Origin of the sequence: Actinosynnema sp. NPDC002837 (genome assembly GCF_040295345.1) — a bacterium.
GTDB lineage: Bacteria > Actinomycetota > Actinomycetes > Mycobacteriales > Pseudonocardiaceae > Actinosynnema.
Genome location: NZ_JBEOVG010000078.1, coordinates 1 through 44299, shown reverse-complemented (window position 1 = coordinate 44299; position 44299 = coordinate 1). Strand labels below are relative to the sequence as shown.

Sequence of the window (44299 nt, the reverse complement as noted above, 5' to 3'; positions counted from 1 at the left end):
AAGCCGGGCAGGCTTGGCGGACGCTTTTCCCGCCAGGCCTGCCCGGCTTTGGCCTGCCTGGGGTGCCCGTAAGGGCCCCATGTCAAATCGAGCCGGACTGAAATCGTCGATCCGAGCCAGCCTCAACCACCGCACCTGCACCAGATTGCCGGACACCGCACCACCCCGCCGGGGATCGCAAGCTGATCGCAAGGTTCGACGCGGGCGTTTCCGAGCCACCGCCCCCCGCACCACCACAAGAATCCCGGGTTGCCCCACCCCGCCCCACCACCCCGCCCCACCACCCGCACCACCACCTCGCACCACCACCCCGCACCACACCCGACGAGGAAGTCGATCCCCGCACTGTGACCGCCATCCCCGGTGACCACCACGTGTCCGCGCTCGTCCTGATCTGCGACCACTGCGGACGTGTGCACAACCGGCCCGATGAGGCCGCCACCAGATGGCCGGCGCTCTGGGCACAGGCCGTCGCCGCGGGCTGGCACGGCCTGGACCGCCCGGTCGGCCCTCACTTCTGCTTCCGCTGCACCGCCTGACGGGCCGCTCCCTCCCGCCTCTCCCGGCCGCTCCCTCCCACCGCGGCCTCACCGCGCCCCAGGCGGCCTCCAACCGTTCATTGCCCAACCCCGGATACAGTACGGGGGTAGGGTGCGCGCCTGGCCCCTCCGTGGGTGACGCCAGTCACCCCACCTGACGTCCGAGTTGACTCAGGTACCCCCCAGGGGTATGAATATCCCTGACGGGCACGCAACAGGTGACCGAAGGGAGTGGACATGCGGGGTTACACCTCCGGCAAGGACGACGTCCTCAAGCGCTTGCGCCGGGTCGAGGGGCAGGTCCGCGGGCTGCAGCGGATGGTCGAGGACGACGAGTACTGCATCGACGTCCTGACCCAGATCGCCGCGGCGACCAAGGCGCTCCAGGCGGTCTCCCTCGGTCTGCTCGACGAGCACCTGAAGCACTGCGTAGCGGACGCCCTCACCCAGGGTGGCGAGAACGCCGACGCCAAGGTCCGCGAGGCGAGCGACGCGATCGCCCGCCTGGTGCGTTCCTAGCGGCTGCGCACGCCACCCGAGTCACACCGGATCAACGAACCAGGAGCACCCGATGGCCGAGTCCACTTTCACCGTCACCGGCATGACCTGCGGCCACTGCGTCGCCTCCGTGACCGAAGAGGTCACCAAGATCGACGGCGTGACCGGCGTGAACGTCGACCTGCCGACGGGCGCGGTCAAGGTGACCAGCGCCGCCCCGGTCGCCGAGGCGGACGTCCGCGCGGCCGTCGAGGAAGCGGGCTACGCCCTCGCGGGCTGACCCACGACCACCCCGATCAATCCCGACCAGGACCTGATCACGGCACAGCAGCCGAACCCCGGAGCCCGTCGGACGTGACGGGCTCCACCAGTCTCGAGGACTGACCAATGAACACAGCAGCGAAGCTCTCCGCCTACGGTGCGGTACTCGCCCTGGTCGCCGGTGGCGCCTGGGCGGCCGGTAGCGCTGTCGGTCCCTTCGCCGTCGAAGCCGCTCCGAGCGGCCACGACGACACGTCCGGTGCTGAGGGCGCCGGCCACGGGGACGACCACAGCGGCACCGTCGCGGAGACCGCGCGCAACGACCAGCCCGCGGGGCTGGCGTCGTCCAGGGGCGGTTACACCCTCACGCCCACCGACACGACGCTGACCACGGGAACCGACTCCTTCTCCTTCCGCATCCTCGGCCCCGACGGCGCGGCGGTCACCGCCTACGACGTCGAGCACGACAAGCGGATGCACCTCATCGCCGTCCGCCGCGACACCTCCAACTTCCGGCACGTCCACCCCGAGATGGCGCCTGACGGCACGTGGACCGTGCCGCTGGACCTGCCCGACGCCGGCAGCTACCGCGTGTTCGCCGACTTCAAGCCCACCGGTGGCGAAGGGGTCACGCTCGGTGTCGACGTCAACGCGGCGGGTGCGTTCGAACCGCGCGCCCACGAGCCGTCGCGCGTCGCCGAGGTCGACGGCTACCAGGTCCGCCTCGACGGCGACCTCGTGCCCGGCAAGGCCTCGCCGGTGCGGCTGACCGTGAGCAAGGACGGCGTGCCGGTCACCGACCTGCAGCCCTACCTGGCGGCGTACGGTCACCTGGTGGCGTTGCGCGAGGGCGACCTGGCCTACCTCCACGTGCACCCCGAGGGCGCTCCCGGTGACGGCAGGACACCCGCCGGCCCGGAGATCGCATTCGTCGCCGAGGTGCCGTCGGCCGGTGGCTACCGGCTGTTCCTGGACTTCCAGCACGACGGCGTCGTGCGCACGGCCGAGTTCACCGTGGGCACCGACGGCGCCCACGCCGAAGGGGCGGAGGAGGAGCACGGCCATGGCTGACACCCGGATCGAACTGGCGATCACCGGCATGACCTGCGCCTCGTGCGCGGCCCGGATCGAGCGCAAGCTGAACAAGCTCGACGGCGTGACCGCGACGGTGAACTACGCGACCGAGAAGGCGCGCGTCACGTTCCCCGCCGACCTCGACCCCCGGACCCTGGTCGAGCAGGTCGAGGCAGCCGGCTACCAAGCCGCCCTGCCCCCGCCCACCCCCTCGACCGACACCCCGGACACCCCCAACGACCCGACCGCCAACGACCCGACCGCCGTGCTCCGGCAGCGGCTGCTCGTGTCCGCGGTCCTCTCCGTCCCGGTGATCCTGCTCGCCATGGTCCCGGCGCTGCAGTTCACCTACTGGCAGTGGATCTCCCTCACGCTGGCGGCGCCGGTGCTGGTCTGGGGCGCGTGGCCGTTCCATCGCGCCGCGTGGGCGAACCTGCGCCACGGCGCGGCCACCATGGACACGCTGATCTCGATGGGCACGATCGCGGCGTTCGCCTGGTCGTTGTACGCGCTGCTGTTCGGCACCGCGGGCACGCCCGGCATGACGCACCCGTTCGAGCTGACGATCTCGCGCACCGACGGCGCCGGCGCGATCTACCTGGAGGTCGCGGCCGGGGTGACGACGTTCATCCTGGCGGGCCGCTACTTCGAGGCCCGGTCGAAGCGCCGTGCCGGCGCCGCCCTCCGCGCGTTGCTCGAACTCGGCGCGAAGGACGTCGCCGTGCTCCGCGACGGGCGCGAGGTCCGCGTCCCGATCGGCGACCTTGCGGTCGGCGACCGGTTCGTGGTCCGGCCGGGGGAGAAGATCGCCACCGACGGCGTGGTGGCCGAGGGCAGCTCGGCGGTCGACGCGAGCATGCTGACCGGCGAGTCGGTGCCGGTCGAGGTCGGTCCCGGTGACGCGGTGGTCGGCGCGACCGTCAACGCGGGTGGTCGGCTGGTGGTCCGCGCCACGCGGATCGGCGGCGACACCCAGCTGGCGCAGATGGCCAAGCTGGTCGAGGACGCGCAGAACGGCAAGGCGCAGGCGCAACGGCTCGCCGACCGGATCTCGGCGATCTTCGTGCCCGTCGTGATCGCCCTCTCGGTCGGCACCCTGGCGTTCTGGCTCGGCGCGGGCGGTGGCGTGTCGGGCGCGTTCACGGCGGCCGTCGCGGTGCTGATCATCGCGTGCCCGTGCGCCTTGGGCCTGGCCACGCCGACCGCGCTGCTGGTCGGCACCGGGCGCGGCGCGCAGCTGGGCATCCTGATCAAGGGGCCGGAGGTGCTGGAGTCGACCCGGCGCGTCGACACCGTGGTGCTGGACAAGACCGGCACCGTCACCACCGGGCGGATGAGCCTGGTGTCGGTGCACACCGCGCCCGGCGTCGACGAGGACGAGGTGCTGCGGCTGGCCGGTGCGCTGGAGCACGCCTCCGAGCACCCGATCGCCAAGGCCGTCGCGGCCGGTGCCCTCGAGCGGACGGGCGAGCTGCCCGAGGTCGAGGGCTTCCAGAACCTCGAAGGACTGGGCGTGCAGGGCGTGGTCGACGGGCACGCGCTGATCGTGGGGCGTGAGCGCCTGCTGGCCGAGTGGAGCGTCCACCTGGACGGTCCGCTGGCCGAGGCCAAGCGTGCGGCGGAGGAGAAGGGGCGCACCGCGGTCCTGGTGGCGTGGGACGGCGAGGCGCGAGCGGTCCTGGTCGTGTCGGACACCGTGAAGCCGACGTCCGTCGAAGCGGTCCGCCAGTTCCGCGCGCTCGGCCTGACCCCGGTGCTGCTGACCGGTGACAACGAGGCGGCGGCCCGCGCGGTCGCGGCCGAGGTCGGGATCACCGAGGTCATCGCCGAGGTGCTGCCGAAGGACAAGGTGGACGTGGTCGCCCGGCTCCAGGGCGAGGGCAAGGTCGTGGCGATGGTCGGTGACGGCGTGAACGACGCCGCCGCCCTCGCGAAGGCCGACCTCGGCCTGGCCATGGGCACCGGCACCGACGCCGCGATCGAGGCGAGCGACCTGACGCTCGTGCGGGGCGACCTGCGTGCGGCGGCGGACGCGATCCGGCTGTCCCGGCGGACCCTCGCCACGATCAAGGGCAACCTGTTCTGGGCGTTCGCGTACAACGTCGCCGCGCTGCCGCTGGCGGCGGCCGGGCTGCTCAACCCGATGATCGCGGGTGCCGCGATGGCGTTCTCGTCGGTGTTCGTGGTGTCGAACAGCCTGCGGCTGCGCGGGTTCCGCAGCACCGCGACCACCGACTCGCGGCCGAGCCGTTCGGCGGAGTCGGCGCAGGACAAGGTGCCCGCCGCCGTCTGACCGCGCCGCACCGTGGCCCGGAGCCGAACGTGGCTCCGGGCCACTTCACGTGCACCTGAGGGTTGAACTCGAGGGCCTGAGCGTTCGACACGCAGGATCTGAGCGTTCGACACGCGGGGCTTGAACGTTCGACACACGGGTCAGTGCGGGGGTCGCCAGAGCGGGCGCAGGAGCGGGCCGCCCTCGGGGAGGGCGATCGGGGCCCCGGACGGGGTGAAGCCGTGCCGGGCGTAGAGCGCGGCGCTGCGCGCAGTGCTCGCCTCCAGGTACACCGGTTGGCGCTCGGCGTCGGCACGGCTGAGGCGGTGGCGCAGGATGGCGCTGCCCACGCCTCGCCCCCGGCTCTCCGGCACCACCGCCATCGACGCCAGGTACAGGTGCGGCACGTCGGGGTGGGGGAGCGCGACCGCCGCCGCCATCCGCCGCAACGCCGGGTTCGCCCGGGCCTGTTCCGCCAAGGCGTCCGCCTGCCGCCGCAAGGGTTCGGCCGACTCCACCGCCATCCACGTGGACACGCCGACGACCACCCCGTCACGTTCGGCGACCACCACCTCCTGTTCGGTCAACGCGCGGGCCAGCCACTCGCGGAACAGCTCGGTGAAGTCGTGGCCGGTCATCGCCCACGCGGTCACCGCCTCGTCCGCGCACGCGGCCGCGAACACGGGGGCGATCCGGTCCAGCTCATCGACATCGGCGATTCTTTGTACGCTGTACACAAGAACAGTGTTTCCCAACGCCCAAGCATGTTCGACGGTATACGTCACACAACAGCAGCGTGACGAAAAGGAGGTCGACCGTGCGTTGCGCGCACTGCGGCACCGAACTCGCGCCGCCCACCCGGGGCCGACCGCGGCGGTACTGCGGCCGGGCCTGCCAGGCACGGGCCTACCGCGCGCGCAAGGACGGCGCGCACCCTCGACGGTCCTTTGTGGACAAAGTGCCCGCAGTGCCGCTCGACCGCGACCTGGTGGTCCGCACCGCCATCCAGCTCGCCGACGCCGAAGGGCTCGCCACCGTCTCGATGCGACTCGTCGCCGCCCGGCTCGGCACCTCCACGATGTCCTTGTACCACCACGTGTCCGGCAAGGACGACCTCGTCACGGCCATGGTCGACACCGTCCTCGCCGAGCACCGCCCACCCCCGCCCGACGCGACCGGCTGGCGCGCCCTGCTCGAACACGAGGCCCGCGAGGAGTGGGCGCTCTACCAACGGCACCCGTGGTCGCTGACCGCCCTCGCCACCACCCGCCCGCCACTGGGCCGCTCGCTCCTGGAGACCGTGGACCGCTTCCTCTCCGCCCTCGCCCTCGACCACCGCACCGCGCTCCCGGTGTACCTGCTGGTGAGCGGGTACGTGCAGGGCACAGCCCTGATGGCGGTGGCCGAGTTCGAGGCGGCCCGGGACACCGGCGTCAGCTCGCGCAGCTGGTGGCAGGCCCGGCTCGGCCGCCTCGGGGGCGTGGTCGGCTCGAACCGCTACCCCTGGCTCACCGAACTGGCCGCCGCCGACCCGCCGACCACCGCCGACCTGGACGGCTGGTTCGACTTCGGCCTGCACCGGGTCCTGGACGGCATCGCCTTCTTCCTCGAACCCGACGACCCCAACGCCCTCAACGAACCCGACAACACCCACGAGCCCCACGAACCCGACAACACCCACGAACCCCACAACACCGGACCCAACCCCCACGAACCCGGCTCACGCATGCCCGATCGCCGAGGTTGACTCACGCACGACCAACCGGCACGGCTGCCGGATCACCCCCGACGGCCGCCTCCCGTCCAACGCGTCGAACAGGTACCGCGCCGCCGTCGTGCCCAACCGCTCCAAGTCCAGGTCCACGGTCGTCAACGGCGGCCGGCAGTCGGCGGCGAAGTCCTCCCAGTTGTCGTAGCCGACGATCGCCACGTCCTCCGGTATCCGCTTCCCCAAGCGGGACAACGTGTCCGCGACCCCCGTCGCGATCTGGTCGTTGCCGCAGAACACCGCGTCCACCTCGGGATCGGTGGCCAGCAGCATCCGGGCCGCGTGCCGTCCCCAGCGCTGCGACCACTCGCCGTACAGCGGCGCGCCGCCCGCCAGCCCCAACCCGTGCTCGGCGAGCACCCGGTGCAACGCGGTCACGCGGTCACGGGCCGCGCGATACGTCTGCGGCCCGGTGATGTGGCCGATCCGCTTGCGCTGCAACGACACCAGGTGCTCCACCGCCAGGCGCGCGCCGCCCTCGTCGTCGGCGATCACCGACAGGTCGTCCGGGTCGCTGGACTCGCAGTAGACGTACACGACCGGCACCGGGATGTCGCGGGTCAGCGACGGCCGGATGTCGTTGTCGTCGCCCAGGATGATGAACCCGTCGACCTGCCTGGCCAGCAGCGTGCTGATGTAGTGCCGGCGCCGGATCGCGTCACCGCGCGCGTCGCACAGCAGCACCGACATCTGCTCGTTGGCCAACGCGTTCTCCACCCCCAGCAGGATCGGGATGGCGAACCGGCCGCCGAGCTCGTCGGTGAGCAGGCCGATGGTGCGCGTCCGCCCCGAGATCAACCCGCGCGCCAGGGCGTTGGGCTGGAACGACAACTCGGCGGCGGCCCGCAGCACGCGCTCGCGGGTGGCGGGCGCGACCTCGTCCCTGGCGTTGATGGCCTTGGACGCGGTGGAGATCGAGACGCCGGCCAGCCGCGCCACGTCGCTGAGGGTCACCGCGTCGGACCGCCGTCTGCCCATCGAAAGCCTTTCGAAAAGTTTGTCGAACGCCGAATCGATTGTAGGCGCTCTTCACGACCATGAACCGCCATCGTGGACGACGTTTCCGAGACACCACAAGGACGATTGCCGAAAAGGTTTTCGGCTGCCAGAGTGCTGGACGAGCACACCGGACCGCGGGAGGTTGGGATGACAGTGACGTCGCCGGGCACCACTGCCGTCGGGGGACGTCCCGTCGTGCCGTCGCGGGGGAAGCTGCGCCCGCTCGGCCAGGACGAGGTCCGCATCACCGGCGGTTTCTGGCGGGCCCGCCAGGACGTCAACGCCACCGCCACCATCCCGCACGCCCGGTCGTGGATGGACCGGCTCGGCTGGACCGGCAACTTCGCGGGCCCCGACGCCGGCTCCGCCACCCGCCGCGGCCGGGAGTTCACCGACTCCGAGGTCTACAAGCTGCTGGAGGCGATGTCCTGGGAGGTCGGCCGCACGGGTGCGCCCGGCGCCCTCGACGCGCAGATCACCGAGCTGACCGGCGCGATCGCGGCGGCCCAGGCGGCGGACGGCTACCTGCACACCGCGTTCGGCCGCCCGGGCCAACCCGCCCGGTACAGCGACATGCTGTGGGGCCACGAGCTCTACTGCACCGGGCACCTGCTGCAAGCCGCCGTCGCGCGGGCCCGCACCCGCGGCGGTGACGACGACCCGCTCCTGGCCGTGGCCCGCCGCGCCGCCGACCACGTCTGCGAGGCGTTCGGACCCGACGGCACGCCCGGCGTCTGCGGCCACCCCGAGATCGAGCTGGGCTTGGTGGAACTGGCCCGCCTCACCGGCGAGCAGCGCTACCTGGACCAAGCCGCCCTCTTCGTCGAACGCCGCGGCCACCGGACGTTGCCGCGCCACCACTTCGGCTGGTCGTACTTCAGCGACGACCGGCCCGTCCGGCAGGCGGAAGTCCTGCACGGCCACGCCGTGCGCGCGCTCTACCTGGCCGCCGGCGCGGTGGACGTCGCGGTCGAGACGGGCGACGACGAGCTGCTCCAGAGCGTCGCCGCCCAGTTCGACCGCACGTTGGCCCGGCGCACGTACCTCACCGGCGGCATGGGCTCGCGGCACGCCGACGAGGCGTTCGGCGACGACTTCGTGCTGCCGTCGGACCGCGCGTACTCCGAGACGTGCGCCGGGGTGGCCGCGATCATGCTGGCCTGGCGGCTGCTGCTGGCCACCGGCGACGGTCGCTACGACGAGGTGATCGAGCGGATCCTCTACAACGTCGTCGCGACCGCGATCGGCGACGACGGCCGGTCCTTCTTCTACGCGCACACCCTGCACCAGCGCACGCCCACCGCCGCGTTGGCACGCGACGAGGAGCAGTTGGGGTTCGGCGGCGGGCCGCGGGCGCCGTGGTTCGAGGTGTCGTGCTGCCTGCCGAACGCGGCACGCCTGCTGGCCGGGCTCTCGTGCTACCTCGTCACGGCCGACGACACGGGCGTGCGGCTGCACCAGTACGTCGACGCCGAGGTCTCCACCCGGCTCGACGACGGCCGCGAGGTGGGCTTGCAGGTGCGCACCGGTCTCCCCGACGAGGGCACGGTGGCCGTGCGCGTGACCAAGACCGACGACCAGCCGTGGTCGATCACCCTGCGGGTGCCGCGGTGGGCGGTGGGCGCGGAGCTCGTCACCACCCACGGGCGGCGGCAGGTGCCGGTGGGCGACATCGTGGTGTACCGGTCGTTCGCGGTCGGCGAGGAGATCCGGCTGGAGCTGCCGACCCGGCCCCGCTTCACCGCGCCGGACCCGAGGATCGACGCGACGCGCGGCTGCGTGGCCGTGGAACGCGGGCCGCTGGTGTACTGCGCCGAGTCCGACGGCGACGCCGACCTCGACGCGCTGCGCGTGGACGACACCGTGCCGCCGGTCGACGCGGAGGCGGGCGTCGAGGTCCAGGCCCGGTTCGACGCGCCGCGCCCGGACGCGTGGCCCTACGGACCGCCGGAGCCGACCGACGGCGCCACCGGGCCGACCACCCCGCTGACCCTCGTGCCGTACCACCGCTGGGCGCGCGGCGGCCCTTCGACCATGCGGGTCTGGCTGCCCAGGACCTGACCGACCCGGGACCCGACCGACCCGGGACCCGACCGACGCAGGACCCCGACCGACGCAGGACCCCGACCGACCACCACCTGATGACCCACCCGGACCGTGCTCAAAGGAGAGACCGGTGAAAACCAGAGGGCTTCGCATTGCCTCCGCCGTGGCGGCGGGTGTGCTGGTGCTGGCCGCGTGCGGCGACCAGCGGGCCGAGGGCCCGGCGGGCGCGGACGACGGCGCGGTGCTGACGCTGTGGACCCGCGCGGCGACCGAATCCGTCTCCAAGGCCTACGCCGACGCCTACAACGCCACCCACCGCAACAAGGTGGAGGTGACCGCCTACCCGAACGAGGAGTACCCGGCCAAGCTCGCGTCGGCGGCGGGCGCGAAGTCGCTGCCCGACCTGTTCGCGGCCGACGTGGTGTTCGCGCCCCAGTACGCCTCGCAGGGCCTGTGGGCCGACATCACCGAGCGGCTCGCCGCGCTGCCCGTGAAGGACCGGCTCGCGCCGTCGCACCTGAAGGCCGGCACGTGGGAAGGCGCGAACTTCGCGTTGCCGCACACGATCGACCTGTCCGTGCTGCTGTACAACAAAGACCTCTACGCCAAGGCGGGCCTCGACCCGGAGCAGCCGCCGCGCACCCTGCGCGAGTTCGCCGACCACGCCCGCAAGGTCGACCAGCTCGGCGGTGACGTCAACGGCACGTACTTCGGCGGCAACTGCGGCGGGTGCGTCGAGTTCACGCTGTGGCCGTCGGTCTGGGCGGCGAACGGCGACGTGCTCGACCCCGAGGGCGAGGAGGCGAGGGTCGACTCGCCGGAGATGGCCGACGTGTTCGCCCTCTACCGCGAGCTGTACGAGCAGGGCGTGGCCGCGCCCGCGTCGAAGGACGAGGCCGGTCCCACCTGGCTCGGCGCGTTGCAGAGCGGGAACGTCGGCATCGCGCCGGCGCCGTCGGTCTGGCTGGACGCGCTGGAGCAGAAGGGCCTGAAGCTGGGCGTGGCCCCGATCAGCGGGCTCGCCGGCGGCGAGTCGACCTTCGTCGGCGGTGACGCGCTCGGCATCGGCGCGACCTCGGAGAAGGCCGAGCAGGCGTGGGACTTCCTGTCCTGGACCACGTCCGACGAGGCGCAGGTCGAGGTCGTCGCCAAGAACAAGGGCGTGCCGACCCGCACCGACCTGGCGGAGAACAAGTACTCCTCGGCCGACCCGCGCACCGTGCTGGTCAACGGCCTGGTGGCCAAGGGCCGCACGCCGTACGCGCGCAACTTCAACGTCTCGTTCAACGACCCGCAGAGCCCGTGGCTGCAAACCGTCCGGGGCGCGCTGTTCGGTGACGCGGGCACGGCGCTGGCCGACGGCAACACCGCCATCACCAAGTCGCTCCAGCAGGGCTGAGCAGCCACCGGAGGCTCGGATGTCCACGACGACGACGTCAAACCCGGCAACGACGGCCGCACCGGGCGCGCGCGCACCCCGACCGCGTTCGGAGTCGCGACCGGCGCGGAGGGGCCGTCGGCTGCGCGCGCTCGTCGGGGCCGCGTACGCCGCGCCGACCGCCGTGGTGGTGGGGCTGTTCTTCCTGGTGCCGTTGGCGCTCGTGGTCTGGATGTCCCTGCACCGCTGGCCCTTGCTGGGCAAGGCGAAGTTCAACGCGCCGGCCAACTACAGCGGCATCGGCGAGGACGAGCTGCTCCGCTCCGCGGCCTGGTTCACGGTCAAGTACACGGTGGTCATCACGGTGCTGCTGTTCGTGGTCGCGTTCGGGCTGGCGCTGCTGGTGCAGCACCGGCGGCCGGGCGTCGGCTTCTTCCGCACCGCGTTCTTCCTGCCGACGGCGGTCGGGTTCGCCAGCGCGTCCCTGCTGTTCCTCGGCCTGCTCAGCGACGAGATCGGGCCGGTGACCGACCTGCTGTCGTGGCTCGGGCTGGTCGACGGGTACGTGTCGTGGACCAGCGGCAGCCCGGGCTCGGCGCTCGGGTCCGCAGTGCTGCTGGTGCTGTGGCGGTTCGCCGGGTTCACCATGCTGATCCTGCTGACCGGGCTGCACGCGATCCCACCGGACGTCTACGAGGCCGCCCGGGTGGACGGCGCGAACCGGTGGCAGACGTTCCGGCGGATCACGGTGCCGCTGATGCGGCCCACGATCGCGCTGGTGCTCACCCTGATGACGACCGGTTCGCTGCTCGCGTTCGACCAGTTCTGGATCCTCACCCGCGGCGGGCCGGACAACAGCACCACCTCGCTGGTGATGGTGATCTACCGGGAGGCGTTCATCCGGCTCGACCTCGGCTCGGCCGCGGGCATCTCGGTGGTGCTGCTGGTCGTGCTCGTGGTGTTCAACGCCATCCAGTTCCGCGTGCTGCGCCGGAGGTCGTCGTGAAGACCACCGCGGGCAACCGCCGGGGCTACTACGTCACCGGCACGGCGCTGGCGATCCTGTTCCTCTTCCCGCTGGTGTGGGCCGGGTTCGCGTCCGTGCGCACGGACACCGGGTTCGGGCTGGAGAACTACGCCCGGCTGTTCACCTCCGCCAACGGCGTGCGGCTGGAGCACGTGCTCAACAGCGTGGTCGTCAGCGCGCTCACGGTGGGCGGCACGCTGTTCACCGCCACCCTCGGCGGCTACGCGTTCGGCCGGTTCCGGTTCCCCGGCCGCGACGCGCTGTTCCTGCTCACGCTGGCGATCCTGATGGTGCCGTACGCGACGATCCTCATCGCCCTGTACGTGCTGCTGGGGTGGCTGGGGCTGGAGGACTCGCTGGTCGGGCTGAGCCTGGTGCTCATCACGTTCCAGCTGCCGTTCTCGGTGTTCATGATGCGCAACTCGTTCGAGGCCGTGCCGCTGGAGCTGGAGGAGTCGGCCCGGGTCGACGGCTGCACCAGCGCCGGCACCCTCGTGCGGATCATGCTGCCCGCCGTGCGGCCGGGCCTGGTGACCGTCGGCCTGTTCGCGTTCCTGACCTCGTGGAGCGAGTTCTTCGCGCCGCTGATCCTGCTCAACTCCACCGACAAGTTCACCACCACCCTCGCCGTGGTCAACATGCGGACCGCGAGCCACGGGTCGATCGACTACGCCGCCCTCGAAGCGGGGGTGGTGTTCATGGCAGTTCCCTGCCTCGTGCTCTTCGCCGCCATGCAACGCAGCTACGTCCGCGGGTTCACCTCAGGCGCCGTCAAGGGCTGACCCCGCTGTCCGATGCTGCTTCGTCCGGCAATCGGAAGGAAGATGATCGTGTCACGATCATGGATGAGAACGGTGCTCGGCGCGGTGGTCCTCGCGCTGGCGGTGAGCGGCGCGGGCGTCGCGCAGGCCGAGCAGGCGCGTGACGTCACGGCCGCCGCCAACCCGGCGACGTGGAGCCCGCCGTCGAACCTGGTGACCCCGCTGAACCAGGTGTGGTCGCACCAGGAGAGCACGTACGGCAACCTGCACGGGTTCCGCAACTACGGCTGGGACCAGGTCTTCGTCAACGGCGGCTACCTGAACTTCTGCGTGCGGTGGGACTCGTCGGCGCCGGTGAGCGCGTCGCTGCGCGACCGCATCCACGCCAAGCTCGCCGAGCAGTACAAGAAGTGGACGGACCTGATGGTGGGGCACAACAACTGGCCCTACGCGCAGGTGCCCGTCAAGGTCGTCGGCTGGGCCGTGCGCGACCGCAGCACGTTGCAGTGGAGCGACAACTCGGTCGACATCTACGTCAACAACATCCGGGAGAACGCGCCGCAGTGCGCCGAGCAGTGCGGCCGGTTCTTCGTCCGCGACGGCCAGTACCGCAACTGCCCCGGCGGGGTGCCCCGGCACTACGACCAGTCGTTGTGGCTGACCGCCGGCATGGGCGGCGGCGCGGGCGGCGACTGGGGCCAGCGGATGGGCAGCGAGTACTTCGTCAACAATCTCGGCAGCACGGACGTGACGATCCTGCTGCACGAGATCGGGCACACGTTCGGTCTGGACGACTTCTACGACTGGACGCCCACCGGCGTGTCGAGCTTCATCATGAAGGCCGGCAGCGCCCGGAACATCACCGAGTTCGACGCGTGGATGTTCCGCGACTGGTGGCGGCACCTGAAGAGCCGCTACGGCCGCTGAGCGACGCCGGCGCCCCCGCGGCCCTGCACCCCGGGGGCGCCGGCCCTCCTCCCCACCGCGAGTCCTGTGCCACCACGTCACGGAAGGTGACGCGCATGTCCATGCCCACTCCATCACGTCGTGCCGTGCTGCGAGCGGGCGCGGTGGTCGCCTCGGCCACCGCCCTGCCCGCCCTGAGCAGCACCGCCGCCGCCGCCGACCCGGTCGCCTCCGCCGCGAGACCGGACACGGGCGCGTCGGCGCACGCGTTCCCGCTCGGCGCGGTGACGCTGCTGGCCGGACCGTTCCAGACCAACACCTCCCGCACCCACGCCTACCTCAAGTTCCTCGACGCCGACCGGCTGCTGCACACCTTCCGCCTCAACGTCGGCCTGCCGTCGTCGGTCGTCCCCTGTGGAGGGTGGGAGTCGCCGACCACCGAGCTGCGCGGCCACTCCACCGGTCACGTGCTGACCGCGCTGGCCCAGGCGTACGCGAGCACCGGCGACACCGCGTTCCGCACCAAGGGCGACTACCTGGTCGCCCAGCTCGCCACCTGCCAGGACCGGGCTCAGGCCGCCGGGTTCAACACCGGCTACCTGTCCGCGTTCCCGGAGAGCTTCATCGACCGCGTGGAAGCACGCCAGCAGGTCTGGGCGCCCTACTACACCCTGCACAAGATCCTGGCGGGCCTGCTGGACATGCACCTGCTGGCGGGCAACGCCCAGGCGCTCACCGTGCTGACCCGCATGGCGGCGTGGGTCGGCTGGCGCAACGGCCGGCTGACCCTGGCGCAGCGGCAGAACATGCTCAAGACCGAGTTCGGCGGCATGAACGAGGTGCTGACCAACCTCTACCAGCTCACCGGCGACCCGGCGCACCTCACCGCCGCGCAGTACTTCGACCACGCCGAGATCTTCGACCCGCTGGCGAACAACGTCGACGCGCTCAACGGCTACCACGCCAACACCCAGATCCCCAAGGCGGTCGGCGCGATCCGCGAGTACCACGCCACCGGCCTGACCCGGTACCGCGACATCGCGACCAACTTCTGGAACATCGTGGTGGGCACGCACACCTACGCCATCGGCGGCAACTCCAACGGCGAGTACTTCAAGGCGCCCGGCCGGATCGCGTCGGAGCTGTCGGACCACACGTGCGAGTGCTGCAACACCTACAACATGCTCAAGCTGACCCGCCAGCTGTTCCGCACCGACCCGAGGGCCCACTACTTCGACTTCCACGAGAAGGCCCTCTACAACCACCTGCTCGGCGGGCAGGACCCGGCGTCCGCGCACGGCCACCACAGCTACTACGTGCCGCTGCGGCCCGGCGGCCGGCGCACGTACAGCAACGACTACCAGGACTTCACCTGCTGCCACGGCACCGGGATGGAGACCAACACCAAGCACTCCGACAGCATCTACTTCCACGCCGGCAACACCCTGTACGTCAACCTGTTCATCGCCTCCACGCTCACCTGGCCGGGCCGGGGGATCACCGTGCGGCAGGACACCTCGTTCCCCGAGTCGCCGTCCACCCGCCTCACCGTCACCGGGTCCGGCCCGATCGACCTGCGCGTGCGCATCCCGTCCTGGGCCGCCGGCGCCCAGCTCAAGCTCAACGGCGCGGTGCAGGACGTGCCGACCGTGCCGGGCACGTACGCCCGCCTGGACCGGACGTGGAGCAACGGTGACGTGGTGGACCTCAGCCTGCCGATGGCGCTGACCCGGGAGCCGGCGCCGGACAACCCGGCCGTGCAGGCGGTCAAGCACGGACCGATCGTGCTCGCGGGCGGCTACGGCACGACCGACCTGACGTCGATGCCGACGCTCCAGCCCGGGACCCTGCGGGCCACGACCACCCCGCTGCGCTACACGGCGACGGCGAGCACGGGCCAGGTGACGCTGCTGCCGTTCTACCAGGCCCACGGCCAGCGCTACACGGTCTACTGGAACGTCACCGACACGCCCGCGCCGCCGCCGTTCATCGCGCACTACCCGTTCGACGAGGCGGCGGGCTCGGTGGCGGCCGACGCCACCGGCAACGGCCGGACCGCCACCCTCGCCGGCGGCGCGCGGTGGACCACCGGGCGCACCGGCTCGGCGGTCGACCTCGGCGGGGCGGGCGAGCACGTGCTGCTGCCGGCCGGCCTGCTGGCGGGCGCCACGGCGTTCAGCGTGGCCACCTGGGTGTGGCTGGGCGCCGTGACCACGTGGGCGCGGGTGTTCGACTTCGGCGCGGGCACCAGCACCTACCTGTTCCTGACCCCGCGCGGCTCGGCCGGCGGCGCCCGGTTCGCCATCACCACCGGCGGCGCGAGCGCCGAGCAGCGCATCGACGCGCCGTCACCCCTGCCCGCCGGCGCGTGGACGCACGTCGCCGTGACGCAGGCGGGCAACCTGGGCGTGCTCTACGTCAACGGCGTCGAGGCGGCCCGCAACACGGCGCTGACCGTGCGGCCGTCCGCGCTCGGCAGCACCACGCAGAACTGGATCGGGCGCTCCCAGTACGCGGGCGACCCCTACCTGGACGGCGCCGTGGACGGCTTCCGGGTCCACGGCCGCGCCCTCACCGCCGCCGAAGTGGCCGACCTGCACGCGACCGGCCGCTAGCCACCACCCCCCACCGTTAGGACTCACCCATGCGCACCCGACATCGGGCGGTGAAGCTGGGCGCGGCACTCGCGCTCGTCGCCTCCGCCGCCGTCGCACCGGCCGCGTCCGCGGCCAACCCGATCATCACCAGCGTCTACACCGCCGACCCCGCGCCACTGGTCGTCGGCAACACCTTGTACGTCTACGCGGGCCGCGACGAAGCGCCCACCGGCACCAACAACTTCGTCATGCGCGAGTGGCGGGTGCTCTCCTCGACCGATGCCGCCACCTGGACCGACCACGGGGCGAAGGCGAACATCGGCACCTTCCCGTGGGCGGGCGCGGACGCCTGGGCCAGTGAGGTCGAGGCGAAGAACGGCAAGTACTACTGGTACACCTCCGTCAACGGCAACGGCGCGGGGTGGATGGACATCGGCGTCGCGGTCGGCGACAGCCCGCTCGGGCCGTTCCGCGACGCCAAGGGCGGTCCGCTGATCAGCGACGGCACGCCCAACTCGTCCGGGCTGAACATCGACCCGACGGTGTTCACCGACGACGACGGCCAGTCCTACATCTACTGGGGCGGCTACTGGGGCGCGCGGGCGGCGAAGCTCAAGCCCAACATGATCGAGTTGGACGGCGCGGTGATCACGCCGCAGGGCCTGGCGAACTTCTGGGAAGCGCCCTGGATGTTCAAGCGCAACGGCCTCTACTACCTGATGTACGCGGCCAACGACACCAACGGCTGCGTCACCGACTCCAACTACGCCTGCCAGCGCTACGCCACGGCCACCAGCCCGCTGGGGCCGTGGACGCACCGCGGCGTCGTGCTCGACCGGGTCTCCTCGACCACGAACCACGCGGGCGTGGTGCAGTTCAACGGGCAGTGGTACATCGTCTACCACAACGCCAACGCGCCCGGCGGCGGCAACTTCCGCCGGTCCGTCGCGGTGGACCTGCTGCACTTCAACGCCGACGGCACGATGCGCAAGGTCACCCAGACCACGACCGGTCCGCCGCCGAACCCCGGCGCCGACCCCGGCACGGGCACGAACCTGGCCACCTCGGCGACCGCGTCCACCTCGCACGTCTCGGCGTGGGAGTCACTGGCCGCGCTCAACAACGGCGGCACGCCCGCGAGCTCCGCGGACCGCTCGAACCTCGCCTACGGCAACTGGCCCGAGCGCGGCACGCAGTGGGTCGAGTACCAGTGGCCGACCAGCCGCTCGATCAACAAGGTGGCCACGTACTGGTTCGACGACGACCAGGGCATCGACCTGCCCGCGTCGTGCAAGGTCCAGTACTTCAACGGCAGCGGGTACGTCGACGTGCCCGGCCAGTCCGCTTGCGGCGTGGCGGGCAACGCGTTCAACACCACCACGTTCACCGCCGTGAACACCACGCGGCTGCGGTTGTCGATCACCTCGAAGCCCGACTTCTCGACGGGGGTGTTGGAATGGCAAGCCTTCCAGGCGTGACCCGACGGCTGGCGACCGCGGTGGTGCTCGGCGCGCTCCTCGCGCCGGTCCCCAGCGCCTCCGCCGCCCAGACCATCGGCTACCCGACGTTCAACGGACCTTCGATCCCCGCGCCGCCGGTCGGCTACAGCACCGGCAGCACGATGAAGGCCATCTACGACGCCGAGAGCGGCGGCACGGACTTCTGGATGGACCGCCTGCTCGCCCGCCCGGGCAACGACCCGGCGGGCCCGTGGCTGATGACCCGCGGTCGCGGCGCGTTCATGTACACCCACAACCCGGCCGTGATCGGCTTCGGCGGCAACGCCGCGTACTGGGACAACATCAGCAGCCAGAACGCCTACGCCGTCACCGTGGGCTCGGGGACGCTGACCGAGCAGGTGTCGAGCCGGTGGCAGGCCCCGAGCCACTGGAAGGGCGTCTACACCGGCACGGGCGTGCGGGTGGAGGTGGCGAAGTTCATCACGCACAACAACGTCGCCGTGACCAACCTGACCGTCACGAACACCGGCTCGGCGTCCGCCACCCTGCCGCTGCGCGTCACCTCGCCGTACGCGACCACGGTCAGCGGCGCGGAGCTGACCGGCTCGCGGCAGGTGAAGAACAACCTCACCACCATCCGGCCGCGGTTGTCCGGCGACGGGTTCACCGCCGCGAGCGGCGCGCTGACCAGGTCCGTCACGTTGGGCGCCGGCCAGTCGACCACCACCAAGGTCGTGATGGGCTTCGTCACCGACGAGATCCCCGAGTCGCTGACCGAGTACAACGCCTACCGCGGCCACTCGCCGTCGGTCGCGTTCGCCACCCACGTGCGCGACTACAACCGCTGGTGGGCCGACCACATCCCCTACATCGACGTGCCCGACCCGGCGATCAAGAAGAACGTCTACTACCGCTGGTGGCTGATGCGCTTCAACCACCTCGACGTGGACATCCCTGGCCAGGACTTCCAGTTCCCGGTCTCGATCGAGGGCGTCACCGGCTACAACAACGCGATCGCGCTGACCCAGCCGATGCACATCGACGACCTGAAGTACCTGCGCGACCCGGTCTACTCGTACGGTCCGTGGCTGTCGGTCGGCCAGTCGTCCAAGGGCGGCCGGTTCATGGACAACCCCGGCGACCCGGAGAACTGGTCCAACTCCTACACCCAGTACATCTCCGAGGCGGCGTGGCGCAGCTACCAGATCCACGGCGGCCAGCCCGCCATCGCGGGCAACCTGGCCAAGTACGCCGAAGGTGACGTGAAGGGCCAACTGGCCACGTTCGACACCAACAACAACGGCGTCATCGAGTACGACTGGGGCGCCATGACCGGCAACGACGCCGACGCGGTGTCGTTCGACTGGCGCGCGGGCAACCTCGACCGGGCCGAGACCGCGTACGTGTGGAGCGGCGCGTCGGCCGCGCAGCAGGCGTACGCGCTGATCGGCGACACGGCGAAGGCGAGCGAGATGCAGGCGCTGGCCGACCGGATCCGCAACGGCGTGGTGACCACGCTGTGGAACCCGTCGCGGCAGCTGCTGGAGCACAAGCACGTGGCCACGAACGCGCACGTGCCGTGGAAGGAGATCAACAACTACTACCCGTTCTCGGTCGGCCTGATGCCGAACACCGACCAGTACAAGCAGGCGCTTCGGCTGTTCGCGGACCCGGCCGAGTACCCGGTGTTCCCGTTCTACACGGCCAACCAGCGCGACAAGGCCGAGGCGGCGCAGGCGGGCCACCCCGGTTCGAACAACTTCTCCACCATCAACTCCACGGTCCAGTTCCGGCTGTACTCCTCGGTGCTGCGCAACTACCCGAACCAGTGGATGACCGCCGAGGACTACAAGAAGCTGCTCTACTGGAACACCTGGGCGCAGTACGTCGGCGGCAACACGCAGTGGCCCGACGCCAACGAGTTCTGGGCAAACTGGAACGCGGGCGCCAAGACCATCGACTACCGCTCGTGGATCCACCACAACATCCTGGGCAGCAGCAACTGGACCGTGGTGGAGGACGTGGCCGGGCTGCGCCCGCGCACGGACAGCCGGATCGAGCTGTCGCCGATCAACATCGGCTGGTCGCACTTCGCGGTCAACAACCTGCGCTACCGCAACATGGACCTGAGCGTGGTGTGGGACGACCCGGCCGACGGCGTCACCCGCTACAACGGCGTGCCGCAGGGCTACTCGGTCTACCTCAACGGCACGCGCGCGTTCACCGTCGACCGGCTGACCCGGGTGCTCTACAACCCGGCGAACGGCGAGGTCACGTTCCCGTCCGGTGCGGGCACGGTGAACCACAGCGTGCCGGTCAGCGGGTTGCAGGCGCCGCAGAACGTGGCGCACGGCAGCGCGCGGATGGTCGACGTGTTCGCCAAGGCGGGCGTCGACCTGACCTCGACCACGCCGAACCTGGCGCAGGGCGCGGGCGTCACGGCGTCCTACACCGCGTCCGGCACGTCGGTCGGGGCGGCGGTGGACGGGTTCCCGACCAACGAGCCGCTGTGGGGCACGTCGGGATCGCCGAACGGCACCGACCACTACGAGATCGACTTCCGGCAGCAGCGGACGGTCGACGAGGTGCGGCTGCACTTCCGCGACGACCGGGCGGGCAACCGGTACCGCGCGCCGTCGTCGTACGCGGTCCAGTACTGGAACGGCTCGGCGTGGGTCGCCGCGGCGGCGCAGAGCAAGACGCCGACGACGCCGAAGGCCAACTACAACCGGGTCCGGTTCACGCCGGTGTCCACGCAGCGGATCCGGGTCCAGGTGACGCACGCGTCCGGGTTCAAGACCGGGTTGACCGAGGTGAAGGCCTACAACCGGGGCGGCGGCACGGATCCGCAACCCCCGCCGAACCTGGCCGGGTCCGCCACGCCGTCGGCCTCGTACACCTCGCCGTGGGAGTCGGTGGCCGCGATCAACGACGGCGTCGACCCGCCGTCGTCCAACGACACCGTCAACCCGCGGTGGGGCACCTGGCCCAACACCGGCGAGCAGTGGGCCGAGCTGACGTGGACCTCGGCGCAGTCGGTGCGCTCGGCGCGGGTGTACTTCTTCGACGACAACGGGGGAGTGCGCGTGCCGGCGTCGTGGAAGGTGCAGCACTGGAACGGGTCGGCCTACGTCGACGTGGCCGGTGCGAGCGGGTACCCGGTGGCGACGGACGCCTACCAGGAGGTGACGTTCACGCCGGTGAGCACGACGCGGTTGCGGGTCGTGCTCCAGAGCGGGACGGACTCGGTCGGGCTGCTGGAGGTGAAGGCCTTCGGGTGACCGGACGGGTGTGAAGAGGGGGACCGGTCGCGCCGCCGGTCCCCCTTTCCACGCGGCGGTGTCAGCAGCCGCCGCAGTTGTAGTAGGTGACGTCCCAGTGGTTGCTCTCCAGGAAGTAGACGTTCCCGGAGCCGGAGCGCCACTTGTTGCCACCGATGTAGGCGAAGGTGCCGCGGATGTAGTTGCCGAGGCACGTGGAGAGGCTGTAGTCGAGCTTGTAGCCGTTCCAGTGGCTGTAGGTGCCGCTGGCGTGCCCGGTCTCGGTGCCGCCGGTGATGTTCAGCGCGCAGCCGGTGGCCCGCTTGAGGGTCTCCGCGCCCTGCACGGTCGTCAGGTTGATCTGCGAGAACGACGTGCAGGTCGGGTTGTTGCGGTCGCTGCACCCGCCGCTGGAGGACCACGTGATGCCGGCGGCGCGGAAGCGGGCCGCGGCCTCGGCGTGGGTCAGCTTCGTGACCAGGGCGGTGACCGGGGTGTCGGCGGCGGGGGAGAAGACGGTGTCCTGGACGGCTTCGGCGGGCGCGGCCGAGGCCATCGTCGCGCCGGTGAGGGCGAGCAGTGCCGTGGCGGCGGCCACGACGGCGGCGCGGAAGCGACCGGTACGCATGGGGGACTGTCCTTTCGACGGGCAGCCCTCGCCGAGGCCGGGATGGCGGGAACGGCGTGAGGGCTGCGGCAGGGGTCGTCGGACAGCCAGCTTAAGTGCCGGCAACTTACCGCACAGCAGCCAAGTGGGAGATTTTCTGACCAAACGAACCGTGGTATGGCGGCCGAGTCGTGCGCACGGGCTTGATTGCCGGAAACCGGCAATAAACGGGGTCTCGGAGCGGCCGGGGTGCGACATTGTTCCCGTACGCCTCGTCGATCACCATTGATGCAGGTCAGGGGAAGTCGGGGGACAAGGGATCCGGGGGGATCGGGGGGAAGGGGATCGGGGGACAGGGGGAAACGGGGGAACGGTTCCACGCCGGTTGGGGAGCGGGCGGGAACCGGTCGGCACACCGGAGCACGGGCAGACCACGCCCGTGCTCCGGTGTGCTTTCCGCCGGCGGTTCGCACCTCGCGGGGTCGGGGGTAATCGGCCGGCGCGATCGGGGCGTCCGCTCTACGGTGGGCCGCGGCAGGTGATCGAGCCTTGAGGAGGAATGAGATGCGGCGACTCGACGGTGTGCTCCGTCCCGGTGCCCCTTCCCACACCCTCGAGGACCGTCATTCCCACTCGAACCCTCAACCTGGGCGTGCTCGCGCACGTCGACGCCGGTAAGACCAGCCTCACCGAGCGGCTGCTGTTCGACCACGGGACGATCCCGCGGCTGGGCAGCGTCGACGGCGGTGACACGCAGACCGACAGCGGCGAGCTGGAACGCCGCCGCGGCATCACCATCCGCTCCGCCGTCGCGTGGTTCAGGCTGGGCGATCCCGTGCTGGGCGACCTCCAGGTGAACCTGGTCGACACGCCCGGGCACCCCGACTTCATCGCCGAGGTCGAACGCGCCCTGTCCGTGCTCGACGGCGCGGTGCTGGTGATCTCGGCGGTCGAGGGCGTGCAGGCGCAGACCAGGGTGCTGATGCGCTCGCTGCGGCGGCTGCGCCTGCCGACGCTGCTGTTCGTCAACAAGATCGACCGGATGGGCGCGCGGCACGACGACCTGCTCGCCGAGATCCGCCGCAGGCTCACGCCCGCCGTGCTGCCGATGGTGCGGGTCGAGCGGCTCGGCACGCGTGACGCGGCCGTCGTCGCCCGCCCGTCCGTCGACGGCGCGTTCCCGGCGGAGGCGGCCGAACTCCTGGCCGACCACGACCTGCCGCTGCTGGGCCGGGTGCTCGACGGCGACGTGCCCGACGACGTGTCCGGGCCGCTGCGGGACCAGACGTGCCGGGGGCTGGTGCACCCGGTGTACTTCGGCTCGGCGGTGTCCGGCGCCGGCACGGCCGAACTGGCCGACGGCGTGCGGCGGTTCCTCGCGCCACGCCCGGCGCCGTCCGACGACCTGCGGGGCACGGTGTTCGCCGTCGAACGCACCGGCAAGGGCGAGAAGGTCGCCTACCTGCGGCTGTTCTCCGGCACGCTGCACGGCCGGCAGCAGGTGGCGTTCCGGCGGCGGGACGCCTCGGGCGCGGTGGAGGAGTACCGGGGGCGCGTCGCCGGGCTGGAGGTCGTCGGCGGCGGGTCAGGTCCGCTGACCGCGGGCGACATCGGCAGGCTGCGGGGTCTGCCGCGGGTGCGCGTCGGCGACCGGTTGGGCGCGGACGACGACGGGCCGAGGGCGCACTTCTCGCCGCCGATCCTGGAGTCGGTCGTCCGGCCCGAGCACCCCGACCGCGCGGCCGCACTGCACGCCGCGCTCACCAGGCTGGCCGACGAGGACCCGCTCATCCGGACCCGGACGGCCGGGGGCGGCGCGACGTCCGTGCTGCTCTACGGGGCCGTGCAGCGGGAGGTGATCGCGGAGCGGTTGCAGCGCGAGTTCGGCATCGTCGCGGTGTTCGAGCCGGTCCGGCCGGTGTACTTCGAACGGCCGGTGGGCCGGGGCGAGTCCGTGCACGAGTTCTCCCCGCGCGGACCGAACGACTTCTGGCAGACGGTGGGCGTGCGCGTCGAGCCGTTGCCGCCGGGCACCGGCAACACCTTCACCAGGCAGGCGCAGCTCGGCCTGCTGCCCAAGGCCTACCACCGGGCGATCGAGGAGGCGGTGACGTCGACGCTCCACCAGGGCCTGCACGGCTGGGAGGTGACCGACTGCGCGGTGACGATCACCCACGTCGGGTACCGGGCGCCGAGCACGGTCGCCGCCGACTTCCGCCACCTGACGCCCATCGTGGTGCTGCGGGCGTTGCGGCAGGCGGGCAGCGCGGTCCACGAGCCGGGCTACACGGTCGAGGTGGAGGTGCCGGACGACGCGCTCAGCGCCGTGACCGGTCTCCTGCTCTCGCTCGGCGCGGACCTCGGCCCGGCCGCGGAGTCCGGCTCGTCGTGGCTCGTGCCGGGCGACATCCCGGCCCGGTCGCTGCACGACCTCGCCGCCGCCCTGCCGGGCCTGACCCGCGGCGAGGGGAGCATCTGGCACGAGCCGGGGCCCGCCCGCCGCGTCCGCGGCCCGGCGCCGACCAGGGCCAGGACGGACGGCAACCCGCTCGACCACGACGAGTACCTGCGGTTCCTGTCCAACCGGAACCTGGTCGACCGGTGACCCCGTGACTACCCCACCGGGCGAGCCGTCAGCCCGATCCCGGCCGCGGTCGGGTCACCGTCAAGCAGGGCGGCCATGACGGGGCCGTCCAGCTCCGCCAAACGCCCGTCGTCCGCCGGCCGCGTCGCCGTCCACCCGGGTTTTGACAGGTACTTGTCAAACTGCCAGATTGTCCGATGTGACCGCACTGTCCGATCCGGGCCGGGAGTTCACGGACCTCCTGGCCGAGGTGTCCCGGGTGCACGGCCTGCTCCTCGCCGCCGGTGACGGGCTGGCCGGGCCCGCGGGCCTGACCGGCGCCCGGTGGCAGGTGCTCGCCGTGGTGGACCACGGGCCGCGCACGATCGCGGACGTGGCCCGGGCGATGGGGCTGACCAGGCAGGCCGTGCGGCAGACGGCGACCGGCCTGGTCCGCGCGGGCCTGGCCGAGTTCCGGGACAACGTGCGCGACCGCCGGGCCAGGCTGCTGGCGCCCACCCCGCGCGGCCGGACGGCCCTGCGCGAGGTCGAGCTCCGACAGGCGGAGTGGGCGAACGACCTGGCCGCCCGCCTCCCCGCCACCGGACTGCGGGCCGTCACCGGGACGCTGCGCCACCTCGGTGAGGTGTTGCAGGGCCGATGACCGTTGCTCGGCACCGGGATGCGGGCCGGCACGCGGTGAGGGTCGGCTAGGTCAGGAACATCGAGCCCGCGAAGGCCCGCACCATCGCCTCCGGGTCGCGATCGGTCCGCGACAGCGCGCCGGTGTTCCACAACGTCGCGAAGCCGTGCACGAGCGACCACGCCGCGACCGACGCCAGCTCCGGGTCGGGCCGGTCGGCGACGCCGCCCGCCAGTGCCGCCCCGGCCCGGTCGCGCGCCTCGGTCAGCGCCGGGTCGTCGCCGTGGTAGAGGTCGGGCCGGAACATCACCTCGAAGTGCGCCCGGTGCCCGACCGCGAAGCGCACGTAGGTCGCGCCCAGGTCGACGATGTCGCCGCCGGCCGCCACCGTCGCGTCCAGCGCGTCGGCCAGGAGCGTGAAGCCCTCGGCGGCGAGCGCGGTGAGCAGGCCCGCCTTGTCCTTGAAGTGGTGCACCGGCCCCGCGTGCGACACCCCGACCCGCCGGGCCAGGTCGCGCAGGCCGACGCCGCCGGGGCCGTGCTCGGTGATCGCCTCGACGGCCGCGTCCAGGACGGCGCGGCGCAGGTCCCCGTGGTGGTACGGGCGCTCGGTGGTCACCCCCGGCAGCCTACCCGCGATCTAGTCATTGACAAGTTGCCTGGTCGCACGCAATCTTGTCACTGTCAAGTTCGCGTTCACGAAGGAGTGCCAGTGGCACCGCTCGTCATCCTCGTCGTCGTCACCCTCGCCCTGGTCGGCCTGCGGGCCGTCGGTGTCACCCGGGTCCCGGCCTGGCCGTTCGCCGTGCGGTGCGGTGTCGCGGCGATGTTCGTCGCGACCGGGCTGGCGCACTTCATCGGCATGAGGGAGGAGCTGATCGCGATGGTGCCGCCCGCGATCCCCGCACCCGGCCTCGTGATCACGGTGACCGGCGTGCTGGAACTCGCCGGCGCGGCGGGCGTCCTGTGGCGCCGGACCGCGCCGTGGGCGGCGGCCGGGCTCACCGCGATGCTCGTGGGCATGTTCCCGGCGAACGTCTACGCCGCCGAGAAGGGCCTCTCACCCTCGTTCGGCGACGCCCTGCTGCCGCGCACGCTCATGCAGCTCGTCTTCCTCGCGGCCACTGTGAGCATCGTCGTGCACTACGCCCGCACCCGCCGGTCCCTCGACTCGCGCGAGGAGGTGCGCGCCTGACCGCGGCCGTGCTGCTCCAGGTCGTCGGCGACGCCCTTGTCGAGAGTGACGCGGACCAGCGCGGCGGCGAACCGGGCCAGGTCGTCGGCGGGCACGAGGCGGGCCAGCGCGCGGCGGTCCTCGGGCAGCCCCACGCGGCCGGCGCCCGCCAGCGCCTTGTCGTCCAGGAACGGGCGCAGCTCCGGCCACACCCCCTGCGCCTCGCGGCAGAAGATGGCCGAACCGACCGGGCCCAGGCGCGGTGTCCGTTCGAGTGCCGCGCGCAGGCGTGCCACGTCACCGCCCGCGTCCTCGCGCAGCCGGCGCAGGTCGCCCTTGTAGTCGTCCAGCACCAGTTGCGCGCCTTCGCCGAGCGCGGTGGCCGTGCTCTCGTCGTAGCGGACGTAGTGGGCACGGCCCAGCGCGTCGACCCGTTGCTGCCACGTCGTCCCCGCCGTGCCGCGAGGGGTGGTGCAGCCCGCCGCGGCCAGCTCCCGTGCCGCGGCCACGGCGATGTCCGCGCGGATGCGGGTGGACAGCAGCACGCTGAGCACGAGCAGCCGGTACAGCGGCGACGGCGTGTCCGCCAGCCGGATGCCCGCCTGCTCGGCGTACGTCCGCCCGGCCCGGTCCAGCAGGCGTCGGGCGATGTCCTCGTGCTCGCTCATGCCGTCCGGTTACCCCGGCGGGTCCACGGCCACGTCATCAACGCCCACACCGCGAGCACGAAAGCGCCTTCCGGCACCAGGTACCACGGCCAGTCGCCGAGCAGGTCCAGCACGGACGCCGTCGACGGCTTGCGGTTGAGGTAGCCGTAGTTGGAGCCGAGCGCCGCGTTGAGCGCGAACATCGCAGCCGCCCACCCGACCGTGACCAGCACGGCCAGCCGGTAGCCGCGCCAGTCGGGCCGCAGCCCCAGGCCCCACGTCAGGTAGACGGCGGCCCAGACGACGAACAGGTGGGTGGCCCAGAACAGCAGGAAGCCGAGGTCCGGGAAGTCGACCCGCAGCACGGGCGTGATCAGCGCCTGGACGCTCAACGTCAGGCCCCAGTAGTACGTGAGCGCGAACGCCCACCGCCGTTGCGACCACAACGCGTAGGCGGCGATCGGCCCCGCCAGGTCGGACAGCTGCAACGGCAGCGAGTACTGGACGTTCCAGCGCGGCGGCAGCATCAGGTAGGTGTGGATGCCGACCTGGAGCAGCAGCACGATCGCGGCGAACACACGCGAGAAGCGGCGTGACGGGCGCGTGCGGCCCAACACCACCACGGCCGCGGCGCCCACCGCGAACAGCCCGAGCACGACCCAGTGCGAGAGGCCGAACGCGGTGAACTCCCGGGCGATGGGCAACGACGCCACACGTCGGGCTACCCGCGGCACGGCCGGGCGACACCCGGTGGAGTCAGCCGGCGACCACCTGGTCGAGCGTCGGCACCACGGTCAGCACCCGGTCGACCTCGGTGAGCCGCAAGGGGTGGACCACCGACCGCCGGCTCGCCACGACCGCGAACCGGACACCGGCCGCGACCGCGCGGTGGTGGGCGTCCAACAGGGCCGAGATGCCCAGCGAGCCGAGGATGGTCACGTCGGTCAGGTCCACCACCAGCACCGGTGGCCGCAGCTCCAGCTGCACGTCCAGCTCGGCGTGGATCAGGTCGACACCCGCCAGGTCGACCTCGCCGGTGACACGCGTGACCGGGAGGCCGTGCACCTCGGTCGTGTCGATGGCGAGCTCCTCACCCTGCCAAGGCCGATCGGTCATGGACGACGCCCCCTCGCTGGACCTCCGTTGTGACCGTGGCGTCGTCCCCGTCCGGCTCGGCGTTACGCCTGGCGTGGACGCGGCATCGGTTACGCCATCCGCACGCCGGGTACTCCTCCGGTCTCCGGGGACATCGGAGGTGGTGGCATGGCCGACCCGCCCAACGGCGACGGTCGCGGCGCGGTCGTGGTCGGGTTCGACGGTTCGGAGCAGGCGCGGCTGGCGGCGTTCTGGGCGGCTCGGGAGGCCGCGAGCCGCGGGTGCGCGTTGCTCGTGGTGGACGTGCTGCGCGTGCCGATGCCGGACCTGGCGTTGACGTCGATGACCGTGCCGCTGCCCGAGGCGATGACCGAGGAGGCGGTGCGCGGGTACGCCGAGGGGGAGCTGGCCGCCGTGGCCGCCGAGTGCGAGCGGCTGTGCGCGGGCCTGGAGGTGCGGACCCGGCTGGAGCACGGCCACCCGGCCGACGCGTTGAGCGCGCTCGCCCGTGACGCCGAACTGCTCGTCGTCGGCTCGTCCGGGCGTTCCGGGCTGTCCAGGGCGCTGCTCGGCTCGACCACCGCGGACCTGGTGAACGCCCACCGCCGACCGGTCGTCGTGGCCCGCGGCGACGGCGGTGGTGACGGCCGGGTGGTCGTCGGGGTGGACGGGTCGCCGACGAGCGAGCGCGCCCTCGGCTTCGCGTTCGACTTCGCCGGGCGGCACGGGCGCGACCTGCTCGCCGTGCACGCGTGGGCCGACCTGCCGGTGGAGGCCGTGGCCCCGATCTGGGCGGCGCGGTCGGACCTGGGGCAGGTGGAGGCCGAGGCGGAGGCGCTGGTGGAGCGGACCCTGGCCGGACACCGCGAGGCGCGCCCGGAGGTGCGGGTGAGCCGGGCGGTGGCCTTCGACGGTCCGGCGCACGCGTTGCTGGAGCACGCCCGCGACGCCGACCTGCTCGTGGTGGGCAGTCACGGCCGTGGCGCGGTCCGCCGCGCGCTGCTCGGCTCGGTGAGCCACGCCGTGCTCTACCACGCGCCGTGCTCGGTCGCGATCGTCCACCGCGACCACGACACCACGACCCCACGAGGAGGGGACGCGTGAACCCGCAACTCCGCGACCACGGACCGGACCTGTCCGTCCGGTCTGACCAGGCTCTCCGCGACCACCAGCGGACCGCGGCGACCCCACCGCATCGTGACCACGAACCGGACCCGCCCGACCCGCTGACCCCGGATCCGGTCCCGCGCCGGCCGCAGCCGTCCGGACCCGAGCCGGTGCCACCGAAGCCGATCCCGCCACCGATCCCACCCACCTCCGACCACCTCGACCGCGACCGTGGCCTTGGACGCGGCCTTGACCTCGACCGCGCCCGCTGATCGTGGCGGACATCGGAGGTCTCACCTGGGCGCTCACCATCGGCCTGGTCCTCGTGCTGCTCGCGGTGGACTTGGTGCTGGCGGTCGTGCGCCCGCACCGCGTCAAGATCGGCGAGGCGACCGCCTGGTCGGTGTTCTACGTGCTCTTCGCGCTGCTGTTCGGCGTCTGGTTCACGCTGGCGCACGGCGGGCAGGCCGGCACCGAGTACTTCGTCGGCTACCTGGTGGAGAAGAGCCTGTCGGTCGACAACCTGTTCGTGTTCGTGATCATCATGTCGACGTTCGCCGTGCCGGAGGCGCACCAGCACAAGGTGCTGACGTTCGGCATCGTGCTGGCGCTGGCGCTGCGCGGGGTGTTCATCGCGGTCGGCGCGACGCTGTTGGCGTTGTTCTCGTTCGTGTTCCTGCTGTTCGGCCTGCTGCTGCTCTACACGGCCGTGCAGCTGTTCCGGCACCGGGACGAGGACCCGGACGTCGAGGACAACGTCGTGGTGAAGACCGCGCGCCGGGTGCTGCCGATCACCGACGACTACGAGGGCGGGAAGCTGTTCACCCGCGCCGGGGGCCGGCGGATGGCCACGCCGCTGTTGCTGGTGCTGCTGGCGATCGGCAGCATCGACGTGCTGTTCGCGCTGGACTCGATCCCGGCGGTCTTCGGGATCACGTCCGAGCCGTACGTCGTGTTCGTCGCCAACGCGTTCGCGCTGCTCGGGTTGCGGGCGTTGTTCTTCCTGGTCAAGGGTTTGCTCGACCGGTTGGTGTACCTGTCGACGGGTCTGTCGCTGATCCTGGCGTTCATCGGGGTGAAGCTGATCCTGCACTGGGCGCACCAAGACCTCGACCCGCGCGTGCCGGAGGTGCCGACGCTGCTCAGCCTCGGCGTGATCGTGGTGGTGCTGACGGTGGTGACCGTGGCGAGCCTGGCCAGGACGCGGCGCGACCCGTCGGTGAAGGCGCGTCCCGGCTCGCTGCGCGCCCGGCGTGCCCAGCCCTCCGAACCCCACCGTCCGGAGTGACCCCTCCCCTGACCCCGCGTGCCCGGAAGGCAGGACACGCGGGGTCAGGGGAGGTAGGTGGTGCCGCCCGCGGCGGCGGACAGGCGGCGCACGTACTCGTTGTGCTCGACCATGGCGCGCAGGGCGGAAGGTGAGTCGGCGGTGCGCAGCAGCGCCAGCAGGAACACGGTCGGGCTGTCCGGCAAGCGGAGGCCGGGCGTGCGGAAACGGGCCCGTGGCAAGGGGTAGACGAGCACCACGCCGGTCTCGCCGACGGTGAGCCCGGCCAACGACTCCGCCAGCACGGCCTCGGCCGCGGAGTCCGGCAGCAGCACGTTCAGCCACGGGTGCGGCCACCCCCACGGGCCGAGGTCCCGCAGCACGGCGACGTCGTCGGCCATCCGGTTGGCGAAACGCCGGTACGTGACGGTGTCGACCTCGGCCGCCGCACGCCGGTCCCGCAGCCCGTCCAACGGCTCCGGCGGCGGCATCGGCGGTGTGAAGTACGCCGTGGCGTCGATCCGGAACGTCCACCGGGCGCCGTCCGGCTTGGCCCGCCCTTCCAGGTGGTCGAACCGGCGTTCGGCCATCAGCAGCCGCTGGTCGTGCAGGAAGTCGGCCACCCGGTCGTACCGGAGCCGGAAGCACCGGGCGTGGGTGTGCGCCGGCACCAGCCGCAACGTCGCCCGCAGGACCACGCCACGCCGACCGCGGCCCGCGCGCACGGCGTCGAACACGTCGGGGTGACGGGTCGGCGAGCACGTCACCCGCTCGCCGTCGGGCGTGACGACGTCCAGGTCGAGCACGTTGTCCGTCTGCGCCCCGAAGTGGTGGCCGGCCCCGCCGAGACCGCCGACGGACAACGTGCCGCCGACGGACAGGTCGAGGTAGTCGGTCAGCACGGGCGGCGTCACGCCGAGTGGCAACGTGGCCGCGAGCACGTCACTCCACCGCGCACCGGCGTCCACGACGGCGTGCTCGGGCGTCACCCGGTGCACGGTCCGGAAGCCGGTCAGGTCCAGCACGATCCCGCCCGGCGCCTGCGCCTGTCCGCCGGTCGAGTGGCCTTCGGCCCGCGGCACGACGGTGAGGCCGTGCGCCCGGGCCAGCCGCACCACGGCCGTGACGTCGTCGGCGGACGTCGTGCGCAGCACACCGACCGGCCGCTGCCGCACGACGTGCCCGAAGTCGTCCGCGGCCCAGTCGAGCGCCGCGTCGTCGGTCAGCAGCACGCCGTCGGGGAAGTCGACCACGCCCCGAAGCGTGCCACCGACACCGACATCCCACACGCGGCGCCCGACAACCCGGGCCTAACGCGCGAGCAGGTCGCGCAACGCCTTGACGACCTCACCGGGCGCCTCTTCGGCCATGAAGTGACCGCACGTGACGGTCCGGTGCTCCAGGTCCGCCGCCCACTCCCGCCACCGGCCGGCGGCGTCGAACCCGAGCGCCGAGCCCCAGTCCTGCTGCAGCACGGTCACCGGCATGCGCAGCCGGTTGCCCGCCTCCCGGTCGGCCAGGTCGTGCTCGACGTCCACGGTGGCGGAGGCCCGGTAGTCGGCGACGATCGACGGGACCGCCTCCCGGGACGCCTTCAGGTACGCGGCGCGGACGTCGGCCGGGATCGCGGCCGGGTCGTTGGCCCAGACGTCCAGGAAGTGGCCGAAGAACGCGTCCGCCGACGCGCCGATCATGGCCTCGGGCAGACCGGGCGGCTGGGCCATCAGGTACAGGTGGAAGCCGATGGCCGCGGTGGCGCCGTGCATGACGTCCCACATGTCGAGGGTCGGCAGCACGTCCAGCGAGGCCAGGTGCGTGACCGCGTCGGGGTGGTCGAGCCCGGCGCGGATCGCGACCAGCGCGCCCCGGTCGTGGCCCGCCAGCGCGAACCGCTCGTGCCCGAGCGCGCGGGCCAGGGCGACGACGTCGGCGGCCATCGTGCGCTTCGAGTACGCCCGACCGTCGTCGGCCGGCTTGTCGCTGTCGCCGTACCCGCGCAGGTCGGGGCAGATGACGGTGTGGTCGGCGGCCAGGTCGGCGGCGACGTGCCGCCACATCAGGTGGGTCTGCGGGAAGCCGTGCAGCAGCACGACGGGGCTGCCCGAGCCTGCCACGGCGACGTTGAGCGCCACGCCGTCGGCGACGGTGACGCGCTGCCTGCTGAACATCGTGTGAAGCTCCGTTCCGGGGGTGTGGTGCGGTTGCCCGACCCACTCTGGGCGGCCCCGATCAGTGCTCGATCAGCAACCGGTCAGCACCGCGAGGCAGCCGCCGACCAGGTCGGATACGTTGTCGGCGATGGTGCGTTTCCGGGTGCTGGGCCCGCTGGAGGCCGTGGGCGAACGCGGGCCGCTCGACCTCAAGGGGCCGCGGCACCGCGCCGTGCTGGCACGCCTGCTGGTCGCCAGGGGCCGGGTGGTGCCGGTCACGCGGCTGATCGACGACCTCTGGGGCGACGACGCGCCGGACGGTGCGCTCGGCGCCGTGCAGACGTTCGTCGGCGCGCTGCGCAAGGCCCTCGAACCGGACCGCCCGCCCCGGACGCCGGCCCGGCTGCTGGTGACCGTGCCGCCGGGGTACGCGCTGCGGGCGGACGAGGTCGACGCCCGGCGGTTCGAGGAGGCGGTCGGCGAGGCGGCCCGGTTGCTGGCCGACGGCCGGCCCGGGAACGCGAAGGCGCTGCTCGACGACGTGCTCGAACTCTGGCGCGGCCCCGCCTACGCGGAGTTCGCCGACCGGCCGTGGGCGCTGGGCGAGGCCGCGAGGCTCGACGAGGTGCGGCTGCTGGCCGTCGAACGGCGGGCGGAGGCGGCGCTGGCGCTGGGCCTGGCCGCGGAGTCGGTGCCGGACCTCCGGGCGCACGTCGCCGCGCACCCGTTGCGGGAGGACGGCCGACGGCTGCTCGCCCTCGCGCTCTACCGGACCGGGCGCCAGGGCGAGGCGCTGGCCACGCTGCGCCAGTCCCGCGAGGTGCTGCGGGTGGAACTCGGCGTGGACCCCGGGCACGCCCTCCGGCAGCTCGAGACCGACATCCTCACCCAGTCGCCGGCCCTCGCGCCCGAACCGCCGCCCGCCCGCTCCAGCCCGTTCATCGGCCGGGTGGACGAGCTGGCCCAGCTGGAGCGGGCCGCCCACGCGGGCCGGCGGCTGGCGTTGATCTCGGGCACGGCCGGGGCGGGCAAGACGGCGTTGGCCGAGGAGCTGACCGCACGGCTCGCCGCCGCCGGCTGGGCGACGGCGTGGGGCGCGTCCACCGAGGACGCGCCCGCCGCCTGGCCGTGGACGCGGATGGCGGAAACGCTTGCGCTGGACGCGGACCCGCCCGCCGGCCGGTTCGAGCGGCACCGCGCGATCGCCGCGTCCCTGGCCGGGCTCGGGCAACGGATCATGCTGGTGTTCGACGACCTGCACTGGGCCGACGAGGACACCCTCGCCCTGGTGACGTCGCTGGCCGCCGACCCCGACGCCGGACGCGTGCTGATCGTCGCCACCTACCGCTCCACCGACATCTCCGCCGCCCTGACCGAGGCCCTCGGCCGGGCCGCCCGCACCGAGCCGACCCGCGTCTACCTGGGCGGCCTGACCGAGCCCCAGGTGCGCGAACTGGTCGAGGCCACCACCGACCGCGAGCCGACCGACGCCGACGTCCGCGCGATCCACACCCGCAGCGCGGGCAACCCGTTCTTCGTCCGCGAGCTGACCCGCCTCTGGGAGACCGACCCGGCCCTGCGCACCGTCCCCGCCGGCGTCCGCGACGTCCTGCGCCACCGCCTCGCCCAGCTCACCGGGACCGCGCGGACCCATTTGCGCCAGGCGTCGGTCCTCGGCCAGGAGGTCGACCTGGACGTGCTGATCCCGCTCGCCGGTGACGAGGAGGCGGTGCTGGACTCCGTCGAGTCGGCGCTGCTCGCGGGGTTCCTGGTCGAACCGGACGCCGACCGCCTGCGGTTCGCCCACGCGCTCGTGCACGAAACGCTGTACGACGACATCGCGCACGCCCGCCGGGCCCGGTGGCACGCCGCGGCGGCCGACGTGATCGAGCAGGTGCACCCCGACGACGTCGAAGCCATCGCGCAGCACCTCCTGCGCGCCGGCAACCGGGCCACCGCCGAACGCACCGCGCGCTACACCCGGGCCGCGGCCGAACGCGCCGAACGCCGGTCCGCGCCGCACCAAGCGGCCACGTGGTGGCGGGAGACGCTGGCGCGGACCGGACAGGACCGCCTCGGAGCCGTGATGGGCCTGGTGCGGGCACTGGCCGTGACCGGCGACCTGGAGCAGGCCCGCCGGCACCGGGCGGAGGCCGTCGCCGAGGTGGAAGGCGACCCGGTGCTGACCGCCCGCACGATCGGCTCGTTCGACGTGCCCGCGCTCTGGACCACCAACGACGACGAAGCCCTGTCCGCCCGCCTCACCGAGGCCGCCGAACGCGCGCTGGCCGCCCTGCCACCGGGTCACGAGGCCGAACGCGCCCGCCTCCTGATCACCATCGCCGTGGAACGACGCGCCGACGCCGAACGACGCGGCCGGGACGCCGCGCTCGAAGCCGAGGCGATCGCCCGCGACCTGGCCGACCCGTCGTTGCTGGCCCTGGCGCTCAACGGCCGGTTCCTGCAGACGTTCCACCGGGCGGGCCTCGCCCCCGACCGGGCCCGGATCGGCGCCGAGCTGCTCGACCTCTCCGCCCGCCACGGCCTGGTCACGTTCGAGGTGCTCGCCCACCTGATCCTCGTGCAGTCCCACGCCGCGCTCGCCGACCTGGCCGCCGCCGACCGGCACGCCGCCGCGGCCGACGCGCTCGCCGAACGGCACGACCTGCCGCTGGTCGGCGTCTTCACCACCTGGTACGCCGCGCTGCGCCTGGCCGTGACCGGGCGGCGCGACGAGGCCAGGGCCGCCTACCGCGCCGCCGCGTCCCGCCTCTCCGGCGCCGGGATGCCGGGTCTGGAACGCGGCATCCTGCCGCTCGCGCTGCTCGGCCTCGGCGACGTGCCGGACGACGACTGGGGCCCGTACGAGCCGTGGGCACGCCCGGTCGCCCTGCTCGCCCGGGGCAGGCGGGCCGAAGCCCTCGCGGCCGTCGTCCCCGATTCGCCGCACGACCTGCTGTTCGAGGCCCGGACGTGCCTGCACGCCGTGATCGCGGTCGAAGCGGGGGACCGGCCGACCATCGAGCGCCTCTACGACCGGCTCCTCCCGGCGGCCGGTGAACTCGCCGGCGCGGGCAGCGGCCTGGTCTCGTTCGGCTCGACCGCGGACCACCTCGCCACCCTCGCCGCCGCGCTCGGCCGGCACGAGCGGGCCGCCGAACACCGCCGCCAGGCGCGGGAGATCGCCGAGGAACTGAAGAAGTCCACAATGGACTGACGGTGGCGTCACCTAGTGGCTGCCTCAGGGTGCCGCTGGGTGATCATCCTGATCCGGCACGCGGACGAGCCGCCCTAAGTTCGCCTGGTGACTGGACAACGATTGCTCGTGCCGGCCCTGCTCGCCGGCGTGGCGCTGGCCACCGCCGTGCCCGCGGCGGCTTCACCGTCGCCGGTGCGGTTCGAACTCCCCGCACCCACCGGCCCTTACGCGGTCGGGACCACCGAACTGCACCTCGTCGACCACGCCCGCCCGGACCCGTGGCTGCCGGACACCACCAGGGAACTGATGGTCACCGTCCGGTATCCGGCCACGCCCGCCGCGCCGAGCGCCGACGACGCGGCGCCGTTCATGCCGCCCGCCGTCGCCGAAGCGGTCGCCGCGAGCGACGCCAGGGCCCTGCGCATCGACCCGGCCGAACTGGACTACGGCTTCGCCACCCACTCGGTCCCCGACGTGCCCGCCGTCCCCGGTCGACGGCCCGTCGTGCTGTACTCGCCGGGCCGCGGCAACCCGCGCGCCCTGGGCACCGGCCTCATGGAGCAGTTGGCCGGCAAGGGATACGTGGTCGTCGCCATCGACCACACCCACGAACCGCTCGCCGTCCAGTTCCCCGACGGCCGGGTCGCGCCGCGCGCCGTGCCACCGCTGACGATCGACGTCAACAAGAAGTTGATGGCCACCCGCGCGCGCGACACGAGCTTCGTGCTCGACCAGCTGGAAGTCCTCGCCGCCGGCGGCAACCCGGACGCCGGCCGACGCCGCCTGCCGCCGAACCTCGCCCGGTCGCTCGACCTGTCGCGGGTCGGCATGCTCGGCCACTCGGCGGGCGGGTTCACCACGGGCGAGACCATGGTGTCCGACCGCCGGATCGACGCGGGCGCGAACCTCGACGGCAGCATGGCCTACGACCAGACCGCGGGGGACTTCGGCCGGGTCGCCGACGAAGGCCTGGACCGGCCGTTCCTGCTGATGAGCGCGGGCGACCACAGCGCGGCCTCCGACCTGTCGTGGCAGGCATTCCTGGCCAACCACCGCGGCTGGGTGCGGCAGCTGCACCTGCCGGCCGGCGAGCACTCGTCGTTCACCGACCACCAGTCGCTGGTGCCGCCGCTGGCTGCCCACCTGGGCCTCGACCCGGCGGTGACGGCGCCGATCGTCGGCACGGTCGACCCCGCCCGCAGCACCGCCGCCCAGCGCGCCTACCTGACCGCGTTCTTCGACCAGCACCTGCGCCACCGGCCGCAACGCCTGCTCGACGGACCGTCCGACCGGCACCCCGACGTGCGGTTCCTCGGCTGAGCCGTCAACCCTGCCCGCTGGGCGTGACCAGCCCGGTCTCGTAGGCCACGACGACGGCCTGCACGCGGTCGCGCAGGCCCAGCTTGGCCAGGATGCGCGCCACGTGCGTCTTCACCGTCGCCTCGGACAGGTGCAGGTTCCCGGCCAGCTCGGCGTTGCTCAGCCCGCGCGCCAGCAGGCGCAGCACCTCCAGCTCACGCGGGGTCAACGCGGCCAGGTCGCGGTGCAACGACGCGGTGTCCGCACCCCGGTTCGCGAACCGCTCCACCAGGCGGCGGGTGATGGCGGGCGCCAGCAACGCGTCGCCGGAGCGCACCATCCGCACCGAGGCGACCAGGTGCTCCGGCGTCACGTCCTTGAGCAGGAACCCGCTCGCACCGGCCGACAACGCGGCGTAGACGTAGTGGTCGAGGTCGAACGTGGTCAGGATGATCACCCGCGGCTCGGTCTCCGCGCCGGTCAGGATCCGGCGGGTGGCCTCCAGGCCGTCCAGCTCGGGCATCCGGATGTCCATCAGCACCACGTCGGGCACGGTGCGCCGCACCGCCTCCACGGCCTCCAGGCCGTTGGTGGCCTCACCGACCACGTCGATGCCGTCGGCGGTGAGGATCATCCGGAAACCGGTGCGCACCAGCACCTGGTCGTCGGCGACCACCACCCGCAGCGGGGCGCTCACGGCGCCTCCACCGGGATCGACGCGGTCACGTGGTAGCCGCCGCCGGGCCGCGGGCCGGCGTCCAACGTGCCGCCGTAGACGGCCAACCGCTCCCGCAGGCCGATCAACCCGTGCCCGTTGCCCGCCGCCGCACCCGGACCGGGCTCGCCGCCGGTGTCGACCACCTCCACCCGGAGGTGGTCGGCGCCGTAGTCCACGGTCACCTCGGCCGACCCGCCGGAGGCGTGCTTGACCGCGTTCGTCAACGCCTCCTGCACCACCCGGTAGGCGGCCAGCTCCACCCCCGACGGCAGCGGGCGCGGCTGCCCGGTCACCCTCGTCCCGACCGGCACCCCGGTGTCCCGGAGCCGGTCGACCAGGGCCGCCAGCTGGTCGAGCCCCGGCTGCGGCGCGAGGTCGGCCGGGTCCGCGCCGTCCACCGTCAACAGCCCCATCACGTGCCGCAACTCCGTCATCGCCGCCCGTCCGCCCGCCTCGACCGCGAGCAACGCCTCCTGCGCCTGCCCGGGGGAGGAGCCCATCACCTTGCGCGCCGCGCCCGCCTGGATCGTCATCACGCTGACGTGGTGCGTCACCACGTCGTGCAGCTCGCGGGCGATGCGGGCCCGTTCGTGCTCGACCGCCCGGTGCAACGCCTCGGCCTGCTCGCGTTCCAGCGCCGAGACCTGCGCCCGGCCCTCGTCCGTGCGGACCTTCCACGTGCGCAGGCCGTTCGCCGCCACGATCAGCGGCACCAGGATCAGCAGCGGCACGTACTCGTTCGGCACCACCGGCAGCTCGGAGTCCCGGAACACCGCCACCACCAGCACCGTCACCAGCAGGCTCGCCAACGCGGGCGGCCGGTGCGGGCTGTACGCGGCGGCCGAGTAGGCGGCGATGACGCAGGCGTAGAACGTGAGCCGCGGCGTGTCCGACGGCGCCGCCAACGTCGCGTACAGCACCACCCACAGCACGGCCAGCGGATAACGGCGACGCAGCGCCAACGCCACCGCCGCCGCCACCGCGATGACCACCGCGCCGAACAACGTGTCGGGTTGCGGCGGCGGTACGGGCAACGGTTGCGGCAGACCACCGATCAGGACGGGCGCGGGCACGTCCTGTGAGTCGACCGCGAACCGCACCGAGGCGATCCCGACCACCAGCGCCACCACCGCGTCGAACACGTAGTTGCGCACCGCGGGCCGCGGCAGCGGACCCGTCGGCAGCACCACCAGGGCGGCCCAGGCCCGCAGTCGGTCCACCACCGCCGCGTTCGTCACCCGGCCATTCTCACCGACCGCCGGCCACCGGACATCCACCCGGGCGACCACCCCGCCTCCACCGCTCGACTACATCGCAGGGATGACACCGCGCCGCCCTCATCCCGGCGGGGTACCGGAAATGCCCCGGCCGACCGACGCGCCCGGCTCCGCGCCGCTCCTAGCGTCCACCGCGCCACATCGAGGACGAACCAGGGAGCCGACCATGACCACGCCGGTGATCGAACTGCGCGACGTGAGCCGCAGGTACGACGACGGGCCACCGGCGTTGGACGACGTGACGCTGACCGTGCGGGCCGGGGAGGCCGTCGCGGTCCTCGGCCCGTCCGGCAGCGGCAAGTCCACGCTGCTCAACCTGATCGCGGGCCTCGACCGGCCCGACACCGGCATCGTCACCGTGGCCGGCGAGCGGGTCGACGGCCTGGGCGAGGCCGCGTCCGCGCGCTACCGGCGGGCCCGGATCGGCATGGTGTTCCAGTTCTTCAACCTGCTCGACGACCTGACCGTGGCCGACAACGTCGTCCTGCCCGCACAACTGGCGGGCATGGCGCGCGGCGAAGCGGCCAAGCGCGCGGCCGAGCTGCTCGACCAGCTCGGCGTCGCCCGGCACGCCAACGCCTACCCCGGACGCCTGTCCGGCGGCGAACGCCAGCGGGTCGCGGTCGCGCGGGCGTTGATGAACCGGCCCGCGCTGCTGCTCGCCGACGAACCGACCGGCGCGCTCGACACCGCCTCCGGCGAGGACGTCAGCGCGCTGCTCACCGAGCTGAACGCCGACGGCCAGACCCTCGTGGTGGTCACCCACGACCTGGCGCTGGCGCGGTCGTGCACGCGCCGCACGATCCAGCTCGTCGACGGCCGCATCGCCGGCGACGTCGCCGTGGAGCCGACCCGATGAGCGGGCTGGGACGGGTCGTGCGCTCGGGCGTGGCACGGCGCCGCGTGCAGACCGCGGTGATCGGGCTCGCCACCACGATGGCCGTCACCTCGTCCGTGCTCGGCGGGTCGCTGCTGGTGGCGTCCACCGCGCCGTTCGACGACGCGTTCGCCGCGCAGCGCGGCGCGCACCTGTCGGCGCAGTTCGACGCGGGCAAGGTGACACCGGAGCAGCTGTCGGCGCCCGTCACGGGCGTCACCGCGTCGGCCGGGCCGTTCCCGACCACCTCGGTCACGCCGAGCGATGAGGGACCCGGCGACCCCGCGCCGCTGACCGTGGTGGGCCGGGCCGAACCCGGCGACGGACCGGTGGACGCGGTGACGTTGACCGACGGGGAGTGGGCCGACGCGCCGGGCGAGGTCGTGGTGTCCGCCGACAGCCCGCACGCGCACTCGCCGACCGGCTCCGGCGTCGGCCGCCGGATACCCCTCGCCGACGGCTCGACGTTGACCGTGGTCGGCGTGGCCCGCTCGGTCAGCCGCACCGCCGACGGCTGGGTGCCACCGTCCTGGATCACCTCGCCCGGTGGCTACCAGGTGCTGTACCGCTTCGCGTCCGCCGCCACCGCCGAGCAGGTCGACGCGGGCCGTGCGGCGGTGACGGCGGCGTTGCCCGAGGGCGCGATGACCGGCTCGCAGTCGTGGCTGGTGCTCAAGCGGGCGGCCGACCGCAGCATCGCGGTGTTCGTGCCGTTCCTGGTCGCGTTCGGCGTGCTGGGGCTGGTCATGTCGCTGCTCGTGGTCGGCAACGTGGTCGCGGGCGCGGTCGGCGCGGGGACGCGGCGGATCGGCATCCTCAAAGCGCTCGGCTTCACCCCGGCGCAGGTCGTGTGGGCGTACCTGGCGCAGGCCCTGATCCCGGCGGCGGTCGGCACCGCGATCGGTGTCGTGGCGGGCAACCTGCTCGCGATCCCCGTGCTGGCCGAGACCGAGGACGTCTACGGCGCGGTGCGGTTGACCGTGGCCCCGTGGGTGGACGTCGTGGTGGTCGTCGCCGCGTTGGCACTGGTGTCGGTGACGGCGTGGGCGAGCGCGTTGCGCGCCGGTCGGTTGCGCACGGTGGACGCGATCGCCGTCGGCCGCACCCCGCGCCCCGGCCGCGGCCGGTGGGCCGCCAGGCTGACCGCCCGACTGGCCGTGCCGCGACCCGTCGGCCTCGGCCTGGCCCGCCCGTTCGCGCGGCCCGCCCGTGCGCTGGCGATGGTGGCGGCGGTGCTGTTCGGCGCCACCGCGGTCACGTTCGCGGTCGGGTTGGCGTCCTCGCTCAACCAGCTCCAGATCGCCCGCAACCACAACTCGGCGGACGTGACGATCGGCGTGGACGGGCCGGGTGGTTCCGGTCCTGGCCCTGGTCCTGGTGTCCATCCGAGGAAGCCGGAGGCCGACCCGGCCGCGGTCTCGGACGCCATCAGCGCCCAGGCCGGGACGCGCGCGCACTACCGCACCAGCCGGACGCGGGTGACCGTCAGCGGCGTGGCCGGCGCGACCGAGCTCGTGTCGTTCACCGGTGACGCCACCTGGGACGGCTACCAGCTGGTGTCCGGCCGGTGGTTCACGGGGCCGGGCGAAGCCGTCGCGCCGACGCCGTTCCTCACCGCCACCGGCACCCGCGTCGGCGACACCGTGACGCTGAACGACGGCGAGAAGTCGGTCACCGTGCGGATCGTCGGCGACGTCTTCGAGATGGGCAACGACGGCATGGTGGTGCTGACCGACGCGGCCACGTTCACGTCCGGGTCGACGGACACCAGCCACTACATCGCGGTCCGGCCCGGCACCGACGTCACCTCCTACGTCGAAGGGCTGAACACGGCGCTGAAGCCGCTCGGCGCCACCGCGCGGCCCGGTCGGTCCAATCAGGCCAGCGACACCGTCATCCTGATCAACAGCCTGACCACGATCCTCACGCTGATGCTCGTCGCGGTGGCCGCCATGGGCGTGCTGAACGCCGTCGTGCTCGACACCCGGGAACGGATCCGGGACCTGGGCGTCCACAAGGCGCTCGGCATGACGCCCCGGCAGACCATCGCGATGGTGATCGCCTCCGTCGTGCTGATCGGGGTGGTCGGCGGTGCGGTCGGCGTGCCCGCCGGGGTCGCGCTGCACCGGGCCGTGCTGCCGGCGATGGGGGAGAGCGCCGGGATCGGCCTGCCCGCGTCGGTCTTCGCCGTGCACGACCCGCTGACGCTGCTCCTGCTGGCCATCGGCGGCTCGCTGATCGCGGTCGTGGGCGCCGTGCCGCCGGCCACGTGGGCGGCGAAGACGTCTACGGCAAGGGCTTTGCGGACCGAATAGGGCGGAGGACGGGGACCAGGGCGAGCGCCGGTAGCAGCAGCAGCGGCACGACCAGCAGCGCCCGGAGGACGCCGACCTGGTCCCCGAGCAGGCCGACGACCGGCGGCCCGGCCAGGAACGCGGTGTAGCCGATCACCGCGACCACGCTGACCCGTGCGGCCGCCCGGTCCTCCTCGTCGGCGGCGGCGCTCATGCCGACCGGGAAGCCGAGTGACGTGCCCAGGCCCCACAACGCCACCCCGGCCACCGCCACCGCCGGCGAGCCGCCCAGCACCGCCAGGGTCGTCCCCGTGATCGCCAGCAGCATCGTGCCCACCAGCACCGGCACCCGTCCCCACCGGTCGAGCGCCACCGTGCCGACCACCCGGCCGAACGTCATCGTGGTCACGAACACGCCGAACACGATCGCGCCCGCCGCCGGCCCGAACGCGTAGCCGTCCACGAACGCCACCGCTACCCAGTCGTTCGCGGTGCCCTCGGTGAAGGCCAGCACCAGCACCAGCAACCCGATCAGCAACGTGCGCGGTTCACGCCAGGCCGCCAGCACACCGCTCTTCTCGCCGATCGCGTCGCTCGTGCTGTGCCGGAACGACCGCGCGGCCGCGACCGTGCCGGTCAACGTGACGACCGCGACGCCCGTCAGGTGCGCCGTCACCGGCAGGCGCAGCGAGGCCGCCGCCGCGGCCAACCCGGCGGCCACCACCGTGCCCAGGCTCCAGACCGCGTGGAACCGCGGCATGACCGTGCGCCCGACCACCCGCTCCACCGCCGCCGCTTCGACGTTCATCGCCACGTTGCACGTGCCAGATCCGTACCCCAGGAGGAACAACCCGACCGCCGTCGCCGCCGCCGAGGGCCAGATGCCGATGGCCGCACCCGCCACCACCAGCCCGGCGGCGACTCCGACGGTCGACGCGCACACCGTTCGCCGGGCTCCGAGGCGGTGGGTCACCTCGCCGGCGGTGAGCATCGCCAGCGTCGCGCCGGCCGACATGGCCAGCAGGAGGAGCCCGAGCGCGCCCGCGCCGAGGCCCAACGCGTCGCGGGCGGCGGGGACGCGTGCGAACCAGGACGCCACCGCGACCCCGTTGAGCCCGAACGTCACCGCGACCCCTGCAGCGGCCCCTCCGACGCCACCCGACGTCACCTCGACTCTCGACATGCAACTCCCTTCCCCGACCGTCCCGATCCTCGCGCCCTGCCAACCCATCGCCGCGCACCCAGCCATGACCCAGCCCTGACCCAGCCCTGACCCTGAACCCAGCCCTGACCCGCTTCCGTGACCTCATACGTGGAAGCGCTTCCACCACAAGGGCGGGGCCTGGCAGACTTCCCCCGTGGCCAAGGCCGAGCAGGGACGGGAGCCGATCTCGCCGAACGGGCGGAATTCGACCTCGCCGAACGGGCAGGAGCCGACCTTGTCGGACGTGGCCCGCCGAGCCGGCGTGTCGCCGGCGACCGCGTCCCGCGCCCTGAGCGTCCGCGGCCCGGCCTCAGCGTCCGCCCGCCACCGAGTCGCCACCGCCGCACGCGAACTGGGCTACACCCCCAACCCCGTTGCCCGCGCCCTGGCCACCCGCAGCGGCACCCGCGTCGCGATAGCCGTCGGCGGCCAAACCTCGCACGTGCTGAACGACCCCTACGTAGCCCGCGTAACCGCCGCCACCGCCGGCGCGGCCGCCGCACGCGGGGTCGGCGTATCCCTCCACTGGCTCCCACTGCACGATCCCGGCGAACTGGGCAGGTTGGCCGACGACCGCGACATCGGCGGCGTGATCGTCGTCAACCCCACCACCCCGGCGCTGGCCACGATCCCCAGGTCCGCCCGAGGCCGGATCGCGTCGATCGGCATCGGAACCCGCCACGTGCCGTCCTTCGACGTGGACAACTCCACCGGCACCACGAAGGTGATCGAACACCTGCTCACCACGGGCCGCCGGCGAATCGCCATGATCACCGGCCCCCGATGGCTCCCGTGCACCGAACGCGCCCTCACCGCCTACCACCGCGCCCTCGCCGACGCCGGAGCCCCACCCCGCCTGGCCGCGGGCAACTTCACCGCAGCCACGGGCGAATCCGCCACCACCGAAATCCTGACCCGCTGGCCGGACACGGACGCGATCTTCGCCCTCGGCGACCTGTCCGCCCTCGGCGCGCTGACCGCCCTGCGCCGCAAGGGCGTCGACGTGCCGGGCGACATCGCCGTCGCCGGCTTCGACGACCTCCCCTACGCCGCCCTGAGCCACCCCGGCCTCACCACCACCACGCACCCGGTCGAAGCCATCACCACCGCCGCCGCCACCGCCGTCCTCAACCACCAACCCGCACCACCACAAACCTTCTACCCGACCACCCTGATCCTCCGCGCCAGCACCTGACCCGCTGAGCCGCTGACCGCTGCCGGCTGACGTCAGGCGGTCAGGCGGTCAGGCATCACGCGTCAGGCGTCACATGACAGGCGCGTCAGGCGTCAGGTGTCCGGCCAGCCAGCCACCCGGCCGGCCGGCCGGCCGGG

Annotated in this window: 36 protein-coding genes; 24 read left to right on the top strand and 12 right to left on the bottom strand. The window is 72.8% G+C overall.

What is annotated here, in order from left to right; translation table 11 throughout:
• The first annotated feature begins 347 nt into the window (after positions 1 to 347).
• The 5 genes from ABTZ99_RS34980 (at position 348) to ABTZ99_RS34960 (ending at position 4665) form a co-directional block, all read left to right on the top strand.
• Complete coding sequence (locus ABTZ99_RS34980; RefSeq protein WP_499617545.1) at positions 348 to 539, top strand: hypothetical protein; 192 nt, start codon at positions 348 to 350, stop codon at positions 537 to 539.
• Between the two features lie 237 nt (positions 540 to 776).
• A complete protein-coding gene (locus ABTZ99_RS34975) occupies positions 777 to 1058 on the top strand; it encodes a metal-sensitive transcriptional regulator (RefSeq protein WP_498775610.1) in 282 nt (93 codons plus the stop codon).
• Between the two features lie 52 nt (positions 1059 to 1110).
• A complete protein-coding gene (locus tag ABTZ99_RS34970) occupies positions 1111 to 1317 on the top strand; it encodes a heavy-metal-associated domain-containing protein (RefSeq protein WP_498775608.1) in 207 nt (68 codons plus the stop codon).
• A 107-nt stretch (positions 1318 to 1424) separates the two neighbouring features.
• Positions 1425 to 2369, top strand: a complete 945-nt coding sequence (locus ABTZ99_RS34965; RefSeq protein WP_498775606.1) for a DUF8832 domain-containing protein — start codon at positions 1425 to 1427, stop codon at positions 2367 to 2369.
• Entirely contained in the window at positions 2362 to 4665 is a 2304-nt protein-coding gene (locus ABTZ99_RS34960; protein ID WP_499617542.1) for a heavy metal translocating P-type ATPase, read from the top strand. The genes ABTZ99_RS34965 and ABTZ99_RS34960 overlap by 8 nt, the downstream gene beginning before the upstream one ends.
• A 140-nt stretch (positions 4666 to 4805) precedes the next feature.
• Here ABTZ99_RS34960 and ABTZ99_RS34955 read toward each other — a convergent pair whose 3' ends face one another.
• Positions 4806 to 5381 carry a GNAT family N-acetyltransferase gene (locus ABTZ99_RS34955; protein WP_499617540.1) on the bottom strand — a complete coding sequence of 192 codons (576 nt, stop codon included), beginning with the start codon at positions 5379 to 5381 and terminating at the stop codon, positions 4806 to 4808.
• 230 nt (positions 5382 to 5611) lie between these two features.
• Between ABTZ99_RS34955 and ABTZ99_RS34950 the strand changes: the two genes are divergently transcribed.
• A complete protein-coding gene (locus ABTZ99_RS34950) occupies positions 5612 to 6391 on the top strand; it encodes a TetR/AcrR family transcriptional regulator (RefSeq protein ID WP_499617538.1) in 780 nt (259 codons plus the stop codon).
• Here the strand turns inward: ABTZ99_RS34950 and ABTZ99_RS34945 are convergent.
• On the bottom strand, positions 6365 to 7390 hold the full coding sequence (locus ABTZ99_RS34945; RefSeq protein ID WP_498775598.1) for a LacI family DNA-binding transcriptional regulator: 1026 nt from the start codon (positions 7388 to 7390) through the stop codon (positions 6365 to 6367). The genes ABTZ99_RS34950 and ABTZ99_RS34945 overlap by 27 nt on opposite strands.
• Positions 7391 to 7558: 168 nt before the next feature.
• On the opposite strand from ABTZ99_RS34945, the gene ABTZ99_RS34940 reads away from it, so the two are divergent.
• The 8 genes from ABTZ99_RS34940 to ABTZ99_RS34905 all read left to right on the top strand — a co-directional run bounded on the left by ABTZ99_RS34940 (position 7559) and on the right by ABTZ99_RS34905 (position 20867).
• Positions 7559 to 9472, top strand: coding sequence for a glycoside hydrolase family 127 protein (locus ABTZ99_RS34940; RefSeq protein ID WP_499617535.1), 1914 nt, complete (start codon positions 7559 to 7561; stop codon positions 9470 to 9472).
• Positions 9473 to 9587: 115 nt separating this feature from the next.
• Positions 9588 to 10856, top strand: a complete 1269-nt coding sequence (locus ABTZ99_RS34935; protein WP_499617533.1) for an ABC transporter substrate-binding protein — start codon at positions 9588 to 9590, stop codon at positions 10854 to 10856.
• A 19-nt stretch (positions 10857 to 10875) separates the two neighbouring features.
• A complete protein-coding gene (locus tag ABTZ99_RS34930; protein WP_498775592.1) occupies positions 10876 to 11841 on the top strand; it encodes a carbohydrate ABC transporter permease in 966 nt (321 codons plus the stop codon).
• Positions 11838 to 12644 carry a carbohydrate ABC transporter permease gene (locus ABTZ99_RS34925; protein WP_499617531.1) on the top strand — a complete coding sequence of 269 codons (807 nt, stop codon included), beginning with the start codon at positions 11838 to 11840 and terminating at the stop codon, positions 12642 to 12644. Before ABTZ99_RS34930 ends, ABTZ99_RS34925 begins: the two co-directional genes overlap by 4 nt.
• Positions 12645 to 12707: 63 nt before the next feature.
• Complete coding sequence (locus ABTZ99_RS34920; RefSeq protein WP_499617529.1) at positions 12708 to 13550, top strand: hypothetical protein; 843 nt, start codon at positions 12708 to 12710, stop codon at positions 13548 to 13550.
• 95 nt (positions 13551 to 13645) lie between these two features.
• Positions 13646 to 16144: a glycoside hydrolase family 127 protein gene (locus ABTZ99_RS34915; RefSeq protein WP_499617527.1), complete on the top strand. Its 2499-nt coding sequence runs from the start codon at positions 13646 to 13648 to the stop codon at positions 16142 to 16144.
• Between the two features lie 29 nt (positions 16145 to 16173).
• Complete coding sequence (locus ABTZ99_RS34910) at positions 16174 to 17604, top strand: glycoside hydrolase family 43 protein (RefSeq protein WP_499617525.1); 1431 nt, start codon at positions 16174 to 16176, stop codon at positions 17602 to 17604.
• A complete protein-coding gene (locus tag ABTZ99_RS34905) occupies positions 17601 to 20867 on the top strand; it encodes a galactose-binding domain-containing protein (RefSeq protein ID WP_499617523.1) in 3267 nt (1088 codons plus the stop codon). Before ABTZ99_RS34910 ends, ABTZ99_RS34905 begins: the two co-directional genes overlap by 4 nt.
• A gap of 61 nt (positions 20868 to 20928) precedes the next feature.
• Here the strand turns inward: ABTZ99_RS34905 and ABTZ99_RS34900 are convergent, their stop codons facing one another.
• Positions 20929 to 21474, bottom strand: coding sequence for a hypothetical protein (locus ABTZ99_RS34900; protein ID WP_499617521.1), 546 nt, complete (start codon positions 21472 to 21474; stop codon positions 20929 to 20931).
• Between the two features lie 631 nt (positions 21475 to 22105).
• Between ABTZ99_RS34900 and ABTZ99_RS34895 the strand changes: the two genes are divergently transcribed.
• Both ABTZ99_RS34895 and ABTZ99_RS34890 read left to right on the top strand, forming a co-directional pair.
• Positions 22106 to 24058, top strand: coding sequence for a GTP-binding protein (locus ABTZ99_RS34895; protein WP_499617520.1), 1953 nt, complete (start codon positions 22106 to 22108; stop codon positions 24056 to 24058).
• A gap of 178 nt (positions 24059 to 24236) precedes the next feature.
• Complete coding sequence (locus tag ABTZ99_RS34890; protein WP_498775574.1) at positions 24237 to 24680, top strand: MarR family winged helix-turn-helix transcriptional regulator; 444 nt, start codon at positions 24237 to 24239, stop codon at positions 24678 to 24680.
• A 46-nt stretch (positions 24681 to 24726) separates the two neighbouring features.
• Here ABTZ99_RS34890 and ABTZ99_RS34885 read toward each other — a convergent pair whose 3' ends face one another.
• On the bottom strand, positions 24727 to 25278 hold the full coding sequence (locus ABTZ99_RS34885; protein ID WP_498775572.1) for a TetR/AcrR family transcriptional regulator: 552 nt from the start codon (positions 25276 to 25278) through the stop codon (positions 24727 to 24729).
• A gap of 93 nt (positions 25279 to 25371) precedes the next feature.
• On the opposite strand from ABTZ99_RS34885, the gene ABTZ99_RS34880 reads away from it, so the two are divergent.
• Positions 25372 to 25854, top strand: coding sequence for a DoxX family protein (locus ABTZ99_RS34880; protein WP_499617518.1), 483 nt, complete (start codon positions 25372 to 25374; stop codon positions 25852 to 25854).
• Here the strand turns inward: ABTZ99_RS34880 and ABTZ99_RS34875 are convergent.
• The 3 genes from ABTZ99_RS34875 to ABTZ99_RS34865 are packed head-to-tail and all read right to left on the bottom strand — an operon-like array spanning position 25803 to position 27596.
• Entirely contained in the window at positions 25803 to 26501 is a 699-nt protein-coding gene (locus tag ABTZ99_RS34875) for an endonuclease (RefSeq protein ID WP_498775568.1), read from the bottom strand. The genes ABTZ99_RS34880 and ABTZ99_RS34875 overlap by 52 nt on opposite strands.
• Positions 26498 to 27193, bottom strand: coding sequence for a YwaF family protein (locus tag ABTZ99_RS34870; protein WP_498775566.1), 696 nt, complete (start codon positions 27191 to 27193; stop codon positions 26498 to 26500). Before ABTZ99_RS34870 ends, ABTZ99_RS34875 begins: the two co-directional genes overlap by 4 nt.
• Before the next feature lie 43 nt (positions 27194 to 27236).
• Entirely contained in the window at positions 27237 to 27596 is a 360-nt protein-coding gene (locus ABTZ99_RS34865) for an STAS domain-containing protein (RefSeq protein WP_499617515.1), read from the bottom strand.
• A gap of 147 nt (positions 27597 to 27743) precedes the next feature.
• On the opposite strand from ABTZ99_RS34865, the gene ABTZ99_RS34860 reads away from it, so the two are divergent.
• Positions 27744 to 28679, top strand: a complete 936-nt coding sequence (locus ABTZ99_RS34860; RefSeq protein ID WP_499617513.1) for a universal stress protein — start codon at positions 27744 to 27746, stop codon at positions 28677 to 28679.
• Between the two features lie 277 nt (positions 28680 to 28956).
• Positions 28957 to 29970 (top strand): TerC/Alx family metal homeostasis membrane protein, encoded by a 1014-nt coding sequence (locus tag ABTZ99_RS34855; RefSeq protein WP_499617511.1) that lies wholly within the window; start codon positions 28957 to 28959, stop codon positions 29968 to 29970.
• 44 nt (positions 29971 to 30014) lie between these two features.
• On the opposite strand, the gene ABTZ99_RS34850 is transcribed toward ABTZ99_RS34855, so the two are convergent.
• Positions 30015 to 31202 carry an FAD-binding protein gene (locus ABTZ99_RS34850; protein ID WP_498775558.1) on the bottom strand — a complete coding sequence of 396 codons (1188 nt, stop codon included), beginning with the start codon at positions 31200 to 31202 and terminating at the stop codon, positions 30015 to 30017.
• 57 nt (positions 31203 to 31259) lie between these two features.
• Positions 31260 to 32117 carry an alpha/beta fold hydrolase gene (locus ABTZ99_RS34845; RefSeq protein ID WP_498775556.1) on the bottom strand — a complete coding sequence of 286 codons (858 nt, stop codon included), beginning with the start codon at positions 32115 to 32117 and terminating at the stop codon, positions 31260 to 31262.
• Positions 32118 to 32247: 130 nt separating this feature from the next.
• Here ABTZ99_RS34845 and ABTZ99_RS34840 point away from each other — a divergent pair, with 130 nt between their 5' ends.
• Together ABTZ99_RS34840 and ABTZ99_RS34835 are read left to right on the top strand one after the other, a co-directional pair.
• Complete coding sequence (locus ABTZ99_RS34840) at positions 32248 to 35316, top strand: ATP-binding protein (protein WP_499617508.1); 3069 nt, start codon at positions 32248 to 32250, stop codon at positions 35314 to 35316.
• Between the two features lie 87 nt (positions 35317 to 35403).
• Complete coding sequence (locus tag ABTZ99_RS34835; RefSeq protein WP_499617506.1) at positions 35404 to 36618, top strand: alpha/beta hydrolase family protein; 1215 nt, start codon at positions 35404 to 35406, stop codon at positions 36616 to 36618.
• A gap of 4 nt (positions 36619 to 36622) precedes the next feature.
• On the opposite strand, the gene ABTZ99_RS34830 is transcribed toward ABTZ99_RS34835, so the two are convergent.
• Both ABTZ99_RS34830 and ABTZ99_RS34825 read right to left on the bottom strand, forming a co-directional pair.
• Positions 36623 to 37294: a response regulator gene (locus ABTZ99_RS34830; protein WP_499617504.1), complete on the bottom strand. Its 672-nt coding sequence runs from the start codon at positions 37292 to 37294 to the stop codon at positions 36623 to 36625.
• Positions 37291 to 38553, bottom strand: a complete 1263-nt coding sequence (locus tag ABTZ99_RS34825; protein WP_499617502.1) for a sensor histidine kinase — start codon at positions 38551 to 38553, stop codon at positions 37291 to 37293. Before ABTZ99_RS34825 ends, ABTZ99_RS34830 begins: the two co-directional genes overlap by 4 nt.
• Before the next feature lie 205 nt (positions 38554 to 38758).
• On the opposite strand from ABTZ99_RS34825, the gene ABTZ99_RS34820 reads away from it, so the two are divergent.
• Together ABTZ99_RS34820 and ABTZ99_RS34815 are read left to right on the top strand one after the other, a co-directional pair.
• Positions 38759 to 39451 carry an ABC transporter ATP-binding protein gene (locus tag ABTZ99_RS34820; protein WP_498775547.1) on the top strand — a complete coding sequence of 231 codons (693 nt, stop codon included), beginning with the start codon at positions 38759 to 38761 and terminating at the stop codon, positions 39449 to 39451.
• On the top strand, positions 39448 to 41784 hold the full coding sequence (locus ABTZ99_RS34815) for an ABC transporter permease (RefSeq protein ID WP_499617499.1): 2337 nt from the start codon (positions 39448 to 39450) through the stop codon (positions 41782 to 41784). The genes ABTZ99_RS34820 and ABTZ99_RS34815 overlap by 4 nt, the downstream gene beginning before the upstream one ends.
• On the opposite strand, the gene ABTZ99_RS34810 is transcribed toward ABTZ99_RS34815, so the two are convergent.
• Positions 41756 to 42946, bottom strand: a complete 1191-nt coding sequence (locus ABTZ99_RS34810) for an MFS transporter (RefSeq protein ID WP_499617496.1) — start codon at positions 42944 to 42946, stop codon at positions 41756 to 41758. The two genes, ABTZ99_RS34815 and ABTZ99_RS34810, sit on opposite strands and share 29 nt — an antisense overlap.
• 175 nt (positions 42947 to 43121) lie before the next feature.
• Between ABTZ99_RS34810 and ABTZ99_RS34805 the strand changes: the two genes are divergently transcribed.
• Positions 43122 to 44162 (top strand): LacI family DNA-binding transcriptional regulator, encoded by a 1041-nt coding sequence (locus ABTZ99_RS34805; protein WP_499617494.1) that lies wholly within the window; start codon positions 43122 to 43124, stop codon positions 44160 to 44162.
• The last annotated feature ends 137 nt before the right edge of the window (positions 44163 to 44299 follow it).

Excerpts from the sequence above, each read along its gene's own strand:
- ABTZ99_RS34975 (WP_498775610.1), top strand. The coding sequence starts at position 777 with ATGCGGGGTTACACCTCCGGCAAGGACGACGTCCTCAAGCGCTTGCGC.
- ABTZ99_RS34970 (WP_498775608.1), top strand. The coding sequence starts at position 1,111 with ATGGCCGAGTCCACTTTCACCGTCACCGGCATGACCTGCGGCCACTGC.
- ABTZ99_RS34965 (WP_498775606.1), top strand. The coding sequence starts at position 1,425 with ATGAACACAGCAGCGAAGCTCTCCGCCTACGGTGCGGTACTCGCCCTG.
- ABTZ99_RS34960 (WP_499617542.1), top strand. The coding sequence starts at position 2,362 with ATGGCTGACACCCGGATCGAACTGGCGATCACCGGCATGACCTGCGCC.
- ABTZ99_RS34945 (WP_498775598.1), bottom strand. The coding sequence starts at position 7,390 with ATGGGCAGACGGCGGTCCGACGCGGTGACCCTCAGCGACGTGGCGCGG.
- ABTZ99_RS34940 (WP_499617535.1), top strand. The coding sequence starts at position 7,559 with ATGACAGTGACGTCGCCGGGCACCACTGCCGTCGGGGGACGTCCCGTC.
- ABTZ99_RS34930 (WP_498775592.1), top strand. The coding sequence starts at position 10,876 with ATGTCCACGACGACGACGTCAAACCCGGCAACGACGGCCGCACCGGGC.
- ABTZ99_RS34920 (WP_499617529.1), top strand. The coding sequence starts at position 12,708 with ATGAGAACGGTGCTCGGCGCGGTGGTCCTCGCGCTGGCGGTGAGCGGC.
- ABTZ99_RS34915 (WP_499617527.1), top strand. The coding sequence starts at position 13,646 with ATGTCCATGCCCACTCCATCACGTCGTGCCGTGCTGCGAGCGGGCGCG.
- ABTZ99_RS34910 (WP_499617525.1), top strand. The coding sequence starts at position 16,174 with ATGCGCACCCGACATCGGGCGGTGAAGCTGGGCGCGGCACTCGCGCTC.
- ABTZ99_RS34900 (WP_499617521.1), bottom strand. The coding sequence starts at position 21,474 with ATGCGTACCGGTCGCTTCCGCGCCGCCGTCGTGGCCGCCGCCACGGCA.
- ABTZ99_RS34875 (WP_498775568.1), bottom strand. The coding sequence starts at position 26,501 with ATGAGCGAGCACGAGGACATCGCCCGACGCCTGCTGGACCGGGCCGGG.
- ABTZ99_RS34865 (WP_499617515.1), bottom strand. The coding sequence starts at position 27,596 with ATGACCGATCGGCCTTGGCAGGGTGAGGAGCTCGCCATCGACACGACC.
- ABTZ99_RS34860 (WP_499617513.1), top strand. The coding sequence starts at position 27,744 with ATGGCCGACCCGCCCAACGGCGACGGTCGCGGCGCGGTCGTGGTCGGG.
- ABTZ99_RS34845 (WP_498775556.1), bottom strand. The coding sequence starts at position 32,117 with ATGTTCAGCAGGCAGCGCGTCACCGTCGCCGACGGCGTGGCGCTCAAC.
- ABTZ99_RS34840 (WP_499617508.1), top strand. The coding sequence starts at position 32,248 with ATGGTGCGTTTCCGGGTGCTGGGCCCGCTGGAGGCCGTGGGCGAACGC.
- ABTZ99_RS34820 (WP_498775547.1), top strand. The coding sequence starts at position 38,759 with ATGACCACGCCGGTGATCGAACTGCGCGACGTGAGCCGCAGGTACGAC.
- ABTZ99_RS34815 (WP_499617499.1), top strand. The coding sequence starts at position 39,448 with ATGAGCGGGCTGGGACGGGTCGTGCGCTCGGGCGTGGCACGGCGCCGC.
- ABTZ99_RS34810 (WP_499617496.1), bottom strand. The coding sequence starts at position 42,946 with ATGTCGAGAGTCGAGGTGACGTCGGGTGGCGTCGGAGGGGCCGCTGCA.